The organism is Vibrio cidicii (assembly GCF_009665415.1).
GTDB classification, from domain to species: domain Bacteria; phylum Pseudomonadota; class Gammaproteobacteria; order Enterobacterales; family Vibrionaceae; genus Vibrio; species Vibrio cidicii.
Genome location: NZ_CP035921.1, coordinates 3,106,922 through 3,164,592 on the forward strand (window position 1 = coordinate 3,106,922; position 57,671 = coordinate 3,164,592).

The window sequence follows — 57,671 nt, forward strand, 5'->3', positions numbered from 1 at the left end:
GCTGTGTGATGAAGGGCTGGGCGACATCCTGATCTTCATGAACGGTGAGCGCGAGATCCGCGATACCGCCGATGCCTTGGCGAAACGAAAGCTCAAAGACACCGAAATTATCCCGTTGTACGCGCGTTTGTCAGCCGGCGAGCAGAATAAAATCTTCCAGCCGCACGCTGGGCGTCGCATTGTGCTGGCGACTAACGTCGCGGAAACCTCGCTGACGGTACCGGGGATTAAATATGTGATTGATCCGGGTACAGCGCGCATCAGCCGTTACAGCTATCGCACCAAAGTGCAGCGTTTGCCGATTGAACCCATTTCGCAAGCTAGTGCCAACCAGCGTAAAGGCCGTTGTGGACGGGTGGAAGAGGGGATCTGTATTCGGCTTTACTCTGAGGAAGATTTTAACTCACGCCCAGAGTTCACCGATCCGGAAATTCTGCGCACCAATCTAGCTTCGGTCATTTTGCAAATGACGGCGCTCGGCCTTGGCGATATTGAAGCGTTCCCTTTTGTTGAAGCGCCGGATAAACGCAACATCCAAGACGGTGTGCGTCTTTTAGAAGAGCTGGGCGCGATTGACTCGCAAGCGAAAGATGCCAACAAACGTCTGACCGCGATAGGCAAGCAGTTGGCCCGTTTGCCGATTGACCCGCGTTTAGCGCGCATGGTGTTGGAAGCGCCTAAGTATGGCTGTTTGAAAGATGTGATGATCATTGCCGCTGCGCTCTCCATCCAGGATCCGCGCGAGCGTCCATCGGACAAACAGCAATCGTCGGACGATAAACATCGCCGCTTCTTCCACGAAGAGTCTGATTTCCTTACTTTCGTTAATTTGTGGAATTACATTCAAAAGCAGCAAAAAGCGCTTTCGGGTAACCAGTTCCGCCGCCAGTGCAAAGAGGATTACCTCAACTACTTGCGGGTGCGCGAATGGCAAGACGTCTATTTCCAAATCCATCAGTCGATGCGGGAAATGGATTTCAAGCTGAATGATGAACCGGGCTCATTTGATGCGGTTCACAGTGCCATCTTGGTCGGTCTGTTATCGCACATCGGCATGAAAGATCAGGAGAAGAACGAATATCAGGGCGCACGCAATGCCCGTTTCCATCTTTTCCCTGCCTCCGGCCTGTTTAAGAAGCAGCCGAAATGGGTGATGTCGGCCGAGCTGGTGGAAACCTCCAAACTGTGGGGACGCGTGGTAGCGAAGATCCAACCAGAATGGATTGAGCCGCTCGCCAAACACCTGATAAAACGCAGTTATAGCGAGCCTCATTGGTCGAAAAAGCGTGCAGCAGTGATGGCTTATGAGAAAGTGATGCTGTACGGCATTCCTATCGTGCCAAAGCGCTTGGTCAACTACGGCAACATTGACGCCGCAGTGAGCCGGGAGATTTTCATTCGCAGCGCACTGGTGGAAGGAGAATGGGAAACCAAACACGCTTTTTTCAAGCAAAACCGCAAGTTGCTGCAAGAAGTGGAAGAGCTTGAGCATAAGTCGCGTCGCCGTGACATCTTGGTCGACGATGAGGAGCTGTTCCAGTTCTATGACCAGCGTGTAGGCACAGACGTTGTCTCTGGGAAGCACTTTGACTCTTGGTGGAAACAAGCGGCGAAGAAAGACCCTGAACTGCTGAACTTCGAAAAAGAGATGCTGTTTAAAGGCGACGCCAGCCATGTCACTGATTTGGACTATCCGAATTTCTGGCATCAAAACGGCCTGAAACTCAAGCTCAGTTATCAATTTGAACCGGGCGATGACAGCGATGGTGTGACGGTGCATATTCCGCTGCCGATTCTCAACCAAGTGGATGCGGCTGGGTTTGACTGGCAGATCCCAGGCTTGCGTCATGAGCTGGTGGTGAGCTTAATTAAGTCGCTGCCAAAGACACTACGCAAGAATTTTGTTCCCGCACCGAACTATGCAGATGCGTTTTTGGCGCGTGTGAGCGCGATGGAAATGCCGTTATTGGACGCGTTGGAGAAAGAGCTGCGCCGTATGACAGGTGTGGAAGTGCTGCGCGAGGATTGGAAACTCGATCAGGTACCCGATCACTTGAAAGTCACTTTCCGCGCGGTGGACGAGAAAAATCGCAAATTGAAAGAGCACAAAGATCTGCACGAACTGAAAGAGAGTTTGAAAGAGAAAGTGCAGGAGACGCTCTCCAAAGTGGCTGATGACGACATCGAGCAGCAAGGTTTGCATACATGGAGCTTTGGTGAGCTTCCACAGGTCTATCAGCAAAAACGCGGTGGGTATCAAGTCAAAGCCTACCCAGCGATTGTCGATAAAAAAGACAGCGTGGAGATCAAGCTGTATGAAACTGAGCAAGAGCAGGTTGCGGCCATGCGCGCAGGTCAGCGCCGTCTGATTTTACTCAACGTGCCATCGCCGATTAAGTATCTGCACACCAATTTGCCGAACAAGTCGAAGCTTGGCCTCTACTTCAACCCGTATGGCAAAGTGCTCGATCTGATTGACGACTGTATCGCCTGTGGTGTGGATAAGCTGATTGAAGAGCAGGGTGGTTTGGTCTGGGAGCCCGAAAAATTCGAGGCGCTCAAAGAGCATGTTCGTGCCGAGTTGGGTGACACTGTGGTTGAAATTGCCAAACAAGTGGAAACTATCCTCACTACCGCCTTTAATATAAATAAGAAGTTGAAAGGTAAGATTGATTTCACCATGGCGTTTGCACTGTCTGACATCAAGGCGCAAATTGAAGGTTTGATCTTCAAAGGGTTTGCTACGGAGTGCGGCTGGAAGCGTTTGCCAGATATTCTGCGCTACATGCGTGCAATTGAGCGTCGCATGGAGAAGCTGCCGATCGATCCAAACAAAGATCGTCTGCATATGCTTAAGATCGAATCGGTGGTGAATGACTACAAAGAACTGCTAAATAAAATTCCGAAAGGGATGGCCGTACCAGACAATGTGAAGGAGATTCGCTGGATGCTGGAAGAGCTGCGCGTGAGTTATTTTGCCCAGCAGCTTGGCACGCCGTATCCGGTTTCGGATAAACGGGTTAAAAATGCAATAGATGCTTGCTAATTCCGCACTTGGATGTAGGCATATTAATTGCAGAATGTATAATAGCGGGCATTGATACGTCTATCAGGAGGCAAAAACCTGCCTCCTGACAGACTGACAAACAAACGAGAGAAGGTTAACGATGAAAAAGACTCTTTTAGCACTAGCGCTTGTTGGCGCGTCATCAACAGCGATGGCGGATTCATGGATTTACGGCGGTGCGACGGTCGGTCAGTCTGACTTTAAAGGCGAAAGCGGCACTTCCTACTCAATTCACGCGGGTACAGGCATTCTGCCAATCATTGGTATCGAAGCTGGCCTAACTCAACACGGTACTTTTGATATCGATTACTCAGGCACGAAGCGTGATACCAAGCTACGTTCTTACTACGCAGCACTTAAACCAAGTATCGATGTAGGCCCACTGCACGTTTGGGCAAAAGGTGGCCTTCATCAGTGGGATAAGTCTGTTACTGGCCTATCTGCACAAGACGACGATGGCGTCGATATCATGTACGGTGTTGGCGCAGAATACTTTATCTTTGGTCCACTTTCTGTTGGCGCAAGCTACATGAACTACACTACAGATAAAGACGATGTGGGTACCTTCTCACTCAACGCGACAATTCATCTCCTATAAGCCGCTCGACTTATCATGGTAAATCCAATAAACCGCTAATTTATTAGCGGTTTATTTTTATCCCCACTTTGTCAAAGCGCGCACCAATTGTTGGTTGATCGGTCTGATACCACTCGCTTGGCATCGACTTTTCCAACCCTGCCTGTTTTAAGGCTTTCAGTTCCTCCTTGCTAATCACCACATACTCTAGCCAAGTTGCCAGCAAACGCTCTAGCTGCTCCAAGGTAATGTTTTCATTATCTTTCCAAAAACCTTTCAGTAAGCCAACCACACTGAGTTCTGGTACTAAAGGTTCAATCACGCTCTGTTTGCGGTGAGTTATCTTGCTCGAACGCGGCAGTTGCTCTCGCGCTAAGTTCCAGTCCGGTTTGCCGTGGCGACTCACCAGTCGATGGCGATAGCAGTAGTAGGGAAACAGAAAGCGTTCAATCGCGTGCCAGCGTTCGGCTTTGATTTCTAAAAGTATGTGTTGCAGCTCTAAATGTTCGTCGTACATGGTGGTTAGGTGCATTGTTCGAGGCGATTTTATAGCGCTATAAAATATCAGAATCGGGATTTAGTTGATACTCAAGGCGTTTTTTTTCATCATCTGCTTTGTAAAGCTAACTGGATGAATTTTAATGAAAACAGGAAAAATCTCTGCCCTCGGATTGCTCTTTTTTCTCCCGCTCAGCCACGGCGTACTTGCCGAGGCAAGCAGTGTAGATGAAACATTGCTTAACCGTTATGTCAAAGGACGGGTATTTGTTGAACAAGTGGCTGGCGACCACAGTGATCCTCGTTGTTTGGCTTGTACGGCGCAAAGTGTGATTGAATTTGACACTCAGACGCCCACCGCAATGTACAGTTTACCCGGTGAAGAAAACGGCTACACCAGCATTTACAAGTATGAAAATCAGACGATTCGCCTCAATGGTGTGCTGTTTCACATCAAAACCGCTGGCAGTCAAGTTGCACTAGAGAGCGAAACTGGGGTAGTGTTTCTTTCCAACTGAGGGAACCACTCCGACGTGTTGTCCCTGTTTCAAGGAGAGAAAAGTCATGTCTCAATACACCGCGACAGTTCATTGGCAGCGTCAAGCTGACGAGCCGTTTTCTGATAATCTGTATAGCCGCGGACATGAGTGGCGTTTTGATGGTGGGGTTGTGGTTCCCGCTTCAGCGTCGCCGCATGTGGTCCCTTTGCCTTTATCGGTGGAGCAAAACGTCGATCCTGAAGAGGCTTTTGTTGCCGCGCTATCGAGCTGCCACATGTTGACTTTTCTGGGAATTGTGGCGAAAAAGCGTTACGTGGTGGAAGAGTATATCGATCACGCGGTTGGCCGCATGGAAGAGAATGAACAAGGCAGAATGTGGGTTTCGCAGGTGGTACTCAGGCCGAAAATTCGCTTCGCTGGTGAGTTGAAGCCGACACGTGAGCAACTAGAAAAGTGGCATCATTTGGCTCAACAGCACTGCTTTATTGCCAACTCGGTAAAAACGCAGGTAACTACGGAGTTTTAGCAAATAATTGTAATACATGTGAAAATGTCCGTTTGCCGAACAGTAATTTACATATGTGATACGATGTTTATAAAATTTGTTGAGCATTGAGTGGTTATCACAAAAATTAACAAATAATTTACAAATCCCACCAATCCTTGAAAATCTATCCTACGGTTAATGAGCTCCTCAGAGGTCTGACTAGTTATAAGGAATAGAAAATTGAAAAGGAAACTACTCTTTGCTGCTCTCTGGCTAGTGAGTGTCAGTAGCTTGGCCGGAACCAGCGCTGCCTCACTTGATCAAACAGGTTATACCCAAACTCGCTATCCCATTGTGCTTGTGCACGGCTTATTCGGCTTTGATAAGCTAGCTGGGGTCGACTATTTCTACGGCATTCCAGAATCGCTCACTAAAGACGGCGCTAAGGTGTACGTGGCGCAGGTCTCCGCGACCAACAGCAGTGAGGTGCGTGGTGAGCAGTTGCTCGCGCAAGTTGAAACCTTGCTCGCAGCCACTGGGGCGGAAAAAGTGAACCTGATTGGCCATAGCCATGGTGGGCCAACGGCACGTTATGTTGCTTCTGTTCGGCCTGATTTGGTGGCGTCGGTGACCAGTATTGGCGGTGTTCACAAAGGTTCAAAAGTGGCAGATTTAGTGCGTGGCCACGTTGCTGAAGGCTCTGTCACGGAAGCGCTGGCGGTGAAACTTGCCGAAGGGCTCAGTGGGCTGATTGGTTTGCTTTCTGGTGACAGCTCGCTTGAGCAAGATCCACTCGCCTCGCTTGATGCCTTGACCACGCAAGGTTCGCTGCGCTTTAACCAGTTTTACCCTGAAGGCATTCCAAGTTCAGAGTGCGGTGAAGGGGATCTTCTCGCTGCGAATGGCGTCTATTACTACTCTTGGACAGGTGCAAGCACGTTCACCAATGTGTTAGATCCGATTGATGCACCGATGGCGATTTTGGGTTTGGCATTTAGTGAGCCAAGCGATGGTCTGGTCAGTACATGCAGTGCGCATTTGGGCAAAGTGATCCGTGATGACTACAAAATGAATCATCTAGATGAAATCAATGGCCTGCTTGGCATTCATCATCTGTTTGAGACCGATCCGGTGACCTTGTATCGTCAGCATGCGAATCGTTTGAAACTGCAAGGTTTGTAAGGATAGCCAATGAAAAAGACCGTATTGAGCATAATTATTGTGATCGCCTTGGGGAGCTTCATTGCGGTCTTTTATCCAACGGCAGAACGAGCGGCGGTGCAAGACATTCGCACCGCTGCTCAAAAGGATACCGAGCTCGATATCGCCTCTGGTCGGGCGCTAATGGATTACTCTCTCAGCGCTTTGGGTGAAAAACCGTTGCATCAGATCCAAAGTGAATTCACCGCGCTTGGCGAAGTGATTCAACCATTGCAAATTGACGAGCGTCTGTTTGCGACCTATTTGCAATATAAGCAAGCACTCGTCGAGTTAGAACCCAATTGGAGTACGCTCGATAGCCTTGCCTTCACCGAGTTACACCAATCTTTGTTGGCGCTACAGCAGCGCTTTTTTACCGACGAGCAAATAGCACTGCTTTTTGCCGAAGAAAATCAGTTGAGAGCGCTCGCGATAGAGAAAATGCGCCTGCAGAGCAGCGCACTCAATCAGCAAGAGCAGCAGGTCATGTGGCAAGCTCAATTAGCTGATTTACCAGAGTATATTCAGCAAAGTGATGCGAATTGCAGGTTGATTGGTGAACTTAGCCAAACTGAGCAAGAGGACAGGCAAAGTGCCTACTTAAAGCGAGCTGAGTTGGTGGGAGAGGTTGGGGCGCAGCGGTTGAGTCAACTCGACGCGCAGCGCCAGCAGTTTGCCGATGAGTTGCAGAGCTATCTGCTTGCCCGCAGCGAGATTCTGCAGGCAGACTTTCTTAGTGCAGAACAAAAGCAGCAGCAGATTGAAGCGATGCGAGCCAGCCGCTTTGCTCAAAAGCAGTGGCGACGAGTCGAAGCGTTAGAGCGCATTCAAGACGCATCGCAATCTGTAAACTGAAAGAGCAGGGGATACCTGCTCTCTTGATTAAATCGCCAGCGGCATTTCATTGGATGAATCGGGTTTACGAAACACCAAACGCAGCCCAAGCATGGCAAGAATGGACATGACGAGCATCAAGCAGCCCAGCGGCAGTTGATCTTGTGCTGGAAACAGCGATGCGATGAGCGTTGCAATGCCCGCTCCTAGGTTTTGCATCCCGCCTAATATCGCGCCTCCCGTCCCGGCATGATAAGGAAAAGGGGCCAGTGCGCCAGTGGTTGCCGCTGGGAATAAAATACCTGCGCCAAGAAAGTAGATGGTCGCGCCGCCAACAAGCGTGAGTGCCGTCGTCTGACCAAATACGCCAGGGATCAAAACGATGGCCGCGCCAAGCAAAATCGCCACCAAACCCACATTGAGCGCACGTTTTTGCGAGCGGCGCTGAGCGATGTAGCTCGACAGACCAGCACCGATCAGATAACCGGGAATGGGCAAGACAAACAAAATACTGACGGTGGTGGCTGGTAGATTCAGCACGCCGCCTAACAGCACGCCTGCCGCGGCTTCAAACACCGCCACGCCAGCAAAAGTCGCGACTAAACAGAGCAAATAGCCTTGGAAACGTGGGTTGGAAAGCACATAGCGGTAACTGCGTGCGACGGACTCCACTTTGCGTTTCTCTTTTGGCAATGTCTCCATCATGCTGGTCATCATGGTGATGATGACCGCGATCGCAAACAGAGCAAGGAAGAGGTAACTTGAACGCCAACTAAAGGTTTCCGTCAAGTAGCCACCCAGCACCGGAGCCAACAAGGGAGAAAAGATCACGCACATGCTAATCAGGCTGTTGGCGCGGTGCAGCTCTGCTCCTTCAAAGCAATCGCGTGTCAAGGTGCGTGACATCGCTCCGCCGCAGCCAATGCCCAAGCCTTGAATAAAGCTACCCGCCAAAAACCACTCATACTGCTTGGCAAATAGCGTCACAAGTGTGCCAAGGATATAGATCACCAAGCCGATGATGATGACCGGTTTACGACCAATGCGATCAGACAGCGGCCCGTAGAAAAACTGCGATAAGCCATACGGGATCAGATAGCAGGCCATGACCGCCTGCAAAGCAGCTGGTGAAACGAGGAATTCGTCGGCCATGTAGCCAATCGAGGGCACGTACATGGTTTGTGTCATTTGACCGACAGCCGTCAGTATAGCGATTAAAAAGGTAAGTTTGACTAATGGAAATGACGCGGACATCTGCGTATTTTCTCCGGAAAAAAGACAACAATATTCCCCGGCGCTTTAGTAAAAAAGTGCCAATAAATGACGTAAACACGGGAGGTTACGGCGCGAGATGTTAGTCTTTGCTCGGAGGGTAAGCAATGAGAAAATGTGATCTAAAGCAAGATTAATTTCTATCATATGCATTAGAAAAAATAATGCAAAAGTAAGGGTGATAAAAAGGGAGCTTGCGCTCCCTTTTATCAATAATTCAACGAATTAGAACTTCTCTTCGAACTCTTTGTTCGCTGCCCATGCGTAGATAAGTTCAAGCGCGATGGTGGCTCCTGCTAATGCGGTCAGGTCGCTCTGATCGTATGGCGGAGAGACTTCCACAACGTCCATGCCGACGATGTTGACGTCTTTCAAACCACGGATGATTTTGAGGATCTTGTCGGAGTTGAGACCGCCACAAACAGGCGTACCGGTTCCGGGCGCAAACGCCGGATCCAAGCAGTCAATATCAAACGTCACATACACTGGCTTATCTGCCACGATGCGGCGAATGTCGGCCAGAATCTCTTCGGCCGTCATGTCGTTGGCTTGCATCGCGTTGATGACGTTAAAGCCATGACCGTCTTGTTTGTATTCAGTACGAATACCGACTTGTACTGAGTGCTTCGGTGAGATCAAACCTTCTTTTGGCGCATGGTAGAACATGGTGCCGTGGTCGTAGCTACTGCCGTTTGCATAGGTGTCGGTGTGCGCGTCGAAGTGGATCAGTGCCATCTCACCGTAGTGTTTGGCATAAGCACGCAGCACTGGTAGCGTGATGAAGTGATCGCCACCCAGCGCCAACATGGTTTTGCCACTTTGCAAAATAGCCGAGGTCGCGGCTTCCATACGGTAGGTAAAGTCTTCTGCATCACCACAGTCAAAGACCAAGTCACCGCCGTCGATCACTTTTACTTTCTTGAACAGGTTAAAGTCCCAAGGAAACTTTTTGCCTTCCCAAGCGAGGTTAACGGAGGCGCGACGGATCGCATCCGGGCCCATACGCGCACCCGGGCGGCCAGAGGTTGCCATATCCAATGGGGCACCAAACACCACCAGATCAGCATCTGCGGCGACTGGATCTTTAACATACGGGCGACGCACGAAACTCATTGAGTTCGAGTAAAGCGAATAATCAGTTTTAGTAAACAAATCATTCATTTAGAAATCCTCTAAATAAGTATAACCAGACAGACCTTGTTCGAGCTCTGCCAGGATTTGTTGCTGCTCTTTGGCCTCAACACGAAGTGAAACCAGAGATTGGTAGTTCTTACGGATCTGGTCCACATCAATATGCACATAACGCATCATGTCTTCGACGGTGTCACCTTCGTTGACAAAATCGATATTCATTTCGCCTTGATCACCGACATTGACCACCACACTGTGGGTGTCACCAAACAGGTTATGCATGTCACCGAGAATTTCTTGGTAAGCCCCCACAAGGAAGAAGCCCATCAGATAAGGTTCGTCCGCGTTCCAAGCGGGAACGGGGAGGGTACTTTCGATACCTTGACCATCTACGTACGCATCAATCGCACCGTCTGAATCGCAGGTGATATCCAGCATCACAGCGCGGCGGTCTGCGGTATTTTGCAGCCCAGACAGAGGCATCACCGGGAAAACCTGATCGATACCCCAAGAATCAGGCAGCGACTGGAATAGCGAGAAGTTGACGAAGAACTTGTCTGCCAGACGCTCGGCCAATTCGTCCAAAATAGGGCGATGGAAACGGTTTTTGTTGCTCATCAAACGATTGAGCTCGTAATAGATGCGCAGCGATGTTTGCTCTGCCCAAGCGCGGTGCTCAAGCGTCAACACACCGGTGGCGAACTGAGAATGCACCTCAGCCAAATCGCTCTGGGTGTCGTTGTAAATCTCAATTAATGCACGTGCGTCGGTTCCGTTGTGCAGGTTCAACCAACTGCGCCACATGTTGTTGAGCAGCATTGGGAAATCTTCGTCCGGCTCGGTCACCGTTTCTGGCTTGTAAGTCTCTGTACCGATGACGTTGGCGATCAATACCGCGTGATGCGCGGTTAATGAACGACCGGATTCAGAGATGATCACGGGCATTGGCTGCTTGTAATCTTTACACACGTCACCGACCGTATTGACGATGTTACGTGCATACTCGACCAAACCGTAGTTCATTGAGTTGGACGATTGGCTGCGCGTGCCGTCGTAGTCGATAGCCAAGCCACCGCCTACGTCAAAATATTTAATGTTCGCACCAAGGGTACGCAGTTCGCAGTAAAAACGCGCCGATTCGTTCACTCCATTACGCACATCGCGAATATTGGCCATTTGTGAGCCAAGGTGGAAGTGAACCAGTTGCAACGTATCGAGCTGGTTCTCTTGCTTCAAACGGGTGATCACATTCAGCACTTGCGAAGCAGAGAGGCCAAATTTTGACTTTTCACCACCGCTAGCTTGCCATTTGCCTGTACCTTGAGATGCAAGGCGAATGCGAATGCCTAGACGTGGCGTCACACCAAGACTTTTGGCCTCACGCAGTACCAAGTCCAGCTCCGACATCTTCTCAAGCACGATGAACACTTTATGGCCCAGCTTCTCACCAATCAGCGCTAAACGGATGTACTCACGGTCTTTATAGCCATTGCAGACGATCACAGAGCTCGCTTGTTGCGCCATGGCAAGCACTGCGAGTAGCTCTGGTTTACTGCCGGCTTCAAGGCCCAGCTGTTTTGTTTCAAGTTGTGCCTGGCTTGCCAGAATCTCATCCACCACTTCACGCTGTTGGTTTACTTTAATTGGGTAAACCAGCAGGTATTTATTGGGGTATTGATATTCCTCAATCGCCTGGTTAAACGCGTCACAGATCGAATGAACACGCTGATGCAGAATTTGTGGAAAGCGAACCAACACCGGCACATTGAGCTGACGCTCTTCCAGTGCTTTGACGATTTTGCTTAACTGAATCTGGTGAGCATTGTCACTACGAGGTGAAACGTACATTTCTCCATGATCGTCAATGCCGTAAAAGCCTTGGCTCCAGTAATGTACGTTGTAATCTGCGCGAACGCGGTCTAGTTTGGATGTTTGTTCCACATCTAATCTCACAGAATATATCCGCAGAACTGCAACGGATATTTAAGAACAAAACATGAGTGGGCTGAGCCTCTCATGGCCTGACACGCAACGCGTGTTGCGCGAATTAACGGACAATTTAACATTTGAGTCTAATGAATAAAATTAATTTTTACGACAACAGTTTCTTATTGTGACCTCGACGAAAAACAAACGAATTTTCATTGAATAACAGTGAGTAAGCACTTGATATTCAGGGGGTAAAATGTTGCCCGCTCTAGGTGTGGAAACCGCGGTTTGTTGTCAGAGTAATCGCCTTTTATTCAGATAGTTATCCGGTTTTTTTTGCGCTTTTCGAGTCGTGAGAGAACGTTCTAATTTGCCATAAGGCCTCACGTTGCTAATGCAAATAATGAATATATTCATTCATGCAAAAATCACTTTCGAGCAGTGCCTGATTTTCCAGCAGTGCTTAATTGATTAAACATTATTCAACGGTCATTAAATAGGGTAGCCCTCAGGAGAAAGATGGTCTGTAGGTCGCAATATCACGTGTGTTTGAGAAGGAAGAGTCAATGAGATTGCGACCTTGTAACTTGATTACGCTGCCACCATTTGTTGCGCCAATTCTCGGCCGTTACCGCGAATCTTATCAAGCTTATCGACAAAGGCGGCAGAGATGCAAAGCAGTCTTGAATCGGGGTGGTTGGCGAGGAAAAGGGCTTTTTCGCTGGGTTCTGTCATTTCATCCCAACGGTTGTTGATAGCACGCGCAAAGTGCAAAATGCTGGCGAGTTTTGGGGAGACGTCCGCTTCGCGTGGCTCTGGGAAATGCTCTATTGCATCCGCCATTTCTTCGGGAAAGTTCCAGCTACGTGCCAGTTTTGCGCCCAAAGTAGGAGAGGAGACGTTCAAGAGTTCTTCCTGTACCGCTATCGGATCTTCACCGTTGGCGACACGTTGATTGATCAATAGCGCTTCACTCGGTGCGAGGGTATGGATCATGAGCTCACCGATGTTGTGCAAAACGCCAGTGGTAAAGGTCTCATTAACATCCATGCCCGCTTCTCCCGCCAATTTGGCGGAAATCACCGAGACTTCAAAAGTGTCGGTCCAGTATTTTTCCATATCTAGCGTCGTAATTTTAGGAAAGGCGCTGGAAAGCACAGAAGCAACGACTAAAGTTCTTACCGCTTCTGTGCCAACGCGGATGAGCGCATCGTTGATGGTAGCGACATTTTTACTTCCGCCAAAATGGGCGGAGTTGGCCATTCGCAATAAGCGGGCACTGAGCACTTGATCCATGGAAATTTTCTTCGTGAGTTGAACAAAATCGACTTCGTCACGATTGACCATTTCCAGTAGCTCTTGCAGCAGACTTTGAATGCGTGGTAGTTCGTTTAGTCTTGTAATTAACGCAGCCTGACTCATGATTTTTCTCCTCGTTGTGTGGGCAATTTTAATATAGGTCACACTTTGAGATTATGACAAAAGCCGATAGCATCATGGCAAAGTAGGCTTGGCAGAAAATAGCCTAGTGAGCAGTAAAAAAAATAGGCTCATCGAGCTTGGTCAAATAAAGAAGGTGTCGCAGTGACAGTTACACTCAGATTACTTAGTGAGAAAGACAGTAACGCTCTGCTTGAGTTTGAGCTAGAGAATCGTCAGTGGTTTGAACGATTTATCGCACCAAGGGAGGCTTCTATGCTCTCCTCTGACGGCATTCTAGAACATATTGAGTTTTGCTTAGAAGAGTATGAGGAGAAGCGCCTGCTGCCGATGGTGGTGGTTGATAGCCAAGGTGAGATCCTCGGGCGGATTAATTTCCACGATGTGAAGTTTAACCAAGGGCAAGCGGCGCTGGGCTACCGATTCGCCGAACGCTCATGTGGCAAAGGGTTGGCGAGTGAAATGATAATGGAGGGCATTGATACCGTCAGGGAAATTGGATTTCGACGTCTTGTCGCTGTTGCAGCGGTGGATAATTTGGCATCGCAACGAGTGCTGGAGAAGTGCGGTTTTTCTCAAGCTGCTTTAGTACCAAACTATGTGCGATTGCATGGCCATTATGTGGATTGTTTTCGCTATCAATTGAACCTGCGTAAATTGAAAAACACGGTTTAATGTGGCTATGACGGGAAATTATTCTTTCAAATCGATGCTATTCCTCTCTTTGCCTGCTTACTTTTTTATCTTGGTAAAGCACTATCTCTGTTATTCTGCTAATCTTTTGATTATTAATAAATTGTTAAAGTTAACTGACGTGAATAATTGACTGCCTCACATTTATTAAACAGAGTATTGTTGTTTTTGTGATATTGAATGCATAAATGGAAAAAGTGTATCTATATCAAATTATTTATTAAAAAATCACGGTAACGGTTGCGAAAGATTTTTTTCACGCTACAAATATAGTCCGGTTGTAAAATAAAAAGGAAAGAAGATATGCGAGGAACTACTCCCGAGTATCTGTTAGCCGCATTAAGGCAGATCATTAAAAGCAAAGGGCTAACGTATCGAGAGTTGTCTGACAGATTAGGAATTCCTCTTTCTACATTCAAACGCCATCTTTATAGCTCGAACATTACGCTTGATAAGTTGATTGAATACTGCCGAGAGATTGATTCTACCCTTGATGAGCTGCAGAAAATTGCAGTGCAGTTACAGACAAATGATGAAAACTACTTCAACCATACTCAGGATGAAGTGTTTTTTAACCATCCAGAACTTTATGATTTTTACAGAGAAATCCGTCATTTGCGCGACAAAGACGGTTTTCTCTGGATGAAAGACAAATATCAGTTAGATGACTCAACTACTTATTCCTACTTTCGCGCCCTGGAAATGTTGGGTTTGATTAAACTCACCGAAGACAATAAATTCAGCTTGGTTGGACCGATGTATTACCGTTTTGCCGACAATTCAAAGCTGAACAAAAAGTACACCGAAACGCTGAAAGAGCAGACAACCGCTTACAAAGACTGTGTACGGATCGGCTTTTCGCGCATGAACCTGACGGATGATCAGCTTACTGCGATTGGCAAGACGTTAGCGAAAGAGGTACTGAAGTACCACAGCGAGAATATGGCGGATGGTAATTTTGAAGTGTCTGACTTTAAAAATGTGTTGCTGATTGCCAGCCCACACGAGCCGTTGATGTTCTCCGACGGCATTGGTAAGCTGCCTAATGATTTCCTCAATCAAATCAAAGAGGCGATTGATAAAGCTGGGCAAAAGCCAAGTTTGGCACTGTAATGTTGGTTGGCGGCTTTATTAGGTCGTCAACCAGCCTCTCTCCTAATCCCTACCTGTAGAGCCATTAATTGCATTTTCTGAGGTAGCTTCTTGGTGATTCACCAGTGGTACTTTTAAATTTCGTACTGAAGTAGTTGCTGTCGTTATATCCCACGGAAAATGCAACTTGAGTCACCGACTTTCCGGCTTTTAGTAGTGACATTGCTTTGCGTATGCGCAGTTGGTTAATGAAGGAATTGCTAGATAAGCCAGTCAACGATTGCAGTTGCGTGCTGAGGCTTTTGGGCGATATTTGAAAAAGCTCGCAGACACCTTGCACCGAGAGATCTTGATCGCTGTAGTTGTTGCATAAATAGATGATTGCCTGCATGACTGGGGCGTGCTGATATTTATCACACTCTAAGCGATCGAGACAAAGTAGCAACTGCTCAAACAGCAGTTGTACAAGCGCATTAGAATGTTTCTCTGCACTGAGTTGCTCTTGCTTGATCTGTTGCCCAATGGCGTGAAGCTGCCCAAAGGTCTGAGCGTTAATCAGAAAATGGCTGTGATTACTTTCCAAGCGTTTGATCACATCTGCGGCGCAGCGACTGATTGGTAAATGGTTCTTGTTGTAGAGAATATTCAGCAAATTGACATCTTTATTGTCAATGTATTGATGGTAGTCACGATCGCTGACGCAAGCGACAGTGTTAGGAAGCACCACCGAATGGTGGCCGTTGACAATGTGTATTCCGCAGCCTGAACTGATCAGCACAAGTTCAGAAAAATCATGGCGATGCTCTGGATAATCCACTTGAGGCTCGCGGCTCAACACTCTAATTGAGTGGTCGTGGCCAACATATTCGTCAGATTTGAGAAGCAACACGATTAATTTATTCCTGCAATAAAATGGCCTTAATAATATCGTGGAGATAATAAAAAAGCCGAGAGTGACCTCTCAGCTTTTTTCTCTTACAGCGCTTTCTTGTAAAGTTCTATCACTTGCTGTTTATCCATTGCGACAGGATTACCACCTGCACATGGATCAGCGAGCGCATCATCAACCCAAGCGAGGATATCAGTCTCAGTGATGCCAAAGGCCCCAAAGCCTGATGGGATGCCAACGCGCTGGTTAAGATCTTTGATGGCTTGGATGGCAGCAAAACTGGCTTCTTCACTCGTCATTGTCGAGGTATCGACGCCCAGCGCGACAGCAATGTTGGCAAATTTCTCGACTTGATGTGGTCGGTTAAATTCACATACGATGGGCAGCAAGATAGCGTTACAGACGCCATGTGGGAGATCTTTCTGTGCGCCGGCAGGGTGAGCCATGGCATGTACCATGCCAAGACCTGCACTGTTAAATGACAGACCCGCCACAAACTGGCCATAAGCCATCATGGTCCGCGCATCGATGTCTTGTCCATTGTCTACCGCTTTCGGCAAGCTCTGTGCGATAAGTTTGATTGATTCCAGCGAAATGTAGTCTGTCAGGGTATGAGCACCGACAGAAACATAGGACTCAATCGCATGCGTCAGTGCATCGATTCCCGTTGCCGCTGTCACCGCGCTAGGGATACCGAGCATGACACTGGGATCGTTAACCGACACATCAGGAATGATCTTATCTGAGATGATCACGTGCTTAACGTGAGTCAGTGTGTCGGTGATCACCGCATTGCTGGTGACTTCTGCCGCTGTTCCTGCTGTGGTGTTGATCGCATAAAGAGGTACCCCCAGTTTGCTAACTTTCTCCACTCCGTTGTACGCGGCAATTGGCAGTGGGTTAGCCGACAAGATGCGAATGGCTTTTGACGTATCGATGGCGCTACCACCCCCAAAACCGATGAGGTAAGTCGCGCCTGATGTCTCAAAAGCATCCAGCGCGCTTAGGACCGTGTTGGTGTCTGGATTTGGTCTGACGTCCTGGAAAAGGTGGATATTCAACGGGCTATCGATAAGTTTGCTGGCAAACCCAAGTTCAACCATTGCAGGATCACAGATGAGCAAGCCCGGCTCTTGGCCGTGAGTTTGCAAAATGCGTTCAACTAACGCTTCAATTGCGCCTACGCCAGACAGGTTAATTTTGGGAAAGGCTAATTTAAATACACTCATGTTCGTCTCACAGGTTAAAAACGTTTTTCAAAATATCCATGTTCTCTTGTGTCACGCCCTCTGGCTCATACCCTGCAGCAAGACACATCAGGTACAACTTAGCTCCTTTGTTGGCGACGTCGATGTAGTCGAATGCTTGTAAAACGTCATCACCTGAGGCAGTTGCGCCATGCTTTTCCCAAATGGCCACATCACGTTGAAGTAAAGATTCGGTAGTGAGATCCGCAAGCTCTTCCGATGACGGTAAGCAGTAAGGGATCATGCCGACACCTTTCGGCACGAATGCACGCACTTCAGGCAACATTTTCCAGCAAGTATGCGTAAAGAGATCGCTGCTCTTTGATACGTCTGAATGGTGTGAAAGAGCGATCAGTTCCAGTGGATGAGTGTGTACCACGGATTTGTGACTCGAACCTTGCGCACGTTTTGTTTCTAGGATTTTGATATGACTAATAAATTCGGAAGTCGGTGCAAAGTCAGTTGACGCATTGCCTCCCCACAAAATCGCAAAACTATCCGCTTCTGGGCTGATCTGTAAAATACAGCCAGCATAGGCCGCGTCACGTAGTTCACGAATTCGCTGCCCGGTTCCTTTCACGTAGTAAATTCGGCTCGCACAGCTGTTGGGTAACGGCAGAGGCAATTTTTTATAGACGACCTCAGTGTTGGCGACGGGGCCGAAGATATCGGTGAGGTCGACAGAAATGTTACCGCCATTGCGCTCAGCCCACTCTCGCTGCCACAAGTATTGAGATACTTCGCTGACTTTGGCAATTTCGTGTAATACGGTGCTGTTTAATGAAATCATTTTAAATAGAAAACCTCTTTAAGTGGTTTAGAAATTGGGGAATTATCCGGATTGGATGGCATGACATCCTTCATATAAGCCCACCATTTCCGACAGATAGCTGTATCTGCGATCGCATTCCATTGCGCTTCGCTTTGCACTTCGGCATATCCGAAGAGCATGTTTTGTTCAGCAAACAGATGAATCGAGTAATTTGATACCCCGTGAGATTGCAGGAGATGGGTCATCTCCTGCCAGATCTCATCGTGGCGCTTTTGGTATTCAACATGACATTCTGGATTAACGAACATCAAAAATGCTTTGCGTTCCACGAGTTTGACTCCTTATGCTGCCATGCCCATACCAACGACGTTTGCCGCGGCGGTGATAACCAAAAGTCCAAACACTAGGATACGTACTGGACGGGTTCCAACGCCTTTCCATTCGGCCATGATGAGGCCAATGACGCCACCAAAGAGCACATAACCAGACATGTGCAGCATCCAGTTGATATAACCAAGATGCTCAGGAACTGAGGCTTCTCCCCATCCGTAGAAGAAGAATTGTAGATACCACATGATCCCGCCCATAGCGGTGAAGAGGAGGTTGCGAATCATCAGCCCTTTAGCGAGTGACAGATCGCGGCGTACGGAAATCTCTTTATTGGAAAAAATGTTGTAGAGACAGAAAGCAAAGTTGACCAGTGCGCCGCCGCCCATGATGAAGCCATAAGCAGGCATTGCGACATATAGGTAATTGATGCCAAGCAGTTCAGACTGTTCACGGATCGGGCCAGAGGCATCCAAGCCAAAGGCAAACCCAGCGGAGAAAATGCCGCAGACAATGGCCAAAGTGACCCCTTTTTTCAGGTCAAACTCTTCGACTTTCTCGCCCATGGCTTTCTCTTTCTCATTGCCGGCGTAAGTCACGATAGCAATTCCGACGAGTGCAATCGCAATACCTATCATCGTCAGGCTGCCACCCGCAGAGCTGATGAGTGCACCAAGTTCACCTTTTAAAATAGGCGGAAGCAGGGTGCCAACCGCTAGGTTGAGACCGATAGCAATGCCGATGCCCATCGATAGGCCCAAATAACGCATGGTTAAGCCATAGGTGATGTTGCCAATACCCCACATCGCGCCACAAAAGATCAGCATGGCGAAGGTGGACATTGGAACGTTGGCATAGAACTCACTTAGGTTTGGCACCAGCATAGCGGTGACGAGCCAAGGCATGATCACCCAAGAGAACAAGCCTCCAATCGACCACATCAGTTCCCAAGACCATCCTTTCACTTTTTTATACGGGGCATAGAAGGCCGCAGCAGATGCCGCCCCCACTAAATGCCAGCCAATACCAGCTACTACAGACATATTGATTTCCTTTTTTATTATCTATTATTTCGGGGTGAGGTAAGTGGCACTGCGGCGGTGTCGCCAACAGTGCCCGAGTTAGGGTTAACGAGTGGCGAGCACTGTTGCTTCGTAATCTTTCACTTGGTTGATCCAGTCAAAGCCGACAGGCACGCCGTTTTGTTGACAGTGGTAATCCCAGACTGCGCTCCAAGGTAGAGAGTGTGTTTCTTCAATCAGACCAAAACGCGTGGTGTAGTCGAACGCTTGCTCCGCTTGATGAAGTTTCTCTGTTGGCTCTAGCAAGGCTTTCAGCAGCGCTTTTTGTGCATTACGTGTACCGATAACCCATGCGGCGATACGGTTAATCGATGCATCAAAGAAATCTAAGCCGATTGCAACGCGATCGAGTAAGTCGTTACGTACGATCTCACGCATGATCGCTTGTGTTTCATCATCAAACGAGACCACGTGATCTGAATCCCAGCGGATTGGACGCGTGACATGCAGTAGCAGATCTTGCACGTACAGAGAGCAGGCGCTTATCTTGTCGCTGATGACTTCGGTGGGGTGGAAGTGGCCAGCATCAAGACACAGAGCGGTGCCACGTGTCGCGGCATAAGCGAGATAAAACTCATTGCTGCCGACGGTAAACGCTTCCGCTCCGATACCAAAAAGCTTACTTTCCACAGCGTCTTTGTGGTATTTGCTATCAATTTTCTCTGCGAGGGCTTTATCGAGAGAATCGGCTAAACGCGCCCGTGGAGAGAGGCGGTCGACGGGCTGGTCTTTCATACCATCTGGAATCCAAATATTCATGAACGACGGTGTACCAAGCTCGCGGCCAAAGTATTCTGAAATTTTACGGCTGGCGATAACGTGCTCAATCCAGAATTGACGCACTTCTTCATTCGGATGAGAAAGGGTAAAACCATCATCGGCTAATGGGTGAGAAAACAGCGTAGGGTTAAAGTCCAATCCCAAATCGTGCTTTTTCGCCCATTCAACCCAACGAGAAAAGTGCGCTGGGGCGATCTGGTTGCGCTCGACTTTTTCATCACTGTCTAGGTAAATGGCATGCAAGTTAACACGCTTTTTCCCGGGGATGAGTGAGAACGCTTGTTCCATGTCCGCACGCAGTTGCGTTGGCGTGGTGGCAGCGCCGGGATAGTTGCCCGTCGCTTGAATACCGCCGCTCAAAGCCACATCAGGAGATTCGAAACCGCGCACGTCGTCGCCTTGCCAACAGTGGATGGAAATTGGCGTTTTACTAAGGATTTCAAGCGCTTTATCGGTATCTACCCCATGTTGTTTAAACGCTTCTTTTGCGTATTGGTAGGCCGATAAGATTTGCTGTTCGTTCATATTTTCACCTGGTTATTTTACTAATTGATACTGTGCTTTGATGTTTTCTAAGCCAGCAATAGGGTTCGGTTGATAGACATTGACTTGAGATGATGCATCAATGATTTTTCTGCCCTCATCCAAGCAGGAGATAATGTCGAGGGCGATAAACTGGTTGATTACGTTGCCCAGTGCCGAGGCTTCTTTTGGCTGTGTTGATACAGAGATCTGGCATACATCAGCACAAAGTTGGTTGAGAAATTCGTCTTGCACACCTCCGCCTACGATGCGTAGCTCGGTAATTGAACGTTGCGTCGCGTGTGCGATTTGTTCGATGGCGTCGTTGTAGGCGAGTGCTAGGCTGTCGTAGATACAGCGCACGACTTGAGCCAAGCTCTCTGGGGCGGGTAAGTGGCGCACCTTAAACCAGTTTTTAATTGCCTCTGCCATCGACGGCGGATTGAGAAAATCATCATCATTGGGATTAATGACGAATTCAAACGGTGTTGCTTGTTTCGCAAGTAAAGCGATGTCAGAGAATGCCAGCGAAGGGTTTTCCGCTTTAATTCGTTGAATAAGCCACAACCCCATGATGTTTTTTAAGATGCGGTAGCGGCCATCCACACCACCTTCGTTAGTGAGGTTGTAGGCGAATGCTTGATTTGAAGTGACGGGTTCAAGGCTTTCAACCCCAACCAAGGACCAAGTTCCTGAACTTAAGTATGCAGTGTTGTCGTTGAAAATCGGTGTGGCGGCGACGGCCGACGCGGTATCGTGACTTGCCACGGAACAGACAGGGATATGAATATCTCCCAGTTTGTATTGGCCAACAATACGGTTTGGCATTTTGGGTGGTAGGAACCAGTTCATCTTCGCGCCACAGGCATCGATCAGCGTTTTATTCCAGCTTTTCTCATGACAATCAAGCAATTGACTGGTGGACGCATTGGTGTATTCACAATGTTTCACCCCACTGAGTTTGTAGTTCAGGTAGTCAGGAATAAAAAGCAGTGTATCAATCTCATCAAACCAATCTGGCTGTGCGTCAGCGATCGCTTTGAGTTGATAAACGGTGTTGAAGGTGAGAAATTGAATCCCCGTCGCAGCATAGATTTTTTCTTTGTTCATACCGCTGTCGGCGAGAAGTTTGTCCAACATGCCTGCAGTGCGCGCATCACGATAGCTGACGAATGCCCCAAGGTGTTTACCAAATTTGTCGAGGAGCACAAAGTCGACTCCCCATGTATCGATGGCTAATGAGCGAACATCGATATTGCTTGCCAGCACTTTATTGATGCCAACTTTTATCTCTTCCAAAATGGAGTAAAGGTCCCAGCAAGATTGGTTGTTATGGGTCACCTGTTGATTTTGAAAGCGGTGAAATTCTTCTAAACGAATTTTCCCATCTTCTAAAAAGCCGACCATGACGCGACCACTTGATGCGCCTAGGTCAATGGCAATGACTGAATTCATCTTTTAGTCCTCGTTTGTGATGAGGTTATTAGACGAAATCTCGCGTTGGAAAAACTTTAAAAAAATGGCGAGAAAGGAAAAGCAGTGGCGTTTTTCTAAAGATTCCCTGTGTAGAAATCACAGTTCAGAGAACTCTTTTATCGAGCCTGTGTAGGGGGGAATTGATTGGGCAAAAAAAAGCGCCGTCATGGTGACATGACGGCGCTTTGCTTTGGCAGGGATAATTAGGCCAGCATCGGGCTTACCGGCCAGTGACTTAGTCCATCAAAGGCAACTGCTCAATGGCGCGGCGGTAACGACGGTACTCGCCTGTGCTCCATAGCCAGATGCTTTCTGCTGGGATGGCGTAGAACTTGGCATGCTCAGGGTTGTCTGCGATCTGTGCTGCGATTTCCGTCGCCTGAGTTGCTGAGAAGTTAAGTAGAGCCTCCAAGTACTCCGGATCGCTATCTTTATTCTCATTGATGCTTTGCCAAGCAAGCAGTAGGTCATCCTTGTTATGGCAGCCCTCATCGGCACTTTTCTTCGCTGGGTAGTAGCATTTTTGGCTACTGTCGTAGGCGAATTTAGCCGGAGTGAAAGGGGTACCTCTAAACAGCGATTCAAAATAAACGGCTGATTTCAGGAGGTTCACTGCATCGGTATCACGCAGCAGGTACAAAGTGGCGTCTTTTTGCGTACGAATGCCTAACTGAGTGAAACGCAAGTTTTGTTTTACGGTGTAAGGTGAATTCTCCAGAAGCTCACGTTGCTCATCACGTCCGTCAATTAACATCGCTTTAAGTGCCATGTTTTTGGCCAAACCGTTACGACGCGTCACCATGTAGTTACGTGTTTTCCAGCTAAATTCATAACCACCATTTAGGTCAACAGACATACTTGGTTTTCTGATTGAAATGTCATCGATCAGGTGTTGAGCGCTGTCGGCTAATCCGTACTCATCTGCCTGTCCGAACGCCACCAAGTTGGTCAACAATGCATTAAACAATGGTGTCACTGTGGTTGGTGACAACTGGAAATAACCCTTAAGTACATCGTAATACGGAAGCACTTCAATAGAGCTACGTAAATCCGGTAGATATCGTGTTTTGGTTTGGACACTCTCACCATTCTCGTCAACAAATACCGGGCCGCGGAAGCTGGTCGCGCCGTAACCTATGTAGCCTAGGTACTCTTTCATTTTTACTGGCGTTCCTTTGGTGCCACTGCGAACGTCAGAAACATCCATCAGCGCCATATTGGATTTGTCACGCGAACTACGCCAATCATTTCTTTGCACCAGTGTCTGTGCTGCCAGTAATTTGTCTGGCCAGATCCCCATCAAATCGATTGCCGATGAGTAAATCTGGTTGGGGTTGTTGGCTCTCATATCCGAATATGGACGGCCATCACGGGTTTCTGATAATACCTTGATTGGTTGAGAACCACTTGCCAATTTAGCGACCAAGTCCTTGTCGAAACAAGATTCTGGTAGCGTGGTTTTATAGCTCATGTCTGGACCGTATTGCGCCCACAAATCATTTAATGAGGAAAATAGCTGTAACGGCTGACCGCTGCCAGTGGTGACCTCAATTTCGCAAACATGATCCGGCTGTGCCATCACTTCAACAAAGAAATCTGCCGCTAATAAGGCTGCATCAAAGGTGTCACAAATCATTTGTGCACCTTGCGGCAGTCGACTGCGAGTTGACGCATTTTGACAGTTGTCGGTGTAGAAATTCGCTACGTTTTGCCCGTAACTCTCTTCTTCTTCGCCTTTTAGCTGGGCAAAGTAGTAGTCAATTTCACCAAGATCCTCAACCACTTCACGGATCTCATTGAACTGGTTAAGGCGAGCCACCGTGTAGCCGAACAATCTACTCTCATAAAAGCTATCACGGCCGTTGCGTTTGTTGAGGTAGTCGTAACTGTCCCAGTAACGCTGAATGCGGAACTTGGTCAACTCAAGGATATTGGTCCCTTCGTCAAAGCGGTTACAGGTGGTCGTGCTGCTGGTGTTTTCATCAGTACAGTAGTAGTAGTTTTTAACGCTTTGAGTCGGTTGACTATCGTCTTGTTTTGCCAACTGCTCTTTGAGCGCCTCCAAAGTACCGAGTGGGTAACCACGGTAGTTCTGACGTACTTTAGCGTCAATGGCGTCTAAGCTAGCGTATGCGACAGTAGGTTCACCTTGATCATCAACGGTATTCACTTCGGCTTGGCGATTGTATCCGAAACGCAGTGCAGCGATGTCGTACTTACCATAGGTTGGCAGTTCGTCAAAAATCGAAGCGCCGTAATCCATGATCGAACTGTAAGCGGGGACCTTATCATAGCCAAGCGCGGTGATTTCTTGCTCGCTGTAGAAGTTATTCTTGTCCATTGAGCCCATGAAGTTATGGCGTAAACCGAGATTGTGGCCAAGTTCGTGGACTAAGGTCGACGTATAAATGTGCTGTGAAATCTGTTTGGTCACTTGCGCTTGCTGATCTGCGTTGAGATCTTCCCACGCTTTGAGCTTAGTATTGACCTTGTCGGCGTAATCTGGCTGTGAAGGATCCAAATGCGCGTTATCAAAGTAACCGCCGTTGATATAATCAATGCCCTTAATTAACCCTTTCGATTGAGTGCTCACCCAAAGGAACTGATCAGAATACATGTTCTGCTCAGCGTACGCTTGAAACTGCTTCGCATAGCTTAGGGCCTGCTTGTTAAAGCTGTGTTCCTGCTGCATATCTGGACGAAGCCAAGAGACGACGCCATTATCGAAACGAGGTTCGCTGGCCGCGACCATAGGAAGTGACGCTCTGATATTGGTGATGTTTTTCGCCATGACCAAGTTAGAAACGCGCTCGCCGCCAAAGGTCATTATCGCTGGTTCAGAAGCGGCAGTATTGTCGTCGTTCGTCGTGGTTTGGTTATTATCGAGATCGTTTTCAGTCGGGCGTGCAATCTCTTGACGGTTGTAGTGCACCGTTAGGCGACGCCACATCTCACGAGCGGAGGCGCGGATAACGCCAGCGTACTGATTGACGTGCGCATGAACAATTTCACCGGTAAGCGGGTTGGTGGCTGAAGGGCCATAACCGAGCAAACCATTGTCGACCGGATCGGTGATGAGGTTAAACATATTGATGCGCAAGTCACCAGGGTGCTTACCTGCTGGTGTCTCTTTATTGACAATGTTAATTGTCGGCACACCCGTTCCAGCAAGCACTTCGTTGACATGATCGATAGTATTAATAGTGGTTTCTAGGAACTCACGTCCCTCTGGCGTGAAGTAGCTGTCACTTAAGTAGTAATCGATCGACGCTTTTTTCGGGTTAAAACGATTGATAAGGCGGTATTTTTCACCTTCTAAGTCCGCTTCACCATTGGTTGAAAGCGGCGTTTTTTCTTGGTTAAAGAAGCCATAGCGCTGAGAGTCACGACCGGGGTAGTGCACGACTTCATAATCTTTGCTGGCTAACTTGTCGAGCTTGACCAAAGAGTAGAAAAAGCGCGTTTTGAAGGAGAGATCTTCTAGTTCAGAACCAAACTGGTACATATCGTCGGCATCGGCGGTGAAAGTCCGTTCGACTTCGACGTTAATCACGCCAGCATCGGCATCGTACTCCCAATGGACCAAGCGCGGATCGGCCGACTCTGTGACGTTGTCTGCGGTCCACCAAGCATCGACGGTATCGACGGCCAGCGACTTAATGCCGGTGTAATCTGGCGTGAAATGGGTGGTCTCTTCCCATTTTAAGCTCGCATCGGTGTTGAGCTCTTCTTTGTTGGTGCATTCATCAAACTGATCTTCGGCACAGCGATACTGTTGAAATTCGCCAGGGATTTTCAACACCGGAGCAAGGTTGATGCTGCTGTCGTAGCGGCTCGGTTTACCATCGACTAGGGTATCACGATCCACTTCTTCGGCGATGATGCCGTTCTTCTGGTCAAAACGTAAGGTGACCAATTTGGGCGTGCCTTGGAAGAAGCCACGTTGTGTGGCCGCATAGCGCGGCGCAGCACCCGTTGATGGCATATAAAGCCAAAGTGATTCTGTGTCTAAAGAGCTTTTGCTGATCTGCTCAGCTGCTCTCGGTTCGTATTCATATGCGCGTTCCTCTGCGCCACAGCCATACAATGCCACAGACACCATAGTGGCGAGTAATAACTTTCTATACATGTTGTGCACCAGATTAGTAGTTATAAGTGATTGATAGGTAGTAAGTTGGCTTGTCCAAGTCGAATAAGGTGTCGATTGGGTTTGGTCCTCGGTCGGCATCGAAATACCGTGCGCTGTTGGTTAAACCAACAGCCAGTGAGATGTTTTCAGTTACGTTGTAACCAAGCTCTTCTGAGTGACTGAACTCAGGAGAATATTCATTGCCGCGATAGGTCCAAGACGTTGAGCTGTCGATGGTCGTAGAAAGCCACCAATCGCCAAATTCATACGTCAAACCAAAAGAGTTGCTGAGGCGATACTCTTCCAGTTGTGTTGTCCCCACGGTGGTGTAGCGGTGGAAGTTCTTTCGAATACGCAGCGAATCGGTCAGAGTCAGGCCTTCGAGCAAAAAAGCCATGTCGTAAGAGAGATTGAGATCGGCGCGGATCGCAGTAGAAAGGTCGCTTTTTTGCGCTGTCTCGGACAGGGGAATCAAGACACGCATGCCTGCGGAGAAGCTCAGATTCTCTGTAGGTTGGTACAGATCGGCGTATTTGGCTTTGATCCACGCGTTTTGCCAGTATTGGCCTTTTTCACCATCAAATTGGTGAATGCCTGCAATATCGGCACTCAGTGACCAGTTATCGTCGAATCGATAGCCAAGGGTTACGCTGGCATCTATCGAACGTGAGGCAAGGTAGCTGGTATCACGATAGGCGTTTCGGCTGTAAGAGCTCGACGCAGAGAAACTCCAGGGCTGGTCGCTTTCCACGCTGGCTTGTTCGTCGGTGGGACTTTCTGCATGTGCTGTTAACGGCAAACAAGTCGCAAAGAGCGCACACAGTGCATAGTGACACTGTTTCACGAAACTTTCCTTGTAATTTGTGAGTAATGTTGTGTTTTTTGTAATTGACGAATACTAAAGGAACTAAGTCAACAAGAGAACTTATTCATGTAAAGTATCAGTATTTAATGCGACTGGTACAATCAGGTGGGTCTGATGACTTTTTGCTCAATAATTGGATTGTGTTGTGCGGAATTTATAATTTAACAGAATGGTCTTTTATATTTATGGAGTCAATATAATCGTTTTTAAATCTACAATTATGAAGCGTTAATCTCTTTTTAAACAAAAATACGCTGATTTTTGGGCTGTAAACAAGCGTCTCACTCAGCGGTTCGATCTGTATGGATTTTCATCAGAACGTTTAGGTATAACAGAATGATGTTCTATATTTCTGTGTTCTAAAACTGGTGGTTTGTCACACTCTACTCATCTCATATCGACTAAGAAAATGAATCTTTGATGAAAGGCTTGCTTTGAGTGATTAATGCGCTATTATGACGAAGTGTCATTTATGACGGTTCGTCACCATTGTGCGTCATTTCTTTAGTAAAGAATCATGTTACAATCGCGGCAGGAGTAAATCGATACGGGTGAGTGAAAGATGTTTAACTTTGGCTGTAAGAAAAGCGATGAACGCAAAGAGTGTGCCTTTTCGTCAATCAAGACGAAAAAGCAACAAGCGATCGCCGATAGAGAAGTTGAATTGATCCTGCTGGCGAAAGGCATTGTGCAGAAGGAGGGTTTTGCCAACCTGACGATGGACAAGTTGACCGCGGCAAGCTCGTATTCGAAAGGGACAATCTACAACCATTTTTGCAGTAAAGAGGACGTAGTTCTGGCTTTATGCATCCATTCTTTAAAGAATGAAGCGATGTTTTTTAACCGCACAGCCGCTTTTGAAGGGTCGACGCGGGAAAAAATGATTGCGATGCATGTAGGCTTTCGCATTTACGCACGGTTGGAGCCCATCTTATCTACCTGCGCGATCATGGCGAAAACGCCATGGGTACTGGAGAAAGCGTCTCCAAGTCGAGTCAGTGAACTCAATGAGTTGGAAGAGCGGATGATCGATGGCGCGGATGCGCTCGTCAGTCATGCGGTAGCCATCGGGGATTTAAAGTTCTCTCCTGCGATTGGTTCGGATGCGATTGTGTTTGCTAACTGGTCGATTGCGTTTGGTTCTAATGCGTTAACGCAGAATGCATCAAACAGCCGTTGTATCAATCGTTTGCAAGATCCGTTTACCGTACTGCACAATGCGAACATGCTGCTAGACGGGCTGGGTTGGAAACCACTTTCCAGCGAATGGGACTACCGTAAAACCTGGAGAAGGGTGGAGCAGGAGCTATTCGCTGAAGAGTTGACTTACTTAGAATCTGTCGGACGTTAGTGGCTGAAAACCAATCTGAGGATTGGTTTTTTCATCACGCCGAGTGACGAATCGTCAAAAAATGACACGAGATTGCACGGAGGTGAGTGAGTTTCCGTGTAATAACTTACACATAAGTTAATAACGCCAGCATTTGCTGGTTTTTAAAGACTTGTATTTGACGAAACGTCACAAACGGAGAGTGTGATGAAATACCCAACTTCTTCCCACAGCGCGCCCTTTTCTTGGTCATCCATCCCAACCAAGTGGAGTTTTTGGACGCTACTGATCTCAATCGCCTTGATTGTAATTGCCACCCTCGGAGCCCGTAATCTCTACTTTCGTGGCGATTACGATATTTTCTTTGATGGTTCGAATACGCAGTTGCAGGCGTATGATGAAATCCAAACCACTTTTGCCAAGAGCGATAGCATTGCGCTGGTGATTGCGCCGCAAAACGGCAACATTTTTGATGCTGAAAACCTAGCCCTGCTGCAAAAGCTTACCGAAGCGGCGTGGCAAGTTCCTTTTTCTAGTCGCGTCGATTCACTGGCGAACTATCAGCATACCGAGGCGCTGGATGATGATCTCATCGTGGAAGATCTGCTGTATCGCGACTACGCATTCACGGCTGAGCGGATTGCCAAAGTAAAAGCCATCGCATTAAGTGAGCCCGCGGTAGTGAATTCACTGGTCTCGCAGCGTGGTGATGTGGCGGTTATTAACGTCACGGTGCAGTTGCCAGAAATTGACAAAACCGCCGAAGTACAGCAAGTGATAAATGCGATCAATGACTTGGTCGCCAGCTATCAAGCGCAATATCCGCAAATCAGTTTTTACAAAGCGGGTATTATTGCTTTAAACGATGCTTTCATGGTTGCAGCGCAAGAAGACAGTGCCACGCTCGTTCCGGCGATGCTGTTGGTGATTTTGCTGTTCCTTACCTTGATGTTACGCACCTTTTTGAGCGTTCTGGCCACGCTTGCGGTGATCATTGGGGCGATTCTCGCCACGATGGGGTTGTCGGGTTGGGCGGGAATGTTCTTACATACTGCCACGGTGAACGTGCCTACGTTGGTGATGACATTAGCGGTTGCCGACTGTGTTCATGTGATTGCGACCATGCGCCAATCCATGCTGTCTGGGATGTCACGGGCGCAAGCGGTAGAGCGCAGTATCGCCATCAATTTTGTGCCGATTGTGATTACCTCTGTCACCACCGCGATTGGCTTTTTGATGATGAACATGTCGGATTCTCCCGTACTGCGTGATTTCGGCAATCTATCCGCACTGGGTGTGATGCTGGCTTGTCTGCTGTCAGTCACCTTGTTGCCAGCACTGCTGACGCTGCTGCCTATCCACATCACGGCAAAAGCGCAAAGTGACAGCTCTGATTTTATGGACAAGCTGGGCGATTTTGTCGTCGCCAAACGCCGCATGCTCTTACCTCTGTCGGTTGCGGTGATTGCCCTTGGCGGCGCGCTTATCCCTCTCAATAAAGTTAACGATGAATCGGTGAAGTATTTTGGCCACAGCAGTGAATTTCGCCAAGCGGCTGATTTTATGGAGGCGCGCATCAGTGGCATGACGAATATCAGCATTGCGATCAAAACCAATCAAGCGCAAGGGATTGCCGATCCGCAATTTTTGACTGCACTGGGCGATTTCACCGCGTGGCTGCGAGCTCAGCCAGAAACAGACCATGTGGCTTCGTTGGCCGACGTGTATAAACGCCTCAACAAAAACATGCACAACGACGATGATGCCTACTATCGCTTGCCGCAAGACAGAGAGTTGGCCGCGCAATATCTGCTGCTGTATGAGATGTCTCTCCCATACGGTTTGGATCTCAACAACCAAATTAACGTGGATAAGTCCTCGCTGAAGCTGGTGCTGACCACCGCCAATCTCGGTAGTGTCGAGCTGGTTGATCTGGAGCAGCGTATTTACGCTTGGTTTGCTCAACATGCGCCGCAATACCAAGTGGTTGCATCGAGCCCGTCTCTGATGTTTGCCCACATTGGTGAAACCAATATGGCAAGTATGCTCTCAACGCTGCCGATCACACTGGTGCTGATTTCCGCCTTGATGATATTTGCTCTGCGCTCATGGAAATTGGGTGTGATCAGCCTCGTCCCCAACATCGCGCCAGCCATTATCGGCTTTGGTCTTTGGGCACTACTTTCTGGTGAAATCAACCTGGGTTTGTCGGTGGTCGTGACGCTGACGCTCGGGATCGTGGTGGATGATGCGGTCCATTTCTTAGCTAAGTATCAACGGGCGCGCAAACAAGGCCAAAACGCTGAGCAAGCGGTGCGCTACGCCTTCCATACCGTTGGTCGCGCGCTGTGGATCACCACCGTTGTGCTGGTGGCTGGATTCTCGGTACTGGCGATGTCCAGCTTCCGCTTAAACGCGGATATGGGCCAGCTCAGCGCCTTGGTGATTTTCCTCGCACTAGTCATCGATTTCGTCCTGCTGCCAACGTTATTGATGCTGTTTGACAAAGCTGAGTATCCGCTTGAGGCGCCTGAGCAAAGTGGCGTTACGGCAGAATTATCACAAACCCAAGCCTAATAAGGAGATTGCTATGAAACCTACAACTAAAATCACCACCGCACTTATTCTTGCCTCCAGCCTGATGTTCTCTTCATTGGCGCTGGCGAACAAAGGATTGGAGATTGCCACAGAGCGCAAAAACCGCGACCTCGGCTGGCAAGACTCGGTCGCTACCATGGAAATGTTGCTGAAAAATGCGCAAGGTGAAAGCAGTTCAAGACTGATGCGTTTGCAATCTTTGGAAGTGGATGGCGACGGCGACAAAGGGCTGACGATTTTCGACGAGCCGCGCGATGTCAAAGGCACGGCATTTCTTAACCATTCGCACACCAGCGAAGCCGACGATCAGTGGCTTTATCTGCCAGCACTAAAACGCGTGAAGCGCATCTCATCGCGTAATAAATCGGGGCCATTTATGGGCAGCGAGTTTGCCTATGAAGATTTGAGTTCATTTGAGCTGGAAAAGTACCGCTTTAACTACCTGCGAGACGAAGTGCTCAATGGCCAGCCGAGTTTTGTGCTGGAACAAATTCCGACTGACGAAAACTCAGGTTACACCAAACAGGTCGTTTGGCTGGATCAACAGTTCTACCGTCCGCTTAAAGTGGAGTTTTATGACCGCAAAGATGCACTGCTCAAAACACTCACCTTTGATGATTACAAGCAATACCTCAACCAGTACTGGCGTGCGCACCTGATGACCATGATTAACCATCAAACAGGCAAAAGCACCGAACTCTTGACCACCGATTTGGCCTTTCGTACTGGCCTGAGTGCGGACGACTTTGAGCAGAATGTACTCAAACGGATTAAATAAAGAGGGAGTGATATGACGCGTTGGACAATCAATGGAGGCCAGATTTTGGCCTCCGGACTTGCGACGGTGATCGCCTTGCCTTGTTTTGGCGTTGAGTTGGCTGGACAGGTTAGCGTGGAGCATCGGCAGTTTTTTCAATCGGGTTTGCAAGGGCAAGATTTAGGCCAGAGCTCGTTGGTGTTGCAGCCCGAATTTTACTGGCAACAAGCCGAAGGGAATGGCCATTTTACCTTCACGCCTTTTTACCGCTTAGACAGCGAGGATGAAGAGCGCAGCCACGGCGATATTCGCGAAGCGCTGTACCTGAATTACTGGGGTGAGTACGAACTCAGAGCAGGTGTTGGTAAAGTGTTTTGGGGCGTGACGGAATCGGCGCATCTGGTGGATGTGATCAATCAAACCGATGCGGTGGAATCGGTTGATGGTGAAGACAAGCTAGGTCAGCCGATGCTGCATTTCACCAGTGTTAAAGAGTGGGGCACGCTGGATGCGATGCTGCTGCCCTATTTTCGCGAGCGCACCTTTTCAGGTGAAGATGGGAGGCTGAGAAGCGACCCAGTCGTCGATGGAGAGGCTCGCTATGAATCGTCCCGAAAAGAGCACCATCTTGACTATGCGCTGCGCTACACTCGCATGCTTGGCGATTGGGATCTTGGGCTAAGTTATTTTCACGGCACCAATCGCGACCCCTATTTCCAGTTTCAGCAAGGGAAACTTCATCCTTATTACGCGCAGATGAGCCAAGTTGGGCTGGATGTCCAAGGCATTGTCGGAGATTGGCTGTGGAAGCTAGAAAGCATTTATCGCGACAGCCTAGACAACCATACCGCCGTAGTGACGGGTTTTGAATACACCTGGGTTGGCGCGTTTGACAGCCAGATGGATGTCGGGTGGATCGCCGAGTATCTTTACGACAGCCGAGGTAGCAAGGCGCAGAGTATTGGTCAAAACGATCTGTTTGCTGGCATGCGCCTAGCGTTTAACGACGAGCAGGGAACGGAAGTGCTCGCGGGCGTCACGCAAGATCTCGACAACCACGATGTGTACAACGCCAAACTGGAAGCGAGTCGACGCATCAACAATCAATGGAAATGGCGCTTGGATGCTTGGCTGTTTGCCAACGATACGCCAAGCGATCAGCTCTACTTCGCGCGTCGGGATGATTTTGTTGAACTGGCGGTCGACTATTACTTTTAGGGTCTGTTTTCGCTAGTGGCGCAAGTTTTATGCTGAATAATTGAGGTGGATTATAAGTAACTGAGCACAGATAGCCGCTCAAACTCGATCTACCTCATTTTTTCAACATTTGCCTAAAGCCCTTATTGGATAAAGAGGATAAAATTCTCTTATAGTCTGAGCAACGATGGGCGACGTTCTGTAATCGCGGAGCTGCAGTAAGGATGGCAGGTTGAATTCATTCAAGTGGGATAAAAACTTCGAGACGGGCCTTGATGATGTCGATGAGCAGCATCAATTTCTGGTGGGATTTATCAATAAATATGGTGAACTTCTGTCGGAAAACAACATCTCGCTGCAAGGAATCCAGATGGCGCTGTTTGAGCTGTCGCGTTATGCGGAGTTTCACTTCAAAGAAGAAGAAAACTTGATGCGTCAGGCGGGCATTTACCATCAGCATCTAGAACACCACATTCAGATCCATCGCGCTTTTATGAGCGATGTTATGACGATGCAAAGCTTCATTAGCGAGCAAAATCGTGAATCGGCCGAACAACTCCTCAATTTCCTCATCCACTGGCTGGCGTACCATATTCTTGGCATCGATCAAAATATGGCAAGGCAAGTGCGCGCCATCGAATCGGGTCTTTCTCCCCAAGCTGCGTTTGAGCAGGAAGAGCGTAAAGCCGATGCGTCAACCAAACCGCTGATAGATGCACTTAGCGCGCTCTTTATGCAAGTGTCTGAGCGCAACCGTGAGCTGCTGATGCTCAATCAATCGCTTGAACAAAAAGTCGAAGAGCGTACCCGTCAGTTGGTGGAAGCCAACAAGCAACTGGAAGTGCTTTCGTTTACCGATTCACTGACCAAACTACCGAATCGGCGTTTCGCCATTCGTACCTTAAAAGAGCTGTGGGAAGAGAATCACGCCGAAAGCGACATGATGGTGTGCATCATGGTGGATGCCGATTACTTTAAACAGGTCAATGACAGTTGCGGCCATGACGCGGGCGATGCGGTGTTAAAAGAGCTGGCGCACAGCTTAAAACACAGCTTCCGCAGCGACGATATTGTGTGCCGTTTGGGGGGCGATGAGTTTCTGGTTATCTGCCCTAACACCGAATTGCAAGGTGGCCTGTACATTGCTGAGCTTGTACGCAAGCAGGTGAACAATCTACTGATCCCAACGGGTATGGAACCATGGCGCGGCAGTATCAGTGTTGGCGTGGCGCAGCGTACTAAAGAGATGCAAACCTACACCGATCTGATCAAAGCGGCCGATGACGCGGTGTACCTCGCTAAATCCCAAGGCAAAAACCGAGTCATGACCACTCAGGGCGAGCATTTTTCCGAGAAAAACGCGATGGGGATGACTCCTTGCCAATATCAAGTTCAATAACCGTATCTGTTTCGTCTTCTTGTCGCAATTCAGGCGTTAAATTTGTTTGATAAAGCCTGAATTGTGCTGCTTTGACGCCTTTTTATTCAATAACCTCTTCTTTTAATAATTCAATTTGGCATTAGTGGCGGCTTTAGCTACTATGTACGACTATCAAAAAAGTACCAATTACTCCCTTATGGACACTACCAAAAGGTAGATGAGGAAACGATGCAACATCTAGAAGAGATCATTGCTAACGCGAATGCTGCGATCGATGCCGCGCAGTCGCTTGTCGCACTTGATGAAGTGCGAGTTCAGTATCTGGGCAAAAAAGGCGAGCTAACCGCTCAACTTCAAAGCCTAGGTAAATTGCCACCGGAAGAACGTCGTGAAGCTGGTCAAGAGATCAACAAAGCGAAAGAGGCTGTTCAACACGCTTTAGCGGTGCGTAAAGAGGCACTTCAACGAGCAGAGCTTGAGGCGAAACTGGCATCGGAAACGATCGACGTGACGCTACCGGGTCGTCGTATCGAAAACGGCGGTTTGCACCCAGTGACGCGTACCGTTGAGCGTATTGAACAGTTTTTTGGTGAGCTTGGCTTTAACGTTGAGTCTGGTCCTGAAATTGAAGATGCATTCCACAACTTTGATGCACTGAACATTGCCGCAGACCACCCAGCGCGTACTGATCATGATACCTTCTTCTTTAACCCTGATCTGATGTTGCGTACCCACACCTCTGGTGTGCAGATCCGTACCATGGAAAATGGCAAACCGCCGTTCCGTTTCATTGCGCCGGGCCGTGTTTATCGTAACGACTACGACCAAACACACACGCCAATGTTCCACCAAGTGGAGGGCATGCTGGTTGACGAAAACGTCAACTTCGCGCAGTTGAAAGGCATTTTGCACGATTTCCTATGTAACTTCTTTGAAGAAGAAGTGGAAGTGCGTTTCCGTCCATCTTACTTCCCATTCACTGAGCCATCAGCAGAAGTTGACGTAATGGGCAAAAACGGTAAGTGGCTAGAAGTACTGGGTTGCGGCATGGTTCATCCGAACGTACTTCGCAGCGTAGGCATCGATCCTGAAAAATACTCTGGTTTCGCATTCGGCATGGGTGTTGAGCGCCTGACCATGTTGCGCTACGGCGTGAACGATCTGCGCGCCTTCTTCGAAAACGATCTTCGTTTTCTGAAACAGTTCAAGTAATCCAGAGGTTTAAGCACAATGAAATTCAGCGAATCATGGCTTCGTGAGTGGGTAAATCCTGCGATTACCACTGACGAACTAACACACCAAATCACTATGGCTGGTCTAGAGGTTGACGATGTTCTTCCTGTAGCAGGCACGTTCAATGGCGTTAAAGTGGGTCACGTTGTTGAATGTGGTCAGCATCCAGATGCCGACAAACTACGTGTAACGAAAGTAGACGTAGGTGAAGCAGAGCTGCTTGATATCGTCTGTGGCGCGGCCAACTGTCGCCAAGGGCTGAAAGTGGCCGTGGCAACCGTCGGTGCCACTTTGCCTGGTGATTTCAAAATCAAAAAAGCCAAACTGCGTGGCCAGCCTTCACACGGCATGCTTTGCTCGTTTACCGAGCTAGGTATCGATGTGGAATCAAACGGCATCATGGAACTGGCTGAAGACGCACCAATCGGTATGGACTTCCGTGATTTCCTCGCCCTGAACGACGTGACGGTGGACGTGGATCTAACGTCTAACCGTGCCGACTGTTTCAGCATCCGTGGTATGGCGCGCGAAGTGGGCGTACTTAACCGCGCTGACGTCACTGAACCTTCGGTAGAAGCGGTGGCGGTTTCGATTGAAGACAAAGTGTCTATCGATGTAAAAGCACCGGCGGCGTGTCCACGTTACCTTGGTCGTGTGGTGAAGAACGTAAACGTTCAAGCGCAAACGCCACTGTGGATGCAAGAAAAGCTGCGTCGTTGCGGCATCCGCTCTATCGATCCTGTAGTGGACATCACTAACTACATCTTGCTTGAGCAAGGCCAACCGATGCATGCGTTTGATCTGGCGAAGATCGAAGGCGGCATCGTGGTGCGCATGGCAGAGCAGGGCGAGAAGCTGACTTTGCTTGACGGCAGCGAAGCAGAACTCAACGCAGATACTCTTGTTGTGGCAGACCACAACAAAGCGCTGGCAATTGCCGGGATCTTTGGTGGCGAGCACTCAGGCGTGAACGCAGAAACCAAAGATGTATTGCTTGAGTGTGCCTTCTTTGCACCAGACCACATTCGTGGCCGCGCGCGTAGCTATGGCCTACACACCGATTCTTCAATGCGCTTTGAACGCGGTGTCGATTACGCACTGCAAGTGAGCGCAATGGAGCGTGCGACCGCGCTGCTAGTGGAAATCTGTGGTGGTGAAGTTGCGCCTGTTGTGGCGGTAGAATCACAAGTTGATTTGCCTAAGCCAAACAAAGTGGCACTGCGCCGCACGAAGCTGGATAACCTCCTAGGCCATCACATTGCCGATAGTGATGTGGTTGAAATCTTAGAGCGTCTTGGTATGGCAGTCGAAACCACAGCGGAAGGCTGGGTTGCGGTAGCGCCAACATGGCGTTTCGATATTGCAATCGAGCAAGATTTGGTGGAAGAAGTGGGCCGTATCTACGGTTACGACAACATTCCAAACCAAAACCCAACCGCCGCGCTTAAGATGCACGATCATCAAGAAGCCAAACTGCCACTAAAACGCGTGCGTGATTTGCTGGTTGACCGTGGTTACCACGAAGCGATCACTTACAGCTTTGTTGAACCAGAGCAACAAAAACTGGTTGTTCCAAGTGTCGATGCACTCATTCTGCCAAACCCAATTTCTGCAGAAATGTCAGCGATGCGCCTTGGCCTGATTCAAGGCTTGCTAAACACTGTGGTTCACAACCAAAAACGCCAACAGCCACGCGTTCGTCTGTTCGAATACGGCCTACGTTTCATCCCATGTGAATCAGCGGAAAATGGCATGCGTCAAGAGCCGATGTTGGCGGGCGTGATTGCCGGTACTCGCAGCGAAGAGCATTGGAACATCGACACCAATACGGTGGATTTCTTTGATCTGAAAGGCGATGTGGAAGCGATTCTTGAACTCTCTGCCAATGACAAAGCGTACAGTTTCGTGGCAACCAAGCACCCAGCGCTTCACCCGGGTCAGTCTGCGGCTATCGTGCTCGATGGAAAAGAAATCGGTGTGATTGGTACGGTTCACCCAGAACTTGAGCGCAAGTTTGGTCTAAACGGCCGCACTATCGTGTTTGAAATCGAATGGTCTGCGATCAATCGCAAAGTGATCCCAGAAGCGGTGGCGCTGTCTAAGTTCCCTGCTAACCGTCGTGATATCGCAGTAGTGGTTGATCAAACGGTTGCTTCTGGCGACATCGTCAATGCGTGTTTGGAAGCGGGCGGTGAGTTCCTGAAAGCGGCAAAACTGTTTGACGTTTATGTCGGTAAAGGCGTGGAAGAAGGCAAGAAGAGCCTCGCTATTGCCCTGACACTGCAGTCAAATGAACGCACGTTGGAAGATGCCGATATCGCAGGCGCGGTTGATGCAATCGTCGCGCACGTTGCTGAGAAATTTGGCGCGTCACTACGCGATTAAGCACAAACCAATAAGTTGCTCGCAAGCAGAACTTAGCTTTGACAAACGGCCCAAATGGGCCGTTTTTTATTCTCGAACACCTTCTCAATCCAGCTCGCCACTCATAATTCGTCTACATTTTTTGAGTGGATTTGTCGTTGTTTTTTTAAATTATAACTTATACTTAACACTTCAAGATTCTAAATACGGTAGAGTCAGCCGCAATAAACTAGAGGTATAAATGATTTAATATGCTTAATATAATAATGAGGAAAATAATGATTAATAAAGGCCAAGTAAAGCCGATCCAGTTTATCTTTCTTACCATTGTACCTTGTTTCCTTATTATACAGCTGTCGCATTTTTATTTTGTTCATTTACACCAAGAGAAGTCACAAGAGTATGCGAAGAAAATAGCGTTAGAAATCGAATCCATTTTTAGCTATGGAAAAGAAGCGAATCAAAGAATATTGTCTATTGTTAGCAATGGGGAAAGTTGTGATGACGTTATTGTTAAGTTGCGGAAAATAGTTGCCACAGTACCTTTTGTTAGGACCACCAATTTAGCGCATGACAATAAAATATATTGTACATCGCTGTGGGGAGAGCGCTCATTTGTCGACACGCCGCAAGCGTATGTTGCTGGAGAACTGCTACTAATGAAAGGGAGTAAAGTGGAATCACAACATCCATTGGTTGTCGTGCGCACAACCCAGGGTAATAAAGTGTCATTAAGTGGTATTGATGGCCTGCATATTCGTCACGCGTTAAATCAATCTTCTATCGACGCATTCTCTGTGTTCCTGAAAATCGGTGATGCTTGGCTGGATGAGCAAGGCCGAATGACGCAGCAAGATCCCACAAAAGGACTGATTATTTTTCAGCATACGCAATCCAGTCAGTTTCCATTTGCCATTCAATCCGGTTTCTCTTATCCATCCACTTGGAATGCCTTTTGGCACGAGCGAAAATTTTATATCCTCTTGATTCTGTTTATGCAGGGATCATTTTCTCTCTGTTATTGGTGGCTTGCAAACCGTCCTAAAACATTAGACGCAGAGTTACAACGAGCCATTCTGCAGCATGAATTTATTCCCTATGCTCAGCCTATCGTCCACGCAGAAACTAAACAAGTAACCGGGATTGAGATCTTGATGCGCTGGCAACACCCGATCCAGGGGATCGTTAGGCCAGATCTGTTTATTCCTCAAGCGGAGGAATCTGGACTCATCATTCCGATGACGCAGTTATTATTTAAAGAAACGGCGCGACAGTTACGAGCATATAGAGATGTGTTGCCGAACGAATTTCATGTTGGGATCAATATTTCTCCGCAGCATTGTAAGAATGACGATCTTTTTACTGAATGTCAGAAATTTTATGACCTCGTTGATTGCGATAAAACCATACTGGTACTTGAGTTAACCGAGCGAGAGGTACTTGAGTTTTCTGATGCTACCGATGTTTTGTTCCGCAATATTAAGCAACTGGGTTGCAAAATTGCCATCGACGATTTTGGCACGGGGCACTCGAGTTTGATCAACTTGCAAAAAATCGACTTGGATTATTTAAAAATTGATCAGATTTTTATCAAAAATATCGGTGCAGATCCGGTCGCTGAACACTTAGTTGAAAGCACGATTGAACTTGCCAAACGTTTGTCTCTCAATCTTATTGCCGAAGGCGTTGAGTGCGAGGAGCAAGTTGAATATCTGCGAAATCACGATGTGAACTATCTGCAAGGATTTCTATTCGCTAAGCCAGTGCCTTTGTCTGAGTTCTTACAACAGCTTTAGCCATGTAGGCTTTGCTGTGGTCGATTGCTCAGAGCGACTACGCAACATGCTGAAACGCAATGCCCTGCGTTTTTTGCAAACTGGTCAGGGTAGCGATCACCTCATCCATCTCAAGCGGGAGGCCAAAGCGCTGCTTGAGGTTGAGCAGGAAGAAGATGTCTTCACACATCGCCTTTTCTGGTTCGTCACTGATTTTGGCAACGGGTGAGCGGTTACATTCCGCCATTTTGACCACCATGGAAAGCGCTTGATAGCGCTCACCTTGCGCATTTTGCCAATCGCCCATGTCATTGGCAAGGAAAGTACCAATGCCGAAGCTGATTTGCGCACGGCCGGCAAAGTACTCGCAGATATCCAGCGCGCGGGAAAAATCCAGGCCATCAGTAAAAATCAACGTTTTGCTCAACGGGTCAATACCAAGTGATTGATAGTGGCTGATGATTTTATCACCCCAAGTGAATGGGCAACCCGAGTCGTGCCTAACGCCAACATAAGCATGAGCTCTTTGTGGGTTGAAATCTTGCAAAAACGCATCAATACCAATCGTGTCGGTAAGTGCAATCCCCAAATGGCCAGAAAATGCCTCGAGCCATCTATCCAATGCCACGCGTTGTGAGTCCTGTACGTTGACGAGCGCTTGGTGAGCCATAAACCACTCATGCGCCACAGTACCAATTGGGGTGAGTGCAAATTCTTGGGCTAAATGGTAATTGCTTGTGCCGGTAAGTAGTTCAGGAACATGCGCGCGTAAGTAGTCCAACGTATCCCGTTGCACCTTGGCACTGAAACGCCGACGCGTGCCCATTTCAGAAAAACGGAAATTGCTGATGCGTCGCTGCTGCAGTTCATTCTTTAACTGGCTGATTTTATTCGTAAGCACTTGCTCAAACTGCGAGTAGGGGATGGTTTGCCAGTGGCGACGATTTCTCACTTCAGAGATGATGCTCATCACCAAGGTTTCGTACAAGATGGTTTCGTGCCATATCCCTTGGATAGCAACGCGCAGTTGGGATTGACCACTCTGGCTGGGTACTGTCTCAAGCACAACCTGTTGTTGCGGCACAAAACGAAAATGGCGCAGGTATTGGAGAAACTCGTTTGTTAAGTAAGGCGCTTGGTTTTTCAAGTATGTGATTTGTTCGGCTGTAAAGGTGAGCAGCGCCAGCTTTTCAATTTCTTGGCGAACTTCTTCAATCAAATCAGAGAGATCATCATCGGAGCGTACGATCAACTCATAACGTACCTGCGTTTCTGGGTAGAAGCGATACGCCGCTTGCATCATGTTGATTTTATACACATCGAGATCGAGAACGCTCTGAATGATCGGCGATTGAAAAAGTGCTGTGCTCATGAAATTCTCTCCACCCAAACTAGGTTAAGAACATCTTGTTTGTAAGTATGGCAGAACTCTAATCAACTCACCTTGGTTTGTCAAACTTTGTTATTAACTTGGAGTTGCCTTATTGACAAGGCTGCTGTAACGCTAAGTAGATAATGACCAGTGAGCGTAATCACTTTTTTGGTTACACGAGAATTGAGTGTGCTCGCAGTTAATAACAAAACGTTACTTTCATATTGACCTCAAACACCACCACCAGTAAGGTATTGGCAGAACAAGGCTTTGAGAGACGTCGAATGATAGTCACCATTGATATGATTTGTCTGAAATTGGGCGAAAATGGCTTAGAAGTGTTGCTGATTAAGCGCAACAATCCTGAGCGGCCTCAATTTGGTATGTGGTCGATTCCCGGTGGGTTTGTTTTTGAGCACGATTTGAGCGCGCAGAGCGGACAGGCCGCGGATGCGGATTTTGATTCAGCGAGAAGACGCATCTGCCGACAGAAAATTCACACTTACCCCCATTACATTAGTGAACCGATGGTGGACGGAAACCCAAAACGTGATCCAGAAGGGTGGAGTGTGACAATTGCCCATTACGCGCTGCTCAATAAAACTAATGTCGAACAGATAGATAATTGTGGCTTGTGCGACAAACAATTGGGTTGGTTTGCGCTCGAGCGGATTTTAAACGGTGAAGTGGCGTTGGCCTTTGACCATGCCGATTTGATTAAGCTGGCATGGACAAAACTCAGAGCAGCGATTGAATACACTTCGGTGGTGCTGTTTGCTTTGGAGAAAGAGTTTCTCGTCTCTGACATCATTTCTGCGTATGCCCAGTTTGGTGTGGAGGTCAATCGCATGACCATTAAGCGGCGCCTTATCGATACGGGAGTCATTGAAAGTGCCAATAAGATAGCCGCCAGTAGTAGAGGCAAAGGTGGCAAACCAGCCCAAGTTTATAGTTTGGCAGATAAACACGTGACCTATTTTCAAACTTGTCTACGTTAGACCAACGAGGAGAATCACCATGATTCGTATTAACAGAGCAACGACAGCCGCATTAGATGTGGACCCGCAAAAGGGGTTTAGCGAGTTATGTCCGTCGGAGTTGCCCGTCGCTGGGGCGCTAGAGATTGTTGATGAGCTGACACGCAACCATCAAAAAGCGAAACTGAAGCTCGTTTCGCGTGATATGCACCCTCCGGGCGCAGCGTGGGAAGCAAAAACGCCCGCCAACATGCTTGAGCCAGTGGGCTTGCCGGAAGTGGACATCAAATGGAACCCGCATTGTGTGGTTGGCACGCCGGGTGTCGAGCTGCTTCCGGGGCTTCCTGCGGTGCGCGAATACGACTTCCAGATCAACAAAGGTATCGATCCAGATGCGCATCCGTATGGCGCGTTTTATCACGATCAGGCCGAAAAATTATCCACGGGTGGTATTGAGTTTTTGCGCGCCAATCAAATTGATACGGTGATCGTTGGTGGTTTAGCGCTCGACTTTTGTGTAAAAAAATCGATTGAACAATTGATTGCAGCGGGCTTTCGCGTTGTGTTGAACTTAGCCGCCACTAAAGCTGTCTTTGCTGAATCGGCCCCCTCGGTGATTGAACAGTTGTGTGCTTTGGGTGTGACTTGTGTTCAAGATGCAGAGCAAATTGAACTGCTCTGAAGCCAGTGATTTTGACATAAATCACTGGGAGGTGGGGTGATGATGTGCATTAGGTTGCTAACACAAGCTACTGATTAAGTAAGAAGTTTTTCCTTGGTGAACAAAAAACAATCCATTGATATCGAAAATATCAAATAGATTTATTTGCTGATAAGTTCTACTTTATTGGTGAAAACATCTTTATGAGTGAATGCTTTATTAGTTTTTTTGTTGTAATCCTTCAAAAACCAACCTAAAACTGTGGGATTTTTCGTAGCACGGCGAGATTTAGATCAAATAAAAAGTTGGCGTAAATCAGAAGCTTGGCATACACTTTCCGATGTAAGCCCGATATGTTGTTGATTGGTAGGGCAAATTGGTTTGGCGCTACCTACGGTGTAGCAAGGTTTAACATAGCTTTGAGGAAAGTTTTTATGGCGCTCACAAAAGCCGATTTGGCAGAGAACCTGTTTGAGAAACTTGGATTCAGTAAACGGGACGCCAAGGAAACGGTTGAGGTGTTTTTTGAAGAGATTCGTAAAGCACTAGAAAACGGCGAGCAGGTGAAACTATCAGGTTTTGGTAATTTTGACTTACGTGATAAGAATGAAAGACCTGGCCGCAACCCGAAAACAGGCGAAGACATTCCAATCACAGCCAGACGTGTTGTTACATTCCGTCCAGGGCAAAAATTGAAAGCCAGAGTTGAGAATATAAAGCCTTAATCGATTTTCAAATACAAAGACCACGCAATGTGTGGTCTTTGTCTATTTAAGTTGGCCATTTCACCCAGTGTTTTACGCCGCTTCTAGATGTGTCGTCAAATAAGGTTGCCAAGCCTGTTGGTAAAGGTCTTTCGATTGGTTTCTCAGTTGTTTGATTGCGGCCAGCTCCATTTCATTTAAGTCGCGCTGAGCTGCCGAAGCTTGGCGCTCTATGGTTTGGATCTGCTCATACAGATCGTGCTCTGGGCCACTTTTCACATCCGCAATCGCTTTTAAGTGCAGTTGCACTTCGGCCACTAGGTTGGTTTTTGGCAAACGCACCAACAGGTTCAAATCACGGTAGCCTGACTCGGCTGGCGTCTTGAAGCGGTTTTTCACTTTCACAACGCGAGTTTCTCGTGATAACACCTCGTAAACACTCACTAAGCTAGCTACGTCATTGGCTACAATTGTTGCGCGAGCCAAGTCTGTGATTCGACTTGCATCTCCGTTCAACTCTAACGCAATTTTCTCTTTAGCACGTTGCGCCGATTTTACTCCGGCGAAGTAGGGGTGAGTATCGGTCAGCAGGGCTGTACTTTTGACAATGGTTTCCAACTCAAGCTGGGCTTGGTGCGCTTTACTATAAAGAATATCGAAGTCGCTATAGGGTTGAGTCGGTTGGGTGTGAGTTGATTGAATACCGTATAAACCACTCAGGCTGTGACGGAAAAGTTTAGAAGAGACTTGACCTTGGCTGTTGGCACGCGGCTCTTCTTGATTTGATGGAGCATTGGGAATAGCCGCAAATGCGGGGGCACGGCTCAGTAATAAAAGCATCAATGCGGTAGTACGAAGAAGCAAGCTCATTCACTCTCCTTAACTTGTTTGTCCTAGTAAACGGTGTAACTAAAGGCTAAAACACAAATCAAGCTATCTAATTAATTGGGGTGTGATGACGAAAAACAAGACCTAAGAGTCAATACCTTGTGTAACTGTGTTGCAAATCACGTTGTTATGGTTACTGACCTCGATGTCGTCGTTTCTGTTCAGTAGCCAATTTAACGTTGTTCGATTAACACAAGGTGAATGGCCTAACATTTTTCTGTTTTCAGCGCTTCTTTTTGGTTAGGCTAGGGCGAAAGTCACTTTAAAAGAAAGATAATATGAGAGATCCAGAGTTTTGGCACGGCAAATGGGCCGCTAATCATATCGGTTTCCACCTAGAAGACGTTAATCCGTTGCTGGTGCGTTTTTGGCAGGAAACAAAGCCTAAGCGCAGTGATCAGGTACTTGTTCCACTGTGTGGTAAATCGGAAGATTTAGCTTGGCTGGCGACAAAACATGACCAAGTCGAAGGCGCGGAGCTCAGCCACATTGCCGTTCGGGCGTTTTTTGCAGAGCACTTTTACACCCCGACGGTGACCACACTGTCAGGCCAGCATGAGCTGTATCAGTTTGATGAACTCGCCATTTATGCTGGTGATTTCTTCACGGCGCCGCTTTCCAAAGCCGATATCGTCTACGATCGCGCAGCCCTGATTGCGCTGCCCCAAGAGATGCGGCTTGAATACGTGCAGCGAGTGCGTTCGCTATTAAACCCGGGTGGGCGGATTTTGTTGATCACCTTGGATTATCCGCAAGAAGAGATGTCAGGACCGCCTTTTAGCGTTGCACAAAGCGAAGTAGAGCGTCTTTTCGCGGGTATGAAGGTGACACATCTGTTTGACGACATTGCCGATGAACGTCATCCGAAAATTGCGCAAAAAGGGTTAAGCCGTTTTGCTGAGCATGTTTACTTGATTGAAGCTACTGCCTAATTGAGTCGAAAGCAAAAAGGGTTGGCGAAATGCCAACCCTTTTCATTCGTGCAAATGGTATCGCTTGAAACGGTCTTAGTTTAGTAAATCACTTTCACTTTTTTCGCGCTGTCTATTGCGCCTTGAATCGCTTTTTCTAAACTTTGGCGACGAGTGAGGGCAACCCCAAGGCGACGACGCCCGTCGATATCCGGCTTGGCAAACAAACGCAACTGTGTTTGCGGCGCTTCCAGTGCATCGGCAATCCCATCGAAACGGATATTGTCTGATTTGCCGTTGCCAAGTACCACCGCTGATGCGGAAGGACCGTACTGGACGATTTTGCCAATCGGCATTCCTGTAAAGGCGCGTACGTGCAGGGCAAATTCCGACATTTCCTGAGAAATCATGGTCACCATGCCAGTATCGTGAGGGCGAGGTGACACTTCATTGAAGATCACTTTGTCGCCTTTGACAAACAGCTCAACACCAAAAATACCGTAGCCACCCAAGGCGTTGACGACTTCTTCAGCGGCGTACTCTGCGGCTTTAAGCGCGTTTTCTGACATGGCTTGTGGCTGCCAAGATTCGCGGTAGTCGCCATCTTCTTGGCGATGACCAATCGGCGCACAGAAGTGCACACCATCAGCGGCTCTTACCGTCAATAAAGTGATTTCATAATCAAAATCGATAAACCCTTCGACAATCACACGCCCTGCGCCAGTGCGGCCGCCTTCTTGTGCGTATTGCCAAGCCTTCTCAATATCTTGCGCAGATTTGATTACGCTCTGCCCTTTGCCAGAAGAGCTCATCACGGGCTTAACCACGCACGGGATGTTGACCGCTTCAACCGCAGCGACAAACTCTTCGTAGTTATCAGCAAAACGATACGGTGAGGTGACTAGCCCTAATTCTTCAGCCGCTAAGCGGCGAATGCCTTCGCGGTTCATGGTGAGTTTGGCGGCTTTGGCAGAAGGCACCACGTTTAAGCCTTGTTCCTCTAGCTCTACCAGTTTATCGGTAGCAATAGCTTCAATTTCTGGTACGACGAAGGCGGGCTTTTCCGCTTTAATGATTTTTTCCAGTTCGTCGCCATCGAGCATATTAAGCACATAGCTGCGATGGGCCACTTGCATGGCGGGAGCATCTGCATAGCGGTCGCAGGCGATCACTTCCAGACCCAAGCGTTGACACTCAATCGCCACTTCTTTGCCGAGCTCGCCTGAACCCAGCAGTAGTACACGAGTTGCTCCTTCACGGGTAGCTGTACCGAACATAGTTTGTTTTTCCTTAGAGAGTGAGAGCAGTAAGATAATCAGCGAGGGATGATACCCAAATTCACTGCCAAAGCAAACGTTTGCTGGTGCGGGCAAAAGAAAGCCCTGTGTAAAACAGGGCAAACGGAAATGGATTAGATATTGAGGTAAGTCACCGGAATATCAGGGTTGATTACTTCAAGAGTAGATTGGGTGCACGCAAGGTGGCTGATTTTGCCTTTGTGGCTCTCGACCAAAGCCGCCGACTGGATGTTGTCGAAGCGTTCACCATCAAGCAGCAGTTGCATCAAGGCCACTTGCAGCGGTGGGAGGCTAGGATTGAAAGCGGCGTTTTCCGCATAAGCACCCAGATAGGTTTTGCCGCTACGCACTTGCAGAGCGACACCGCTCAAGTTGTGTGTGTAGGGCGCATGGCTTCGATTCATCGCCGAGATGGCCGCTTTGAGCAGCTCGTCACTCTCGTCAGTGGAAAAACCGTGATCGACTTTCGTCATCAAGCCGGACTCAATGCCAAGGTCTGCCGGGCCAAAAGAATCGGGCAGGTAGTCGTGCAGTACTTTCTCGTCGCGCTGAGGTAGCTGAATTTTCAGCACTTTCGCCGTAGAGAGCTCATTCATAAACTGGCGGCAGTGTCCACAAGGGCTGAAGTTAATGGTGATGTCAGCAATGCCTTCTTCGCCTTTCATCCACGCATGGCTGATCGCCGCTTGTTCGGCGTGGACGGTTTGGCCCAGTTGTACGCCATTAAATTCCATGTTCGCGCCAAAATAGAGCTTTCCGGATAGACCGCGAACAATCGCGCCAACATAGAACTCTGAAATAGGGGCGTAAGAATAAGCCGCAGCGAAAGGCAACAGCGCGACACGCAGTTCGTTGTCTGCCAGTCCTGTCTTTTCCAATAGTTCATCGAACTGCTGTTTGGAAAGGGTCGCGTCAAAATGGTCGTCTGAAACGATAGGTGCAAGGTATTGAGAAATTGATGCCGGTGCGCTTGCTAGCGCTTGTTCAATACGACTCTTCATGATGAATCCTTGTTATTGCATGGAAGGATATTCTATGCGAACGACAAAAACCTACAGTGATACATCTCACATTTAAGGGTGCAACGAATTTGCACGTTGCATAGTTAGAGTGAGCTCACACATGTATTCGATTGCATTGAAAATAACTGTTAACGAGGTCGCAGTTTTTCCCAATGCGATTTTTATCTTTCAAAGTCTACAGTTAACACCAATATTGCCATTTTAGCGAGTGATTGACGGTTTAAGATCAACAGGTGCAGGCCCGAGAGTGGGCCTGACCATTAGTGATATGCCCAAATGGCTAAAGCGAAGAAGCAGGGTGCGAGAATCGAGGTAATCACGCCGCACAGGACCAGAGCAAGTGAAGAAAATGCGGCATCTCCAGGCTGCTTCTCCGCGCAGGTCGCGGTACCGAGTGCGTGTGACACCGTGCCCATGGTTAAACCACGTGCAATCGGGTGTTTTATGCCAATGAGATTGTAAATAGGATAGGCGAGAATCGCGCCAAATAAGCCAACCAGCAGCACGAGAATGGCAGCAACCGCCGCTTCGCCGCCCAACTGACTGGAAATTTCCATCGCTATCGGTGTGGTGACTGATTTCCCCAGCAAACTGGCGATTAGCGTGATGTCGGCGTGAAACAGCACAGCAATAGCGGTCGCGGTCATCATCGACATCACACTGCCGATCAGGCAAGCGAAAGTGATGATGCGCCAATTGGCTTTGATTTGCGGCAACTGCTCGTAAAGCGGATAAGCCAGTGCTACCACTGCGGGTTGCAGCATGTAACTGATCCACTGGTTGTCGGCGTAATAGCGTTCAAACGGGATTTTCAGATAAGTAAGCAGCGGGATCAAAATACCGATGCTGATCAGCAAAGGGTTCGCCAACGGCTTGTTGATTTTTATCGCCAGCCAGCGGGCAAAGAAAAACACCAGGAGAGTAACCAGTAACCACATATCAGCTCTCCTTATGCAAAACGCGATCAAGTAGCCAAGAGAGGCTGACTAAAACGATCAAGGTGCCACCAATCGCACTGGCTAAAATGGGTAGCGCGTTGGCGAGTAACAGATCGAAATGCTCCATTAAACCCACGCTGATTGGCACGAAAAGTAAAATCATGTAGCGGATCAACAAACTTGCGCCCGGCTTGACCCACTCGACTTTGACCAGCCCACTCGCCATGGCGAGAAACAGCACCAGCATGCCAATCACGCTGGCAGGAATGGAGGTTTCTAGCCAGTGGGAAATCGCCATGCCGATGTTGAGCGAAAGAAAAATAAGGCCAAATGACAACATCAGGTCAAGTAGGGTTTTCAAAGAGAATTTCATCTTGAGTAGAAACACACTGCTAAGTCAACGCCGTATGGCGCTCGATAATTATGAGATCAAGCTCTCAGTATAGCGGTAAACCGATTTCAATATCGCTATTTTCTTTTCATCGCTTTCGTGCTCATGCACCAAGTTTTCCAAATTGAGCATGTACTCTTCAATACGACTTTCGAAGTACTCTCGGCAATGGTTGGCCCAGCGACGTTGTTCGCTCTCATTCAATGTCCACGGATAGTTACGCGCACGATAACGAAACAGCAGCGGATCAATGCGCTTGTCGTTAAAGGTGATGTCGAGCGCAGCGAGGTTGTTTGGCTCGGTTTGACGAATAATATCCATCGCGGCGCGATCGGCTGGTGAGAAGAAACCGTCGTACAACTTACTGTCGACATCATCACTATCGGCAAACTCGCGTTCAATGGAAAAAAGTTGCACCAATTTTTCCCGCACTTCTGGGTGTTGACGTATCTGCGCTAAGTTGGCCAAACACTGCTCGCGGTCAATACCAATATTCGCCGCATTTTCTGCTGTCAGCGTTTTCGCAGGAGCCAAAATGGGACATTTATTGAGATGCACCAATTTCACTGGTACTGGCAGCAGCTCGTCAAGATCTTCTCGCTTGGTGTAAAGGCGTTCGTGTAACTGCTCGGCGCTTAGCTCAAACAGCGGCTGTGGATCTTTCGCCAAATCGATCACGATCACAGCGTTGTTATTGGTCGGATGCCAAGCCAAAGGCACCACCCAACTGGTGTACTGACATTCACGGCCAAGCATGCCGGATACGTGCATCAAGGGGGTCATGTTGACGATATCAATCAGCGCATTCAGCTTACGTTTATGGCGCATGTTGAAAAAGTAATCAAACAGTTTCGGCTGGGCCGCTTTGAGCTTTTTGGCCATCTCAATCGTGGCAATAACGTCGGCCATCGCATCGTGCGCGTTGCTGTGTTCGATGCCGTTGGCGACGGACAGATGCTCCAATTTGAAGCTGGTAAAGCCCTCATCATTTTCCGGCCAAGTAATGCCTTCTGGGCGAAGGGCGTGACAAGCGCGCATCACATCCAGCAGATCCCAACGCGAGTTGCCGTTTTGCCAACTCCACGCATAAGGATCAATGAAATTGCGATAACAGGTATAGCGAGTGACTTCGTCGTCAAAACGAATGCTGTTGTAGCCAAGGCTAGTGGTGTTGGGTTTTGACAGCTCTGCATGGATTTTGCTAATAAATTCGGGCTCAGACAGCCCCTCTTGCATCGCTTTTTGCGGGGTAATGCCGGTAATCAAGGCCGCTTCTGGCGCTGGAAGATAGTCGCTTGGCAATCGGCAGTAGATAACCAGCGGCTCGCCAATCACATTGAAATTTTCGTCGGTGCGTACCCCCGCAAACTGGGAAGGGCGGTCTTTAGCGGGGCTTACTCCCCAAGTTTCATAATCAAAAAAGAAGAATGTAGGCTGATTATCCTGGTGCATCCGGCGTACCATTGAGAGCTGCAAAAGGTGTATTAGACCATTGCACGCCAGCGCTGGCAACGACTTCGCAGGCGCTTAAGCGCAGAAAGGGCAAAGAGCATCAAACGGTCAGACACCCGACTCGCAGCGTAAAACCTAGCGAAACTGTGACAACAACTGTTCCATCTCAAGTTTATGCAAAATCTCTATTTTGCGATGAGGATGGCTGAAGGTGCGATAAAGCATTGCTTCGGCGACCGTGTCTGCGCTGACGGGTGTCCAGTTGTGTAGCCGGCCACGCAGCAAAGGGGTGATTGGTCGCATCAGGCATTGCAGCCATTTTTCGTCTTGGCGTTGCTGCTCTCGCGCTCCTAGCAAAGGGCCGGGCCGGGCCGGGCGATCACCATTTGTTCAAACTCCATCTGCATCAATGCATTTTCCATCTGTCCTTTGCACTTTAGATAGTGGAATGGAGAATGTGCATCCGCGCCCAAACTGGAGACGACGGCCAACTTGGACACGCCAAGCACCTTCATACTCTGCGCTACATGACAGACAAGTTCAAAGTCCACCTGTCGCAGTTTTGCTCGGCTGCCAGCTTCCTTTCGCGTGCTGCCCAAGCAGATAAACCCGATGGTGGGCCTTGGTAAACTTTCTTCCCAAGCGGTAATTTTGAGCTCAGGATCGAGCAGTAAATGTACCTTACCATTGCCTGTATGCTCGACCTGTGGCGGCCGGCGACTTAATGCGTAGACGGTGCTAATCGCGTCGTGCTGCAAAATGTGCTGAAGTAGCCTTGAGCCAACCAAGCCAGTCGCGCCAGCAATGATTACGCAGTGATTGTCCTGATTGATACTCATCGTTACTCCTAATTGATTCGCCGCTCATAGTGTTCAGCAAGTCGTCTTTACTATCATTAGCTTAGCGCTAGCGATCCGCTGTCGCTAGAGGTTACACTAAGTCACTTCTTTTTCCCGTCAGTTTAAGACAGAGGACGTCATGTTAGATCAACAATTTGCCGCGCAAATTCAACACATTATCGATAACAAAACCAAGCCGCTTGGCGCTCTCGGTCAATTGGAGACAGTGGCGTTGCAACTGGCACTCATCCAAAGTCAGGGCCAAAGCCAAGCGGCGGTGGAGATTGAACTGCGTAAACCGCAAATGTTGCTGTTTGCTGGTGACCACGGCATCGCGGATGAAGGGGTGAGCATCGCGCCCAGCGCAGTGACACAGCAGATGGTGCTGAATTTTTTGGCTGGTGGTGCGGCGATCAACTGTTTTTGTCGCGGCAACGATATTGAACTGACGGTCATCGACTGTGGCATTTTGTATCCGGTGGAGCAGGCTGCACCCAATTTACTGTTACGTCGCTTGGGCGATCGAACGCACAATTTTGCCCAGCAAGCGGCGATGAGTCTTGAGCAAGTCGAACAAGGTTTAAGCAATGGCGCAGAGATTGTTAAGCAGCGCTGTATGCTCGGGGCGGATTTATTGATGTTTGGCGAGATGGGCATTGCCAATACCAGTTCGGCTGCGGCGCTGCTGAGCGCGCTCTCTGGACATGAAGTGGATCACTGTGTCGGTAAAGGGACTGGCATTTCTGCAGAGCAGTTGTCATTGAAGATCAAACTGGTCGCACAGGGCGTCGGTCGCTGTCATGAGTTGCCCGTCAAAGAAGTGCTGGCGCAAGTGGGCGGGTTTGAAATCGTCACTATGGTGGGGGCATTTTTGGCTGCAGAACAGCAGAAAACGCCCGTGCTGGTCGATGGCTTTATTGTTTCGGTAGCAGCTTATGTTGCTACGCTTTTGCAGCCAAACGTACGAGATTACTTGCTGTTTGCCCACCGCTCAGAAGAGCAGGGGCACCAAATCGTGCTGCAACTGTTGGACGCACAGCCGCTGATCGACCTCGGCTTGCGTTTGGGAGAAGGCACTGGCGCCGCGCTGGCGTACCCATTGGTCAAAGCGGCGGCACAGTTTTACAACCAGATGGCCAGTTTTGAAAGTGCAGGAGTCACAGTGTAAATGGCGTTTCTTCGTTACCAGTTCGAGCTGTTTTGTCTGGCGCTGAGTTTTTTCAGCCGTTTGCCAGTGCCCGCCAACACGCCGTATTCCCCTGAGCGAATGAATCAATCTGGGCGTTATTTTGCCTTGGTTGGTGCGCTGCTGGGTGGTTTGTGCGCGCTGTTTTACACCTTGGCCGCGCAACTTGTGCCGTTTCAGGTGGCTATCTTGTTGATGATGGCTTTCAGCTTATTGCTGACCGGCGCGTTTCATGAAGACGGACTCACCGACATGGCGGATGGCATTGGCGGCGGTATGACGGTAGAAAAGCGCCTCACCATCATGAAAGACAGTCGTATCGGCACTTACGGCAGTGCAACCTTGACCATGGCGCTGCTAGGTAAATTTGTCTTTCTCACCACATTAGCGCGCCAAGCGGATTTTGTCCTGATTCTCATCGTTGCTTATACCTTAAGCCGAGCGGTAGCGGCGTCGCTGATTTACGACATGCCTTACGTCAGTGATGCCGACCAGAGTAAGAGCAAACCGCTTGCCAGCGCGCAATCCTCGTTCGATCTGGCGGTATTGCTCTTTTGTGGTGTGATAGCGGCACTGACCTTGGGCATGGCGAAAGGATTGTTGCTGCTGCTGGTTGCTGCGCTATTTCGTATCGGCTTTAAGCGTTGGTTGATGGCGCGGCTTGGCGGCTTTACCGGTGATTGCCTTGGCGCTGCGCAGCAATTGATGGAGCTTGGGATCTACCTCGTGCTGATTGCGATGATCCATAACGGTTAAGGCGGCAAATGAAAGCATTAATACTCGGCGGGGCTCGCTCAGGGAAATCGTCTTACGCGGAAGCACTGGTGCGAAATTGGTGTGAACAAAGCGCTGGCACGCTTCACTATCTGGCCACGGCGGTGCCGTTTGATAACGAAATGAGCGAACGGATTGCGCATCACAAAGCGCAGCGTGGCAACGGTTGGCAAGAGCACGAAGCGCCGCTGTTGCTAGCAGAGTATCTGGCAAGGTTCGAAGCGCAAGATGTGGTGCTGATTGATTGTCTGACGGTGTGGCTCAATAACTGGCTGTTTGAACTGGCAGAACAGGCGGATAACGCGCAGCTCGAAGAAAAAGTGGCTCAGCTTTGCCAAGCGTTAATCGCTTGTCCGGCAAGCGTGGTACTGGTGTCCAATGAAGTGGGGTTGGGCGTGGTGCCAATGGGTAAAGTGAGCCGCCTGTTTGTTGATAATGCCGGGCGAATGAACCAGCGGCTAGCGCAAATCTGCCAGCAAGTAACACTGGTCGCTGCCGGATTGCCACTGGACTTGAAGAAGGCTGAATGGCATGTCTAGCAAAGAGATTTATCTGCTTCGTCACGGAAAAACCACTGCGCCGCCGGGCCTTTACGGTGCCAGCGATGCAAAAGTAGACCCCAAGATGCAACACGCGATAGCGAGTGCCTTGTGCGAGCAGCTAACGCAAGAGCAAATCGTTCCGCTCACTCGGATTGTCACTTCTCCGCTGAGCCGTTGCCGAGTGTTGGCTGAGCAGGTCGGCAGTTTGCTCGGCACACCGCTGGTGGTTGACGATGGCTGGCGAGAAATGGCCTTTGGCGAACTCGACGGACGGCCATTTACGCAGCAAGATTACCCGTGGCCTTTGCTCAACGCCTTTTCGCGTGACCCTGCCCACACTGAGTTGCCCGGTGGAGAGCGTCTGGCTGATTTTCAACACAGAGTGATTCATGCTTGGGCGCAGATCGCCACTTCACAAGCTGATAAAGTGTTAATCGTCACTCACGGTGGCGTCATTCGCCTTATTCTCGCCCACCTTTTGGGTGTAGACTGGCGAAATCCTCATTGGTATCAACGTTTAACCATTGAAAACGCAAGCCTGACGCACATCAACTTGTTTACCGATAGCGACGGGGAATCTTACCCTACGGTGAAAAGCATTGCGCTGCCGCTGCGACTCAGGGACGAACAGACGAAGCAAAATTGGTAATAAAAACAGATTTAATTAAGGAAAACAGCATGACAGCGCCAAGTTGGGATCTCACTATCGCCTACGCCGATCTAAACGATGAACGTATCGAACAAGATATTGAGCTGATCGAGCAATGCATTAAATTGCTCAAAACTCAAGCTTCGCAGAAAGAAGTGGTCAGCGTAATGCAAAACGCCATCGTCACTAAAGAAGCGGCAGGCCGTTTACTTTCAACCATTTATACCTTTGCCAACTGTCACACTTCAGTCGATGTGACCCATGCCGAAGCGAAAGCACTGGTAGGCCGTATGGCCAAACTCAGTTCAGAAATGGATCAAGCGTTTAGTCCGTACGAGTTGGCCCTAATGCACGCCGATGACGATTTCATTGTCAATGTTTTAGAAAGTGATAATCCAGATGTCGCTTCACAGGCGTTCGCGATTGCGCAGTTGCGTAAGTTGGCGGATCAAAGCTTGAGTGTGGAACAAGAGCAACTGCTGTCGGCAATGGCTGTGGATGGCCGTGACGGTTGGGGACGTTTATACGACAACCTGACAGGAACGCTGAAAGTAAATCTTAAACTGCCCGACGGCCAAGAGCAGACCCTCGGCTTTTCTCAAGCCGCGGCGATTTTATACGGCTCGGACTTCGCGCGTCAGGAGAGCGCGTGGCGCGGTATTCAACAAGCGATGGCGACGCATCGCGAAACCTTTGCCGCGATCTTAAATGCGCTTTCCGGTTGGCGTTTAACCGAATATCAAAAACGCTCTCACCAGCGCGATATTCACTTCCTTGAACCCAGCTTGTACAGCAGTCGTATTCAGCCGCAGACGTTGGATACCATGATCTCGGTGACCAGAAAAAATCGCCACGTGGGGCAAAAAGCAGGCGTTTTAATGGCGAAGGTGCATGGTTTAAACGAGATGAAGCCATGGAATCATCTCGCCGCCATGCCTGCTTTTTCGGGACACGCCAAGGTCTATAGTTTTGCAGAAGCGATTGAGGTGATCCGCGCGGCGTTCGCTCAAGTCGACCCTGAGATGGCGACGTTTGTTGACATGATGGTTGAAAATGGCTGGATTGATGCCGCTCCCGGCGACAACAAACGCTTGGGCGCTTATTGCACCAAACTTGCGGCGACCCAAACGCCTTTAGTGTTTATGACGTGGGCAGGTAGCCGCTCTGATCTGATGACATTGGCGCATGAACTCGGCCACGCGTTCCATAATTGGGTGATGCGAGATATGCCCTTGTGTCAAACCCGTTACCCAATGACCTTGGCCGAGACTGCGTCGATTTTTGCTGAAAATATTGTGCAGGACTACTTGATTGCCAAAGCGCAAAGCGACGAAGAGAAGTTGGAAATGCTGTGGGAAGAACTCTCGTCTGCATTAGCGCTGATGATCAACATTCCGGTGCGCTATGAGTTTGAAAAAGCCTTTTATCAGCAGCGCCGTGAGGGCGAGCTATCGGCCGATGAGCTGTGTGCGCTGATGAGCAGCACTTGGCAAGAATGGTATGGCGAAGCGATGTCAGAGCCCGATCCCTATTTCTGGGCCAGTAAGTTGCATTTCTCGATTTCTGATATCAGTTTTTACAACTACCCGTATCTGTTTGGTTACTTGTTCTCCAAAGGCATTTACGCCCAGCGCAGTGAAAAAGGCGAGCAGTTCTATCAAGACTATGTCTCGCTGCTGCGTGATACGGGCTCAATGATGGCGGAAGCTGTGGTGTTTCAGCATTTGGCGATGGATTTAACTCAAGACGAGTTCTGGCAAAAGAGTATTGATCTAATCAGCACCAAAGTGGATGAGTTCGAGCGTTTACTGGCAAAAGTGTCGCAGTAAGATAACTTGATCCAGCTATAACGAAAATGGTTAGGGATGTGATAGAGTTCGCTCCCTAACATATTGTTATTGTTCAATAAGTAAGCTTTTTGCAAGTTGCATATAAAAAGAAAGTATGATTTGCCTGTTTTGCACCCATTTTATTGATTCGTCTTCATAAGTGGGATCCTAGCAACATAAATCATCAAAACATTTTATTAACATACCGCCGTGCAATTAAGGAGTAACGCATGACGAATTCTCTGTTTCGCCAATCGTTTTTGTTAGACACCCTAGATATGCAGCAGGCCGTTGATGCGCAGACAACGACGCTGCCAAGTGGGGTGCAACTTAAGCTGCATCAGCGCGGTGTGTTAGAAGTCATCCCGGCCAGTTACACCGCCAGCAGCAAAAATATGATTATTTCGACTGGTATCCACGGTGATGAAACGGCGCCGATGGAGTTGGTCGACAAGATCGTTCGTGACATTGAAACGGGATTTCAAGCGGTCAAAGCACGTTGCTTGTTTATCATTGCCCACCCAGAAGCCACCAATGCCCATACGCGATTTCTTGAAGAGAACCTCAATCGCTTGTTTGATGATAAAGATCACCCGATGAGCAAAGAGTTGGTGATTGCCGATACGCTGAAAATCTTGGTGAAAGACTTTTTTGCGGATACGGACGAAGAGACGCGTTGGCATCTTGATTTGCACTGTGCGATCCGCGGTTCGAAACACTATTCGTTCGCCATCAGCCCGAAAACCCGCCATCCGACGCGCTCCAGAGCGCTGGTGGATTTTGTCAACCACAGCCATGTAGAAGCGCTGCTGCTGTCCAATTCGCCATCCAGTACCTTTAGCTGGTTCAGCGCGGAAAACTACTCAGCGCAAGCGTTGACCATGGAACTGGGTCGTGTGGCGCGCATCGGTGACAACGATCTAAGTCGCTTTACTGCACTCGACATTACTCTGCGCGATCTGGTTGCTGACATGACACCTGAACATTTGCCAAAACCGGCAGTGACTTACCGCGTCAGCCGCACGATTGTGCGTTTACATGAAGATTTTGCCTTTAGATTTGATGACGATGTGGAAAACTTCACTTCGTTTATGCACGGCGAAGTGTTTGGTCATGATGGTGACAAGCCACTGATGGCGAAAAATGACAATGAAGCCATTGTCTTCCCTAACCGCAAAGTGGCGATTGGACAACGTGCAGCGCTGATGGTGTGTGAAGTGAAAACACGCTTTGAAGATGGGCAGCTGGTTTACGATTAATCCGCTCGCCACACACGCAGAAGGTTTATTTTTGAAAGGCTTAACGTTACAGTTAGGCCTTTATTATTTTGCGCCGCATTTGGCCTGATTATCATGGAATTTCACCAGCTTATTGACCACAAACAGCAGCGCTGGCAAAAAACGCTTATCTTGGTTGCCTTGCTTCTGCTTCTCCTTTCGGCCATCTATCTGATGGTGGGTGAAGTTTTCCTCTCGCCATTCACTTCACTTTCCAGTTTCGAGCTAAAACTGCTGGTGGATTTACGCCTGCCAAGACTCATAGCGGCGCTGGCAATTGGTGCAGCGCTGGCGGTTAGTGGCGCGACCTTACAAGTGCTGCTGGGTAATGTGTTGGCCGAGCCCGGCGTGCTGGGCATCTCGGGCGGAGCCAGTTTGGCGATGGTGATCGCGATGTTTTTTCTCCCCGCTATGCCAACACCAAGCGTGTTCATGATTTCAGCCATTTTAGGCGCACTGGTTTTTACCTTATTGCTGGTCGGCATGGCGAGGGCGATGCTTCTTTCTACTTCGAGAA

At 48.6% G+C, this 57,671-nt stretch carries 50 protein-coding genes (2 of these 50 running past the window's edge); 27 read left to right on the forward strand and 23 right to left on the reverse strand.

Annotated elements, in window-relative coordinates:
• Both hrpA and EWA64_RS15150 read left to right on the forward strand, forming a co-directional pair.
• Positions 1–3,046 carry the 3' portion of an ATP-dependent RNA helicase HrpA gene (gene hrpA, locus EWA64_RS15145; protein ID WP_170320328.1) on the forward strand. It extends 908 nt beyond the left edge of the window, so only the last 3,046 of its 3,954 coding nucleotides appear in the window; its start codon lies beyond the left edge, outside the window; it ends in the stop codon at positions 3,044–3,046.
• A gap of 121 nt (positions 3,047–3,167) precedes the next feature.
• A complete protein-coding gene (locus tag EWA64_RS15150; RefSeq protein ID WP_039444112.1) occupies positions 3,168–3,665 on the forward strand; it encodes an outer membrane beta-barrel protein in 498 nt (165 codons plus the stop codon).
• A 43-nt stretch (positions 3,666–3,708) separates the two neighbouring features.
• Here the strand turns inward: EWA64_RS15150 and EWA64_RS15155 are convergent, their stop codons facing one another.
• On the reverse strand, positions 3,709–4,161 hold the full coding sequence (locus tag EWA64_RS15155) for a hypothetical protein (RefSeq protein WP_061894012.1): 453 nt from the start codon (positions 4,159–4,161) through the stop codon (positions 3,709–3,711).
• 124 nt (positions 4,162–4,285) lie between these two features.
• On the opposite strand from EWA64_RS15155, the gene EWA64_RS15160 reads away from it, so the two are divergent.
• The 4 genes from EWA64_RS15160 to EWA64_RS15175 all read left to right on the forward strand — a co-directional run bounded on the left by EWA64_RS15160 (position 4,286) and on the right by EWA64_RS15175 (position 7,184).
• Complete coding sequence (locus EWA64_RS15160; protein ID WP_061894013.1) at positions 4,286–4,660, forward strand: hypothetical protein; 375 nt, start codon at positions 4,286–4,288, stop codon at positions 4,658–4,660.
• Between the two features lie 46 nt (positions 4,661–4,706).
• Positions 4,707–5,168: an OsmC family protein gene (locus EWA64_RS15165; RefSeq protein ID WP_061894014.1), complete on the forward strand. Its 462-nt coding sequence runs from the start codon at positions 4,707–4,709 to the stop codon at positions 5,166–5,168.
• A 201-nt stretch (positions 5,169–5,369) separates the two neighbouring features.
• Complete coding sequence (locus EWA64_RS15170) at positions 5,370–6,311, forward strand: esterase/lipase family protein (protein ID WP_061894015.1); 942 nt, start codon at positions 5,370–5,372, stop codon at positions 6,309–6,311.
• Positions 6,312–6,320: 9 nt separating this feature from the next.
• Positions 6,321–7,184, forward strand: a complete 864-nt coding sequence (locus tag EWA64_RS15175; protein WP_061894016.1) for a lipase secretion chaperone — start codon at positions 6,321–6,323, stop codon at positions 7,182–7,184.
• A gap of 27 nt (positions 7,185–7,211) precedes the next feature.
• Here the strand turns inward: EWA64_RS15175 and emrD are convergent, their stop codons facing one another.
• The 4 genes from emrD to EWA64_RS15195 form a co-directional block, all read right to left on the reverse strand.
• Positions 7,212–8,417, reverse strand: coding sequence for a multidrug efflux MFS transporter EmrD (gene emrD / locus EWA64_RS15180; RefSeq protein ID WP_061894017.1), 1,206 nt, complete (start codon positions 8,415–8,417; stop codon positions 7,212–7,214).
• Positions 8,418–8,660: 243 nt separating this feature from the next.
• Positions 8,661–9,596 carry an agmatinase gene (gene speB, locus EWA64_RS15185; RefSeq protein ID WP_061894018.1) on the reverse strand — a complete coding sequence of 312 codons (936 nt, stop codon included), beginning with the start codon at positions 9,594–9,596 and terminating at the stop codon, positions 8,661–8,663.
• Positions 9,597–11,507, reverse strand: coding sequence for an arginine decarboxylase (gene speA / locus EWA64_RS15190; protein WP_061894019.1), 1,911 nt, complete (start codon positions 11,505–11,507; stop codon positions 9,597–9,599).
• 579 nt (positions 11,508–12,086) lie between these two features.
• Positions 12,087–12,917, reverse strand: a complete 831-nt coding sequence (locus tag EWA64_RS15195) for an HDOD domain-containing protein (RefSeq protein WP_061894020.1) — start codon at positions 12,915–12,917, stop codon at positions 12,087–12,089.
• Between the two features lie 162 nt (positions 12,918–13,079).
• On the opposite strand from EWA64_RS15195, the gene EWA64_RS15200 reads away from it, so the two are divergent.
• Positions 13,080–13,610, forward strand: a complete 531-nt coding sequence (locus EWA64_RS15200; RefSeq protein ID WP_061894021.1) for a GNAT family N-acetyltransferase — start codon at positions 13,080–13,082, stop codon at positions 13,608–13,610.
• A 321-nt stretch (positions 13,611–13,931) separates the two neighbouring features.
• A complete protein-coding gene (locus EWA64_RS15205) occupies positions 13,932–14,741 on the forward strand; it encodes a helix-turn-helix domain-containing protein (RefSeq protein WP_061894022.1) in 810 nt (269 codons plus the stop codon).
• A 64-nt stretch (positions 14,742–14,805) separates the two neighbouring features.
• On the opposite strand, the gene EWA64_RS15210 is transcribed toward EWA64_RS15205, so the two are convergent.
• The 9 genes from EWA64_RS15210 to EWA64_RS15250 all read right to left on the reverse strand — a co-directional run bounded on the left by EWA64_RS15210 (position 14,806) and on the right by EWA64_RS15250 (position 26,788).
• On the reverse strand, positions 14,806–15,609 hold the full coding sequence (locus EWA64_RS15210) for a helix-turn-helix domain-containing protein (RefSeq protein WP_061894023.1): 804 nt from the start codon (positions 15,607–15,609) through the stop codon (positions 14,806–14,808).
• An 86-nt stretch (positions 15,610–15,695) separates the two neighbouring features.
• Complete coding sequence (locus EWA64_RS15215; protein ID WP_061894024.1) at positions 15,696–16,838, reverse strand: iron-containing alcohol dehydrogenase; 1,143 nt, start codon at positions 16,836–16,838, stop codon at positions 15,696–15,698.
• 7 nt (positions 16,839–16,845) lie between these two features.
• Complete coding sequence (gene rhaD, locus EWA64_RS15220) at positions 16,846–17,646, reverse strand: rhamnulose-1-phosphate aldolase (RefSeq protein ID WP_061894025.1); 801 nt, start codon at positions 17,644–17,646, stop codon at positions 16,846–16,848.
• The gene (rhaM, locus tag EWA64_RS15225; RefSeq protein WP_061894026.1) at positions 17,643–17,957 is read right to left on the reverse strand and encodes an L-rhamnose mutarotase; all 315 of its coding nucleotides are present in this window, start codon (positions 17,955–17,957) and stop codon (positions 17,643–17,645) included. The genes rhaD and rhaM overlap by 4 nt, the downstream gene beginning before the upstream one ends.
• Positions 17,958–17,969: 12 nt before the next feature.
• Positions 17,970–18,998 (reverse strand): L-rhamnose/proton symporter RhaT, encoded by a 1,029-nt coding sequence (locus EWA64_RS15230; protein WP_212590087.1) that lies wholly within the window; start codon positions 18,996–18,998, stop codon positions 17,970–17,972.
• A gap of 84 nt (positions 18,999–19,082) precedes the next feature.
• Positions 19,083–20,342, reverse strand: a complete 1,260-nt coding sequence (locus EWA64_RS15235) for an L-rhamnose isomerase (protein WP_061894028.1) — start codon at positions 20,340–20,342, stop codon at positions 19,083–19,085.
• Between the two features lie 12 nt (positions 20,343–20,354).
• On the reverse strand, positions 20,355–21,794 hold the full coding sequence (rhaB, locus tag EWA64_RS15240; RefSeq protein WP_061894029.1) for a rhamnulokinase: 1,440 nt from the start codon (positions 21,792–21,794) through the stop codon (positions 20,355–20,357).
• A gap of 256 nt (positions 21,795–22,050) precedes the next feature.
• Positions 22,051–25,944 (reverse strand): zinc-dependent metalloprotease, encoded by a 3,894-nt coding sequence (locus tag EWA64_RS15245; protein ID WP_244881435.1) that lies wholly within the window; start codon positions 25,942–25,944, stop codon positions 22,051–22,053.
• A gap of 13 nt (positions 25,945–25,957) precedes the next feature.
• Positions 25,958–26,788 carry a hypothetical protein gene (locus EWA64_RS15250; protein WP_061894031.1) on the reverse strand — a complete coding sequence of 277 codons (831 nt, stop codon included), beginning with the start codon at positions 26,786–26,788 and terminating at the stop codon, positions 25,958–25,960.
• A 583-nt stretch (positions 26,789–27,371) separates the two neighbouring features.
• Between EWA64_RS15250 and EWA64_RS15255 the strand changes: the two genes are divergently transcribed.
• From EWA64_RS15255 to EWA64_RS15290, 8 genes are all read left to right on the forward strand, one after another.
• Positions 27,372–28,160 carry a TetR/AcrR family transcriptional regulator gene (locus tag EWA64_RS15255; RefSeq protein WP_061894032.1) on the forward strand — a complete coding sequence of 263 codons (789 nt, stop codon included), beginning with the start codon at positions 27,372–27,374 and terminating at the stop codon, positions 28,158–28,160.
• Positions 28,161–28,346: 186 nt separating this feature from the next.
• On the forward strand, positions 28,347–30,716 hold the full coding sequence (locus EWA64_RS15260; RefSeq protein WP_061894033.1) for an efflux RND transporter permease subunit: 2,370 nt from the start codon (positions 28,347–28,349) through the stop codon (positions 30,714–30,716).
• A gap of 64 nt (positions 30,717–30,780) precedes the next feature.
• Positions 30,781–31,515 carry an outer membrane lipoprotein-sorting protein gene (locus EWA64_RS15265; protein WP_425315133.1) on the forward strand — a complete coding sequence of 245 codons (735 nt, stop codon included), beginning with the start codon at positions 30,781–30,783 and terminating at the stop codon, positions 31,513–31,515.
• A 12-nt stretch (positions 31,516–31,527) separates the two neighbouring features.
• Positions 31,528–32,712, forward strand: coding sequence for a hypothetical protein (locus EWA64_RS15270; RefSeq protein ID WP_061894035.1), 1,185 nt, complete (start codon positions 31,528–31,530; stop codon positions 32,710–32,712).
• 211 nt (positions 32,713–32,923) lie between these two features.
• Positions 32,924–34,090 carry a GGDEF domain-containing protein gene (locus EWA64_RS15275; RefSeq protein WP_061894036.1) on the forward strand — a complete coding sequence of 389 codons (1,167 nt, stop codon included), beginning with the start codon at positions 32,924–32,926 and terminating at the stop codon, positions 34,088–34,090.
• Between the two features lie 210 nt (positions 34,091–34,300).
• Complete coding sequence (gene pheS, locus EWA64_RS15280) at positions 34,301–35,284, forward strand: phenylalanine--tRNA ligase subunit alpha (protein WP_061894037.1); 984 nt, start codon at positions 34,301–34,303, stop codon at positions 35,282–35,284.
• An 18-nt stretch (positions 35,285–35,302) separates the two neighbouring features.
• Positions 35,303–37,690 (forward strand): phenylalanine--tRNA ligase subunit beta, encoded by a 2,388-nt coding sequence (gene pheT, locus EWA64_RS15285; RefSeq protein WP_061894038.1) that lies wholly within the window; start codon positions 35,303–35,305, stop codon positions 37,688–37,690.
• 257 nt (positions 37,691–37,947) lie between these two features.
• Positions 37,948–39,465 (forward strand): EAL domain-containing protein, encoded by a 1,518-nt coding sequence (locus EWA64_RS15290; protein WP_061894039.1) that lies wholly within the window; start codon positions 37,948–37,950, stop codon positions 39,463–39,465.
• Between the two features lie 37 nt (positions 39,466–39,502).
• Here EWA64_RS15290 and pncB read toward each other — a convergent pair whose 3' ends face one another.
• On the reverse strand, positions 39,503–40,816 hold the full coding sequence (pncB, locus tag EWA64_RS15295; RefSeq protein ID WP_061894040.1) for a nicotinate phosphoribosyltransferase: 1,314 nt from the start codon (positions 40,814–40,816) through the stop codon (positions 39,503–39,505).
• A gap of 284 nt (positions 40,817–41,100) precedes the next feature.
• Between pncB and EWA64_RS15300 the strand changes: the two genes are divergently transcribed.
• From EWA64_RS15300 to ihfA, 3 genes are all read left to right on the forward strand, one after another.
• Positions 41,101–41,814: an NUDIX hydrolase gene (locus EWA64_RS15300; protein ID WP_061894041.1), complete on the forward strand. Its 714-nt coding sequence runs from the start codon at positions 41,101–41,103 to the stop codon at positions 41,812–41,814.
• Between the two features lie 19 nt (positions 41,815–41,833).
• Complete coding sequence (locus tag EWA64_RS15305; RefSeq protein ID WP_061894042.1) at positions 41,834–42,475, forward strand: isochorismatase family protein; 642 nt, start codon at positions 41,834–41,836, stop codon at positions 42,473–42,475.
• Positions 42,476–42,888: 413 nt separating this feature from the next.
• On the forward strand, positions 42,889–43,179 hold the full coding sequence (gene ihfA / locus EWA64_RS15310) for an integration host factor subunit alpha (protein ID WP_039444059.1): 291 nt from the start codon (positions 42,889–42,891) through the stop codon (positions 43,177–43,179).
• Positions 43,180–43,251: 72 nt separating this feature from the next.
• Here ihfA and EWA64_RS15315 read toward each other — a convergent pair whose 3' ends face one another.
• Complete coding sequence (locus EWA64_RS15315; RefSeq protein WP_061894043.1) at positions 43,252–44,028, reverse strand: RelA/SpoT domain-containing protein; 777 nt, start codon at positions 44,026–44,028, stop codon at positions 43,252–43,254.
• A gap of 296 nt (positions 44,029–44,324) precedes the next feature.
• Between EWA64_RS15315 and EWA64_RS15320 the strand changes: the two genes are divergently transcribed.
• Positions 44,325–44,978 (forward strand): thiopurine S-methyltransferase, encoded by a 654-nt coding sequence (locus tag EWA64_RS15320; protein ID WP_061894044.1) that lies wholly within the window; start codon positions 44,325–44,327, stop codon positions 44,976–44,978.
• Between the two features lie 80 nt (positions 44,979–45,058).
• On the opposite strand, the gene purT is transcribed toward EWA64_RS15320, so the two are convergent.
• The 7 genes from purT to EWA64_RS15355 form a co-directional block, all read right to left on the reverse strand.
• Entirely contained in the window at positions 45,059–46,234 is a 1,176-nt protein-coding gene (gene purT / locus EWA64_RS15325; RefSeq protein ID WP_061894045.1) for a formate-dependent phosphoribosylglycinamide formyltransferase, read from the reverse strand.
• Positions 46,235–46,368: 134 nt separating this feature from the next.
• On the reverse strand, positions 46,369–47,256 hold the full coding sequence (cdd, locus tag EWA64_RS15330) for a cytidine deaminase (RefSeq protein ID WP_061894046.1): 888 nt from the start codon (positions 47,254–47,256) through the stop codon (positions 46,369–46,371).
• A gap of 281 nt (positions 47,257–47,537) precedes the next feature.
• A complete protein-coding gene (locus tag EWA64_RS15335; RefSeq protein WP_061894047.1) occupies positions 47,538–48,215 on the reverse strand; it encodes an LrgB family protein in 678 nt (225 codons plus the stop codon).
• A 1-nt stretch (position 48,216) separates the two neighbouring features.
• Positions 48,217–48,588: a CidA/LrgA family protein gene (locus EWA64_RS15340; protein ID WP_061894048.1), complete on the reverse strand. Its 372-nt coding sequence runs from the start codon at positions 48,586–48,588 to the stop codon at positions 48,217–48,219.
• Between the two features lie 48 nt (positions 48,589–48,636).
• Entirely contained in the window at positions 48,637–50,058 is a 1,422-nt protein-coding gene (gene sbcB, locus EWA64_RS15345; RefSeq protein WP_061894049.1) for an exodeoxyribonuclease I, read from the reverse strand.
• Positions 50,059–50,193: 135 nt separating this feature from the next.
• Entirely contained in the window at positions 50,194–50,361 is a 168-nt protein-coding gene (locus EWA64_RS15350; protein WP_244881436.1) for a Rossmann-fold NAD(P)-binding domain-containing protein, read from the reverse strand.
• A gap of 47 nt (positions 50,362–50,408) precedes the next feature.
• The gene (locus tag EWA64_RS15355; protein ID WP_244881437.1) at positions 50,409–50,897 is read right to left on the reverse strand and encodes an NAD(P)H-binding protein; all 489 of its coding nucleotides are present in this window, start codon (positions 50,895–50,897) and stop codon (positions 50,409–50,411) included.
• A 139-nt stretch (positions 50,898–51,036) separates the two neighbouring features.
• Here EWA64_RS15355 and cobT point away from each other — a divergent pair, with 139 nt between their 5' ends.
• The 7 genes from cobT to btuC all read left to right on the forward strand — a co-directional run.
• Positions 51,037–52,065, forward strand: a complete 1,029-nt coding sequence (gene cobT, locus EWA64_RS15360) for a nicotinate-nucleotide--dimethylbenzimidazole phosphoribosyltransferase (RefSeq protein ID WP_061894050.1) — start codon at positions 51,037–51,039, stop codon at positions 52,063–52,065.
• On the forward strand, positions 52,066–52,839 hold the full coding sequence (locus tag EWA64_RS15365) for an adenosylcobinamide-GDP ribazoletransferase (RefSeq protein WP_061894051.1): 774 nt from the start codon (positions 52,066–52,068) through the stop codon (positions 52,837–52,839). It abuts the gene before it with no gap.
• 8 nt (positions 52,840–52,847) lie between these two features.
• Positions 52,848–53,396, forward strand: coding sequence for a bifunctional adenosylcobinamide kinase/adenosylcobinamide-phosphate guanylyltransferase (gene cobU, locus EWA64_RS15370; RefSeq protein ID WP_061894052.1), 549 nt, complete (start codon positions 52,848–52,850; stop codon positions 53,394–53,396).
• Complete coding sequence (gene cobC / locus EWA64_RS15375) at positions 53,389–54,048, forward strand: alpha-ribazole phosphatase family protein (protein WP_061894053.1); 660 nt, start codon at positions 53,389–53,391, stop codon at positions 54,046–54,048. The genes cobU and cobC overlap by 8 nt, the downstream gene beginning before the upstream one ends.
• A gap of 29 nt (positions 54,049–54,077) precedes the next feature.
• Complete coding sequence (locus tag EWA64_RS15380; protein WP_061894054.1) at positions 54,078–55,877, forward strand: M3 family oligoendopeptidase; 1,800 nt, start codon at positions 54,078–54,080, stop codon at positions 55,875–55,877.
• 230 nt (positions 55,878–56,107) lie between these two features.
• On the forward strand, positions 56,108–57,136 hold the full coding sequence (locus EWA64_RS15385; protein WP_061894055.1) for a succinylglutamate desuccinylase: 1,029 nt from the start codon (positions 56,108–56,110) through the stop codon (positions 57,134–57,136).
• 93 nt (positions 57,137–57,229) lie between these two features.
• Positions 57,230–57,671 carry the 5' end (the start) of a vitamin B12 ABC transporter permease BtuC gene (btuC, locus tag EWA64_RS15390; RefSeq protein ID WP_061894056.1) on the forward strand. Its footprint extends 554 nt past the window's final position, so the window shows 442 of its 996 coding nt (coding positions 1–442); its start codon is at positions 57,230–57,232; the stop codon falls past the right edge of the window.

What these genes read in the sequence shown, in the direction of transcription:
- EWA64_RS15340 (WP_061894048.1), bottom strand. Translation starts at nt 48,588, where the DNA reads ATGAAATTCTCTTTGAAAACCCTACTTGACCTGATGTTGTCATTTGGC.
- EWA64_RS15230 (WP_212590087.1), bottom strand. Translation starts at nt 18,998, where the DNA reads ATGTCTGTAGTAGCTGGTATTGGCTGGCATTTAGTGGGGGCGGCATCT.
- EWA64_RS15300 (WP_061894041.1), top strand. Translation starts at nt 41,101, where the DNA reads ATGATAGTCACCATTGATATGATTTGTCTGAAATTGGGCGAAAATGGC.
- EWA64_RS15380 (WP_061894054.1), top strand. Translation starts at nt 54,078, where the DNA reads ATGACAGCGCCAAGTTGGGATCTCACTATCGCCTACGCCGATCTAAAC.
- EWA64_RS15355 (WP_244881437.1), bottom strand. Translation starts at nt 50,897, where the DNA reads ATGAGTATCAATCAGGACAATCACTGCGTAATCATTGCTGGCGCGACT.
- EWA64_RS15215 (WP_061894024.1), bottom strand. Translation starts at nt 16,838, where the DNA reads ATGAGTGTATTTAAATTAGCCTTTCCCAAAATTAACCTGTCTGGCGTA.
- EWA64_RS15350 (WP_244881436.1), bottom strand. Translation starts at nt 50,361, where the DNA reads ATGCGACCAATCACCCCTTTGCTGCGTGGCCGGCTACACAACTGGACA.
- EWA64_RS15175 (WP_061894016.1), top strand. Translation starts at nt 6,321, where the DNA reads ATGAAAAAGACCGTATTGAGCATAATTATTGTGATCGCCTTGGGGAGC.
- cobT (WP_061894050.1), top strand. Translation starts at nt 51,037, where the DNA reads ATGTTAGATCAACAATTTGCCGCGCAAATTCAACACATTATCGATAAC.
- EWA64_RS15385 (WP_061894055.1), top strand. Translation starts at nt 56,108, where the DNA reads ATGACGAATTCTCTGTTTCGCCAATCGTTTTTGTTAGACACCCTAGAT.
- EWA64_RS15270 (WP_061894035.1), top strand. Translation starts at nt 31,528, where the DNA reads ATGACGCGTTGGACAATCAATGGAGGCCAGATTTTGGCCTCCGGACTT.
- purT (WP_061894045.1), bottom strand. Translation starts at nt 46,234, where the DNA reads ATGTTCGGTACAGCTACCCGTGAAGGAGCAACTCGTGTACTACTGCTG.
- EWA64_RS15365 (WP_061894051.1), top strand. Translation starts at nt 52,066, where the DNA reads ATGGCGTTTCTTCGTTACCAGTTCGAGCTGTTTTGTCTGGCGCTGAGT.
- EWA64_RS15150 (WP_039444112.1), top strand. Translation starts at nt 3,168, where the DNA reads ATGAAAAAGACTCTTTTAGCACTAGCGCTTGTTGGCGCGTCATCAACA.
- sbcB (WP_061894049.1), bottom strand. Translation starts at nt 50,058, where the DNA reads ATGCACCAGGATAATCAGCCTACATTCTTCTTTTTTGATTATGAAACT.
- EWA64_RS15195 (WP_061894020.1), bottom strand. Translation starts at nt 12,917, where the DNA reads ATGAGTCAGGCTGCGTTAATTACAAGACTAAACGAACTACCACGCATT.
- pheS (WP_061894037.1), top strand. Translation starts at nt 34,301, where the DNA reads ATGCAACATCTAGAAGAGATCATTGCTAACGCGAATGCTGCGATCGAT.
- EWA64_RS15335 (WP_061894047.1), bottom strand. Translation starts at nt 48,215, where the DNA reads ATGTGGTTACTGGTTACTCTCCTGGTGTTTTTCTTTGCCCGCTGGCTG.
- pncB (WP_061894040.1), bottom strand. Translation starts at nt 40,816, where the DNA reads ATGAGCACAGCACTTTTTCAATCGCCGATCATTCAGAGCGTTCTCGAT.
- EWA64_RS15205 (WP_061894022.1), top strand. Translation starts at nt 13,932, where the DNA reads ATGCGAGGAACTACTCCCGAGTATCTGTTAGCCGCATTAAGGCAGATC.
- EWA64_RS15160 (WP_061894013.1), top strand. Translation starts at nt 4,286, where the DNA reads ATGAAAACAGGAAAAATCTCTGCCCTCGGATTGCTCTTTTTTCTCCCG.
- EWA64_RS15235 (WP_061894028.1), bottom strand. Translation starts at nt 20,342, where the DNA reads ATGAACGAACAGCAAATCTTATCGGCCTACCAATACGCAAAAGAAGCG.
- EWA64_RS15320 (WP_061894044.1), top strand. Translation starts at nt 44,325, where the DNA reads ATGAGAGATCCAGAGTTTTGGCACGGCAAATGGGCCGCTAATCATATC.
- EWA64_RS15260 (WP_061894033.1), top strand. Translation starts at nt 28,347, where the DNA reads ATGAAATACCCAACTTCTTCCCACAGCGCGCCCTTTTCTTGGTCATCC.
- EWA64_RS15265 (WP_425315133.1), top strand. Translation starts at nt 30,781, where the DNA reads ATGTTCTCTTCATTGGCGCTGGCGAACAAAGGATTGGAGATTGCCACA.
- EWA64_RS15155 (WP_061894012.1), bottom strand. Translation starts at nt 4,161, where the DNA reads ATGTACGACGAACATTTAGAGCTGCAACACATACTTTTAGAAATCAAA.
- rhaD (WP_061894025.1), bottom strand. Translation starts at nt 17,646, where the DNA reads ATGATTTCATTAAACAGCACCGTATTACACGAAATTGCCAAAGTCAGC.
- speB (WP_061894018.1), bottom strand. Translation starts at nt 9,596, where the DNA reads ATGAATGATTTGTTTACTAAAACTGATTATTCGCTTTACTCGAACTCA.
- cdd (WP_061894046.1), bottom strand. Translation starts at nt 47,256, where the DNA reads ATGAAGAGTCGTATTGAACAAGCGCTAGCAAGCGCACCGGCATCAATT.
- EWA64_RS15165 (WP_061894014.1), top strand. Translation starts at nt 4,707, where the DNA reads ATGTCTCAATACACCGCGACAGTTCATTGGCAGCGTCAAGCTGACGAG.
- cobU (WP_061894052.1), top strand. Translation starts at nt 52,848, where the DNA reads ATGAAAGCATTAATACTCGGCGGGGCTCGCTCAGGGAAATCGTCTTAC.
- ihfA (WP_039444059.1), top strand. Translation starts at nt 42,889, where the DNA reads ATGGCGCTCACAAAAGCCGATTTGGCAGAGAACCTGTTTGAGAAACTT.
- EWA64_RS15255 (WP_061894032.1), top strand. Translation starts at nt 27,372, where the DNA reads ATGTTTAACTTTGGCTGTAAGAAAAGCGATGAACGCAAAGAGTGTGCC.
- emrD (WP_061894017.1), bottom strand. Translation starts at nt 8,417, where the DNA reads ATGTCCGCGTCATTTCCATTAGTCAAACTTACCTTTTTAATCGCTATA.
- EWA64_RS15315 (WP_061894043.1), bottom strand. Translation starts at nt 44,028, where the DNA reads ATGAGCTTGCTTCTTCGTACTACCGCATTGATGCTTTTATTACTGAGC.
- pheT (WP_061894038.1), top strand. Translation starts at nt 35,303, where the DNA reads ATGAAATTCAGCGAATCATGGCTTCGTGAGTGGGTAAATCCTGCGATT.
- EWA64_RS15305 (WP_061894042.1), top strand. Translation starts at nt 41,834, where the DNA reads ATGATTCGTATTAACAGAGCAACGACAGCCGCATTAGATGTGGACCCG.
- EWA64_RS15245 (WP_244881435.1), bottom strand. Translation starts at nt 25,944, where the DNA reads ATGTATAGAAAGTTATTACTCGCCACTATGGTGTCTGTGGCATTGTAT.
- cobC (WP_061894053.1), top strand. Translation starts at nt 53,389, where the DNA reads ATGTCTAGCAAAGAGATTTATCTGCTTCGTCACGGAAAAACCACTGCG.
- rhaB (WP_061894029.1), bottom strand. Translation starts at nt 21,794, where the DNA reads ATGAATTCAGTCATTGCCATTGACCTAGGCGCATCAAGTGGTCGCGTC.
- EWA64_RS15290 (WP_061894039.1), top strand. Translation starts at nt 37,948, where the DNA reads ATGATTAATAAAGGCCAAGTAAAGCCGATCCAGTTTATCTTTCTTACC.